The sequence below is a fragment of the Dyella sp. 01N36 genome (assembly GCF_056399745.1).
The window spans coordinates 1-57,671 of the sequence record NZ_JBFTRY010000008.1 but is presented as its reverse complement, the minus strand read 5'-3'; the positions used below and the strand labels follow the sequence as shown (position 1 = coordinate 57,671).

Genomic DNA, 57,671 nt, shown 5'->3' with positions numbered 1-57,671 from the left:
AGGGCTTGCAGTGCCGAGATATTGGCGATGAACGACTTGGCCAACGAAAGATGCACGTCGCCCGCGAAGGCGAGCGGCACCACGGTAGAAAAATTCGTATCGCTGGCCACCGACGGATCGGGTCCGATCGTCAGTGAGGTGATGCCCGACCCGGCGAGACGGTCTGCCGCGAAATGCAGTACGCCAGAGGGCGAGCCTTTCTCCACGGCCGTACCGGGCTGAAGCCCGGTGGGCACCAGCATGCCCGATTGCTGCAGCACGATGGCCGACGCAACCGGCGCCTGCTGACCGCTTGAGGCCTTGCCCAGACCGACGAGCTCCAGGCTGCCGCCTTCGGCCCCTGGCGCGCCGCCTTGCGCGTTCAACGTACCGTCAAAATAAAGACCGGCTGCGGCGGCCATCGATACGTTGCCGGCGTCGCTCCACACCGGTGCGCGGTTGTACTGCGTCGCGGCACCCAACACACCGCCGCCTTCGACGGGTAGATCGAATGCGTCCGCGGTGCCGGATACATCGACAGTGCTGCCTTGCTGCGCAACCACGTAACCACCGCGTGCCATCAGCGATACATCGCCACCATCGAGCACAACGCCCGTGCGCGGCACGCGCTGACTCAACAGGCCGGTGGTGGGATCGACGGCATCGACGGCGACAGCCCACGGATTGATCAACGAGACGCCTGAGGTATCCAGCGTGGCCGATGCACCGAGCCACACTTCCGGCGCTACCGCCGGCAAACCGGAGACACGCGTGAACTGGTTGGTCGAAAGACTGATGGCTCCGCCTGGCGCAGAGATGTCGCCCAGCACCGTGGTCGCCTGTGTGCCGGCCAGCGCGACACGGCCACCGGCATCGGTACTGATGCTGGCACCCAGCCCCAGCGTCACCGAGCCATTGACGCCTGCGAAGACCGGCGCACCGAGGTCGGAATGGCCGATGACGCGCGACCAATTAAGATAGCTGCCAGCGCTCAATGAGAAGCCCGGGCCCTCGCCCTGCGACGTCTCGCGCGTCACATAACGGTGATACGGATCCAGCGCACCCACGCTGGCGTAGATGCCATCCGGGTGTGCAGCGTCGGTGGCGTACAAGTCGGTGCCCGTCGGCGCCGTCAACAGCGCCTGGAAGTTGGGCAGCAGGTTGTCGCGGCTCACGCGGATCTGTGTGCCTGGTGCGATGGTGCCATCGGTGATGGCCGTGAGCTGGTAATTGTCAAAACCCTTTCCGCTGAAGAACGACGGATCGAGATACAGGCCAGTGCTGAGCGGGACCGACGACGGACCGCCGCCGATGGTGATGGACGACGCCTGCAGCGCCAGCGTGCCACCACCGCTGAAGCCGTCGCCGAGCAGCGTTCCATCGAGGACCAGCGCGCCGCTGTCCAGCGCGGAGGGCGCCGCGTAGCTGCCACCGAACACGCCGTTGGTCGCCGCGTACGTCGTCAGCGAGATATCGCCTCCGTGGCCTACCGGCACGCCCTGGTTAAGCTCGACCTGATTGCTCGGCGTGACATAACCACCACCGGATACGTCCAGCGTACTGCCCGATTGCAGGATGATGGCGCCCGTTGCATCGCCACTTCCCGATGCCTTGGGCGCCTGCGCCGTGCTGATCGATATGCTGCCGCCGTTGACGTAACGATCACCGATGAGTTGATCGGCGCCGCGTCCGCCGTCGTTCACCCAAAGGCCGCGCGTGCTGAGCGTGGCACCGCTGCCGATGGTGATATTGCCGTCCGCAGGCACATCGGAAATCACCAGGCCGCTGGGCATGTTGCCCGCCAGCGGCGAGGGGCCGATCGACGCAATGGCAATATTGCCCGAGGGCGCAATCAGGTTGCCGAAGACGTCGATGTGTGAGCCATTGAGCGAGATACTTCCGCCGGGCGTCACGGCGAGTTGCGTACCGGCCTGCTCCACGATCTCGCCGTTGGAAGCCGACGTCCCGCTATGACTGGCGGAAAGGCTGACGTTGGCGAAACCGGCGTTGTGCAGCATGTCGGCTGACACGGGCAGCCAATAGCGCAGGTCGGTGTCGCTTCCCGTATCCGCAGGTTGCGCGGCAAGCACGCTGTCCCACGATGTATCGGCATCGAAGTCCTGCACTTGCTTGTCGAGCAACAACGTGGACTGCTGCAGCAGAATGCCGTTGGCGTAATTGCTGCGCTGGTAGTACGCCGCGCCCACCGCGTCCAGATTGAATGTGCCACCCTCCGGCTGCTTGCCCTGGACGGCCTGGTCTCGACCGATGAACGCCTGGGCCGTGATCTGCCCATCCAGCACCAGTGCATTGCCCGCCGTCACGTTCAGGCTGCCTGCGTCGCTGCCGACGATGAAGCCCGGATCCCAGCGACCGACGCCCGATAGCAGCGGGTTGTTGTAGTTCTCGGTGATGCCCCAGCGCGCGTGGTCCACGCCGAAATTGCCGGCGAACCCCACATAGTCCATGTCGGGATCGGCGCTGCCAATGTTGTAGATGCGCCCATTGGCGCCGAGCAGGTTTGGCGTGGTGACCCAGCCCGCCTGGTAGGCGACGTAGCCGCCGTCCAGATTGATCTGCGCGCCGTTGCGCACAATCACTTCCGAACCGTTGAGCGAAATGTCGCCGCCCTTGGTCATCAACTGCGTGATGTCGCGCGGCACGTTCTGCACGTAGCCGGCGACGTTGAGGATGGGACTGCCTACCCAGTCGAGTCCGTCGGCGCGTGTTCCACTGAGCGAGCTGTCGACAAGCAGGTCTTTCTGCGTGTAGAGAAAACTGTTCCTGAGCAGCGGCGAATCAGCCAGTTCGTTCTGACCGATGCGTGGCACTGTCACCAATAGCGCGGACATCGGCAGACCGACATTGGCCAGGCCCGACACGTCGACCACCGCGCCATCATCGATGTAGATGCGCCCGGCTGTCGGCCGGGCATCGTTGTTTTCCACGATGGCCGAGACGTTGAGCGACGCACTGGGTGCCTCCAGCAAGGCACCCGACTGCAACGTCACCGTGCCGCCGGACAGCGAAACACTGCCAGGCTTGAACGCGGCATCCGCCGAGGTACTGGATGACGTCGTGCTGCCGTCCTTTTCTGGAAGAATCGTCGTGACCGATCCCGGCGCGAGCACGACCGAACCGTGGCCCGCATAGGTCTGGCTGGTGCCGCTGGTGCTGCCGGCCTGGTCGTTCGCGTTGAGTTCAATACTGCCGGGATAGCTCAGCCCCGTGGAAGCCACTACTACGCCGGCCTGGCTGAGGTTGTAGCCCAGCATCTGGATCTGTCCGCGTCGTGCCTGGATCAGTCCGGTATTGGTCACCGCTCCCGGCACGTGATTGGCGCCAGAGCCAACGCCGCCCATGTTGACGACCCGCAGCGAACTGTCCGGGCTTCCACCGTTGCCATTGGCGAACTGCGTGCCCGCGGCAAGTATGGCCTGTCCATCGTTGGCGACGATCGATCCCGCATTGGACACGTTGGGCGCGGCAATCAAGGCGAAGCCCTGGGCGCCGGTATTGATCGAGGCGCCCTTCTCGATCACCACATCGTGGTTGCGTCCGTCCTTGAACTGGCCGTCGAACAGAAATCCGTTGGTCGTCGAAGGGCTGTTGATGCCCCCACTCAGAAACGCCGCATTGCTTGCCGTCACATCGCTGCTGAACAGATTCAGCGACGACGCCAGCAGCGACCCCGTATTCACCTGACTCCCCGCACCAAACAAAATGCCGTTGCGGTTGAGCAGGTACACCGTGCCCTCGGCCTTGATCTGGCCGAAGATCTGGCTGGGCTTGTCGGTGGGATCGGTGATGCGGTTGAGGGCGATCCAGTTGTTGCTCTTGTCCGACTGCGTGCCGCCGCTCTGGTTGAAATACAGCGTGGTGTTGCGGCCGATGTTGAAGCTGTCCCAGGTCAGGATGGCTTTCTGCGCCGTCTGCTTCACCTCGACGGTGGTCTTGCCGGCGGCGACGGTTTGCGTCGGCGCATTGGCGTTCTGCCAGAGCAGCGGATTGCCGGCGACGCCTGCGGCCACTTGCAGGCCGCCTGCGGTGATGCCGTCGGGCACGGGCGAGGTCAGTGCCTGCGCGGCCTGCTGTGCGGCCTGTTGCGCGCTGATCTGCGCGGCGACGGCGGCGGCGGCGTTGTTGAGGTTGGCGATGGATTGCTGCACCACGCGCTGCTGCAGCAGCTGACCGGAGGTCTGCGCGGCAAGTCCGCTGGTGTCCGGCAGGTTGCCGTTGGCGGCGCCGGCGTTGGGCGTGGGCGTCGTATTGGCGTTGCGCTGCCCGGCGAGCCAGGCCTGGCTCAGCGGCGGTGCGCCGGCATGCGCGTGCATGGCGCTCATCGCCAGTGCGGCGGCAATCCATTGCGCCAGGGGGCGTCGGCCAGGCACGGCGCGCGACGATGGGGTGGAAACTTGTTGCGACCTGACCGGCTTGCTCACGAGAACCTTATCCTTGTCGATGCATGGCTKCTGGCGTTCGCGTGTCTGACGCGACGAGACCCTCTTCCCTCTTGGGAAGCCTCGCTCAAATACGCCGCATGTCGGAAGTAAAGACGTCCCCCATATCGCGGGACTGAACCGTTGTCACCAAAACTTCATGAGCGCGCACGTGGCCTGTGATGGGCATCCGCATCGACACCCATCCGTCACATCGGCTGTCATGCGCGCGCATTCAATGCCTCGGCGCCAGTTGCACGGCCGGTGGCGCAGGTACGGCCGGCGGCGGACGTTGCGGATACACCGACTTGCCGAGGTTGGAGCCCATGCGATGGCTCAGCGCAGAAAAGTTGTACTGGCCCACCAGCCGGTTCGACGGATCGTTCGCCACCGCATCGAGTACGGGCTGTGGCGCGACAGGCTGCTGCGAACCGGTGGCCAGCGCGCGGCTGAGACAGTCGAAGGCGAGCACCGCATGCTGGTTGATGCTCACGTCCACGCAGCTGGGCGACGCGACAGAAGAAGACGACGACGGCCCTTCGGCCGCCGTCACCTGTTCGGCGCATGCGGACGCCAGAACCCCTGCCAAAACGATGTACCGCCACGCGCGAGGCGGCTTTCGCACGCCTGCGCGCTGCGCCTTCACGGCTGCGCTGCCCCGACAGCGGGCTTGTAGCGCTGCTCATAGAGGCGGTCGCCATACCCTTGCGCTGCGTTCTCCAGCTTGACGCGTGCCGATGCAGCGAAGGGCTGGCGTGATGCGACTATCGTCGTTATGTCGACGTGTGCGTACGCATCGACCACTTCGTTGCCGATCTTGTAGAGCGCCTCGTTGCGCGCCGTGCACGTGCTCAACTCCTTGTTTGCGGCATCCAGCTGCGTCGCCAAGGTGGTGTTGCGGGTCTGCTGATCCTGCAGGCGCGCCGCGTGCTCCGCGACGGCCTTGTGATCGAGCTGCAGCGCTTCTTCCGCCCGCTGCCGCGCATCACGCTCGCTTTTCAACGCCACGCCGTCGCCGGCCGCGCCGGACTTGTAGCGGGCCAGCTCGGCCTGGGCCTGCTCCAGCGCCTTGCGGGCCTGGTCGCGCTCGCTCTCCGCCGAGGCTTTCTGGGCTTGCCAGCTGGCCTGGTCGTTCTGCAGATCCTGCAACTGGCTGCGCGCATCACGCAGCTGGCTGCGCAACTGTTCTTCCAGGGTCTGCGCGTGCAGCGAGCCCGTAAGCCCCAGCAAGATCAGCAACAGGTAGAAACGTGACTTGGCTTTCATGGGCAAGCTCCTCAAAACTTCGTGTTGATCTCAAGCTGCACCACGTCGATGGACAACGGCGGTCCGTACACCTGCTTGGCGTTGAAGTAACGCGCCGAAAGCCATGTACGCGTGGCGATGCCGTAATCCGCGGTGAAGATGAAGCCCTTGGCATTGGTGCCGCCGAGGTGGAAGTTCACGTCGGTGAGGCCGTCGAGCACGGCGTCGGGCTGCAGGTACTTGTAGCCGAAGGTGACGTTCCAGTCGTTCGCCGCCATCGGGTTGGGATTGCCCAGGATGCCGCGCAGCAGCCAGCCCACCGGGCCGCTCTTGTACGGGCCGGTTTCCGTTGCCGACGTTCCGTTGTCGTAGTTGTTCACCGGCGTGCCCAGACCGTTGGCGTAGCGCGTCAGTGCGTCCTTGGCGTGATAGGCCATGTTGCGCACGTAGTCGGCCTGGATGCGTGCCGGCGTTTCGCCGATCTTGAAATCGAAGGTCGAGGTGACGTTGGCCAGGTGGTAGTCGTACGACAGGCCGACGAACTGGGGCTGCGCATAGTTACTCGGCGAAGCCGGATCGGGCACGATGTCGCGCAGCAGGAACAAGGTGTTTCCCTTGAGCATGAAGGCCGGCGCATCGTCGTCGGTGCTGCAGTAGTTGATGCCGGTATAGATGGGACACGGCTCGGACAACTTGCCGCGCATGCCCTCGAAGTAGTAGTACGCCAGCGCGGCGCTCCACTTCATATCGTCGTCGATGTGCCACGTCGCGCCCAGCTGCAACGCAGACATCCAGCGCTCGTCCGAGTGGTTCTTGTCGTAACCGAAGGCCTGCGATGGCGTGTTGTTGCCGGTGTACTGGATCGGGAACAAGCCCGCCGTGGCGAAGCCGTCGACATCACTGTTGAACGGCACATTGAACTTGCCGGCGACACCGTCGAAGTTGAGTTCCGGCGAATAGATCAGGTCGGTGACGAAGAACGGATCGGCCATGCGGCCGGCGGTGAGCGAGCCCCAGCTATAGGGCTGCCACTTGATCCAGGCGCGGTCCAGCCAGAGGTCCTTTTTGACCAGGCCGCCGCCCAGCGCCTGCGTGGTGGACACCGGGTTGTTGTCGTTGCCGGTGCCGATGCGCACGCCAGCCGTCACCGTGTCGGCGACCTTGGCGGTCATCGCCAGATGCGCCTGCATGTCCAGGATCGACATGCGGTTCTGCTGCGAGTTGAGGATCGGCGGATTGACGCCCTGCGAGATCTGGTTGATGTCGAACGGGCCGTTCCGGTTGAGCGCCGCGTAATCGATGAAGTACGGCGAGTTGCTGCGGCTGTACAGCCACGATTCGTCGCGCACGCTGATATCGCCCGACCAGCTGATGCGATCGAGCCATTCCGGCATGGCATTGGGCGTGGCCCAGTGCTCGCTCTTCGCTTGGGCGACCACTTCCTGCTTCACCTGCTCGCGGATTTCGTTGCGCACGCTCTGAGGCACGTAGGTGACGCGCACATCGCCCGGCTGTGCACCGTCGACCGGCGGCCGTGCCACCGGTACCGCGGCGGCGACACGCTGCGCCTGGGCGGCCTCGGTATTTGCCTGCGAGATCAGGCCATCGGCGTCGGACTGGGTGATCAAGCCCTTCTTCACCATCAGCCGGATCAGGTTGATGGTGGCGTTGGGCGACGGCGCGGCATCCTTCGCCAGCGTGGACAGCGAGGTGACTGCCAGCAGCATGGCGATGCTGGCGCACAGTGCACGGCGCGTGAGGCGCGCGCCTGCGCGCAGAGCATTCCTGGAACTCATGAGTTTCTCCAATGCGTGGTGTTGCCGTGCGGCAAGCAAAACAAGAACAAAGAAGTGAGGTTCATACCGGTCGACGTCCACGGATGGCCGCGCGTATCGGCATGCGCATGGTCGGAGGCGGCGGCGTATCGATATGCAGGCCTTGCAGCACTTCGACCAGCGCGTGATCGGTGGTGGACGAACCGCTGGGCGTGATCAGTTCGATGCGTGACACGCGGCCATCGGGTTCGATCCACAGGCTGGCCTTCACGTCGAAGGCGAGCCGGCGCGTGCGATCGTCGTGTTCAATGGCCTGCTGCAGCGCGTAACCGAGGTATTGCTCGTACGACGCGCCGCCGACACCGTTGCCGCCGCCGCTGCCGACCATGCCGCCGCCATCGCCCGCGCCGATGTTGAACGAGTCGTTGCCCGCCTGCGCCGGACCGTTGATGGTCACCTGCTTAGCCAGGTCCGGCGCCTGCTTGGGCGCATCGACCGGTTTCATCGGCTCATTGGGCTTGGGCAGTTCCTGTTTGGTTTCCTCGAGCTTTTTCGGTTCGGGTGGCTTTTCTTTCGGCGGCGGTGGCGGTGGCGGCAAGGGCGTGATGGTGGCGATGCGCGGCGCCGAGCGCCGCACACCCACCTGATGCCCGGCGAACTGCCACAGCAGCAGCCCGGCGATGATCACGGCAGCCGCGACGCCGATGCGTCCACGCCAGCGCTTCCATCCGCCATTCCTTGGTGCCGGTGCGTTCATGGATGGCCCTCGCACCGTCAGCCTTGCTGCTTGCCGGTGACCAGGCCGACCTGCGAAAGATCAAGGCGGCGCAGGAGATCGAGGATGTCGACCACCTTCTGGTACTGCACGTTGGAGTCACCCTTGACGATGACCGGGAAATCCGGTGTCACGGCTTTCTGCGTGCGCAGGCGCTGCTCGAGCTCGCTCAGCGAGACCGGGAACGCGTCGAGGAAGATCTGCCCGCTGTCGGACACCGTGATCGCCTTGGTCTGCGGCTTTGCCAGGCTGACCGACGTGCTGGCCTTGGGCAGGTTCACCTTCACGCCCTGCACCGAGGCCGTGGTCATGATGATGAAGATCACCAGCAACACGTACGCCAGGTCGAGCATGGGCGTGATGTTGATGTCGTCGTACGGCTTGTCGTCGTCTTGAACCTGCATGGCCATTCTCCTCAGGCAGTGACCGCGGGCTGGTCGATGTCCCGATGAAGCTCGGCGAGGCGCGTGACGAATTCATCCACGAACACCTGCATGTTCGCGGTCACCGCCTTGTTGCGGGTCAACAGGTAGTTGTAGCCAAACAGCGCGGGAATCGCGACGAACAGGCCGGCCACGGTGGCAAGCAATGCGGCAGAGATACCGGGTGCGATGGCGTTGATGTTGACGTCGCCCGCCGCGGCAATGGCGGCGAAGGTGATCATCACGCCGACCACGGTACCCAGCAGGCCAAGGAACGGACCGCCCGAAATCGCGATGGTGAGCATCACCATGGAGCGCGAGAGCTTCTGGTTTTCGCGCACCAGGGTGGAGTCCATCACGGCGCGGATCGCTTCGATCGACTCGCTGGCGATCACCAGGCGACCGTGGCTGTCGCGACGGCGCCACACTTCCTTCTTGCCGACTTCATACAGGCGATACAGYGAGGACTGGGCAAATTCGCTGGCGTAGTTGTTCGTATCGGACATGCCAAGCAAGTCGGTGCCAAGGGTGCGGAAGCGATCGAGGAAGCGATCGTTGGCGTTGGTGACGGTGCTGACATAGCGCCCCTTGTTCCACATCACCACCCAGGAGATCGCCGCCATCACCAGCAGGATCGCGATGACCACCCATGCGTCGACCGTCACCGATTTGACGATGATGCCGAAGTAGCCGAAGCCGAAGCCCGACTTCTTTTCGTCTTCGCCGTATTGCATCAGGCGGGATTCAGCGCCTTGCGAGGCCGCGTCCATGGCAATCAGTGCGGCGGGACGCGCCACGCGCGAGAGGCGCAGCTCGTCGATCTCACCGGTAAGATTGGCCAGCGGCGCACCCGAGGCGGTGGCCGTATCGCCACCCAGCGTAGCGATCGAAGTCAGCACGGGGATCGATGCCGCCAATTCGCCGTACGAACGGCCGTTGACGTAAAGGCGCACGTGGCCGGCTTCACCCGTCACCGCAAGATGCGTCCACTGGCCCGGCTTCAGCGCTTCACCCGCCGGCGTGCGCAACGACTGCTCGCCGTCCACCTCGACGTACGGTGCACCATCGGCAAGCGCAATGATGAAAGCGCGACCTTCCTGGCGACGCACATAGATCGCCGTGGGCGCCGTCGGCACGGCATCGAGCTTGATCCAGCTGCTGAAGGTGAAATTGCCGCCGTCGGTGACATTGAGCGAGGTGCTCGCCGGCACTTCGACCGAAGCGGTGCCGTCGAAGCGCGCGGCGCGGCCGACGATGCCGCCATCGACCGTGCGCACCACACCCTTCTGCGCGTTATTGGCGTAAGCGGTGGCGTCCTTGGGCGGGCTGCCGGCGGCTTCGTCGAAGTGATAGACCAGCGTGTAGTCGGCATCGAAGGTGGCCGCGCCACTGCTCTGCACCGGCGCCTTGGCGTTGCCGTAGTACATCCAGATGGTCTGCTGGCCGTTGGACGGCAGGTCGGCGGTGTCCACCCAGACCTGGCCCACGCCCATGACGGGATCGAAGGTTTCCACTTCGTAGTTCAGCGGCGTCTTGCCGTCGGCGGCGATGAAGCGCAGGTCCGCTCCATTCTTGGCCACGCCGTCGAACTGGAAGTTGCCCGAATGCAGGCGCACCAGCAGCGGCACGCGGCCGGTGGCCGGCGTCATGCTGGCGCCCTTGGGCGTCGTGTCGATGGTGATGGGCTTGCGGTAGGTCCAGTCGTCGTTCCACCAGGAAACGTCGGCGGCGAGGGCAGGACGCGCCATCCACGAAAGGCATAGCAAGCATGCAAAGATCAGGTAACGCATCGTAGTTCCACCCCTAAGCGTCGGGAATCCAAGGTTTGAGCGGTTCGCGGCCAGGTCCTTCACAGGTTGGCCTTCAGGCTGAAGAGCACCTGCCCGTTGCGGGCACGCGTGCGGGTGCCGTCATGCAGCGGATAGGCAAATTCGAGCTCGCCGTTGAGCACGCGGAACAGGCTGAAGCGCGTGCCGACGCCGGTGCTGACCAGGTTGAAGCGGCTTTGCTGGTCGGGCAGCGGATCGATCAGCAACACGCGCCCGCCGTCGAGAAACAGATGGAAGCGCCAGTCGTCGACGAAGTGGCCAACCACGCTGGCGAGTGACGGGCTGCGCAGTTCCACCGAGGCCACTGCACCGTTGTCCCCGGTTTCCTCGGCCGACAGATAACCGCGCACGCTGCTTGCACCGCCGGCCGCAAACTGTTCGCTGGAGATCAGCGGCGAATCGGCCAGTTGCACGCTGCCACGCACGGCGATGGAGAAATCCGCGCCCAGCAGGTGCGTGTAGTTGATGTCCGAATGCACATAGATGTAGTTGTCCTTCGCCTTGTAGCGAAGGTTGTCGAACTCGGTGCGCGAGCTGCCCAGGCCGCTCCAGCCGAGATTGCCGGTGAGCGTGAAGGCCAGGTTCGACCTTTCTCCGCTGCGCTGACCGTTATAGGTGACGTTGAGCGGGTAGTAGGTGATCGGTACCTTGGAGGTCTCCTCACCCAGCGTGATGTTCTGATCGAAGTGCTTGTGGCTGATGCCGAACGACAGCGACTGGCTGTAGGCACCCAGCAGCGGCAGGTTGCGCGTCGCCTGCAGGGTTTCGGAGTTGCCCTTGCCCAGCACCGTGGTGCCGCCCAGCGTGTTCGCGTTGCTGTTGGACTTGTAGCCCGAACCCAGCAAGGCCCAGTCGCTGTTGAGCGGCGCGAGATAGGACAGCGCATAGACCTCGGCCGCATGGCGATCCTGCGGCGCGACGATATACGTGGCGGAGATCGTATGGCCCGCTTGCCACAGGTTGTCGTAGCGGACATTGGCGACGGTGCGCAGCTCCGGCGTATCGGCGCTGTGGTCGTTGTTCACTTCGACGCTGGCGTGCAACGGGTACGAGTCGGTAACCTTCAGCGTCACGTCCATCGTCTGCGGCAAGCTGCCGGGCTTGAGCATCGGCACGACTTGCTGGCCGGGCTGCGTGTTCACCTGCGCCAGTTGCGCCTGCGCCTGGGTGAAATTGGGCACGCGGCCTTCGGCCAGCGACGGCACGGCATCGCGGATCGCTTCGGGCGAGTGATACTTCGCCCCTTCCACGCGCACGCGGCCGATGCTGTTCTCGGTGACCTGCAGCATCAGCACGCCATCCTTCACCTGCTGCGGCGGCACTTCCACCACGACCGACTGATAGCCCTTGGCCTGGTAGATCTTCTGCAGCGCATCGCGGGCGGCGTGGACGTCGTCGAGGCTGCGGCCAGGGCCGAGATACGGCTCAACCGCCTGCTCGATCTCCGTTGAATCAAGCACATGGTTGCCGCGCACGAGGTATTCGTTGACGTCGAAGCGCGCGGGCGCCTGCCCGGCAGCGCCAGCATCCTGCTGCGCGTGCACCGCACCGCAGGCGCACATCAGGGCGAACGCCAGTAGCTTCAAACGCGCTGGCCGCGCCATTCCCTTGCCGTCGTTCATGCGCACGCCAACCCCCTGAGCGCCCGCAGCGTGCCCTGCGCGAGCGCGACACGGCAGGGTACGCCGGCGGTTCTAACCGAACGGCGACAGCCGGGTTTCCGAATCACTTCGGCGGCCGCACCGATACGCTCGCGAATGCCGGATCCGGCATGATCGACCGCTTCGCCATGGCGAACAAAACCGCCTTCCATGCTCGTAAATGGCCTTCCAAACGGCCAGACATCGTTCGAAACCATCGCGCAAAACCTTCCCTGGGCGAGACCTTGGGTCTCACCCTTCCCTCTCGCCAATACGGCCGCCCGGACCAGATCCGAACGGAAGAGAAAGTGGGCATCCCAGCCCCAGCATTCGTCCTTGCCCAGAAAGACGGCGCACCGACGCAGGGACTGAACCAAGTCACGAAAAATTCATGTCAGCGACTGTTTCAGCCTGTTTTCGCCGCCCTGGACTCCAAACTGTCATCCAGGCCGTCACGCAACAGGCGCGCGAGCGCGCACGTGGCACGCGCGTCGGTCGCGGCCATCAATAAACCTTGGGGGAAATAGATCAGCTGACCAGTACGATGCCGCCAGGCAAGGAACGCACCGACGCACCGAAAGCCTGGTGGATCAGCGACGCGACGTCGCCGAGCTGGTTGAGCGATACCTGGGCGTGCACCTTGCGTGACGCCAGTTCGTCGTTGGTGAGGATGATCTTGCCGGGCCGATAGCGATTGATCTCGGCAATCACATCCGACAGCGGGCGGTTGTCGAATACAAGCACGCGACGGCGCCAGGCGATGGCCTCGTCGGTATCGGCCGGCGCCACAGGCGAGAGGCCTTCACTGCTATAGCCCGCCTGTTGGGCACGACCCAACTCCTCTGACCGTCCCTGGTAAGCCACGCGGATGTTTCCGTCCAGGCCGGTCACTTGGACCCGGCCATCAAGGCAACGCACGTTGCAAAGCGTGCCCGAGGCCGCGTGGATGCCTCCCTGCAATGCATTTACTTCGAAGTTGCCGGCATGTTCGCCCGACACCTGCAACTGGATTTCCCCCGTCAACAGTTCAATCCCTACGGCACGCCCTTCGGACATGCGCACATTCATCGCCGTCTGCGTGTTCATTTCGACGACGACGCCGGGACTCAATTCGATCTGCCGCTGCTCGCCGGTGGCAGTGCGGTAGTCGGCCATGACGTCGGGCAGGCTGGGCCAAAGATTCAGCGGTGAGCGGGCCACCAGCAAGGCCGCCGAGGCCGCTACGGCGCCGCCCAGGAAGGCGCGGCGACTCATCCGTACACGTTTGGTCGCCGCCTGTTCCCGCTCGCGTTGATTGCGTGCCGCCGTGCCCAGGTTTTCCCATAGCAGGCGCGTTTCGGCGAAGGCCTGGGCATGGGCCGTGCTCTGTGCGCACCACTGCTTGAAGCCCGAGGCATCATCCGTGGTGGCACGCCCCGAGGTGAGCACGAGCAGCCAATCGCGCGCCTCGCGGTGAAGCGCCGAATCGTGGCCCATGGCGGAAGAACGTGAACTCATACCCTTAAGACTCTTTTCCGGCCCCGGGACCGAACCGCTGGACCACACGCCGATCGAGACGCCGTCCACAGTGTTCCAGCGCCCGCTTCAATTCTTTGCCCACCATGCGAACCGAGATGCGGAACCGGTCGGCGATTTCCTGCTGCGGCAGGTCGTCGACCCGCGACGCGATCAGGATGGCGCGCTGGCGCTCGGTCAACTCCGCCATGGCCTGTTCGAGGGCCGCCACCTCCATCCGCGCATGGACGATGCGCGCCGGATCGAGCGCGTCATCGGCGAAGTGCAGCAGATCCTCCACTTCCTCGCCGGTCAGGTAACGCGAGTCGGCCTGGCGCTGGTCCGCGGCGACGTTCAAGGCCATCCGGAACAAGTAGCCCTCGGGGTTGTGCGATACGACCGAGGTGTCGCCCATCCGCTCCACGCGCAGATAGGTCTCCTGCAGCACGTCGTTCACCAGTTCTTCGGAGCCCAGGCGGCGACGCAGGCGGCGGCGCAGCTCCGGCTGCCACTCCATGAACAGGCCAAGCAAGGAGAGAGACGAAGGCCCCATCGCGATGCCTCAGCCGCGCGAGGCCACGGGGGCCTCGCAGCGCAGCGGGTGCGATTTGTTCGCGGGCAGGAGCAGCAGCGTCATGGGCTGGCCCAGGCCGGCCGGCGGCGGTTCCACATGCACGCCTTCAAGCGCGCCACTGATCGTGGCATCGCGTGTCTGCAATCCGGTCGAGCCCAGCAAACGTACCCGATTCACCCTGCCCTCTTCGTCTATCCATACTTGCAAGGCCAGCCGGTACGTACCCGGTTTCGCATTCGGCACGCGGCACAGTTCCCGTTCAAGGGCAGCCTGCAGTGAAGCTCCGTAAACTTCCCAGGTATTGTCGATCGCGCCCTGTGCGTCGCTCTCAGTGAGAACTTGCGTGCTACTGCTGCCGAACGATTCCAGCGTAAACGCCTTGTCGGAGGCATAGCGCTCGCGCAGGCCGGTTCCCGCAAGCAATCGGCGCAGGGCGTCTTCCGTCGTGAACTCGCCGCGCACTCCCGGCGACACCTTGCCGACCAGCAGTCGCTCATCCACCAGCAACGATTGCCCGGTGATATCACTGAACGCTTTCACCGCGGTGCTCAACGGCTGCGGGCCAATGTCGAACACGTAGACGCCGACGGCGCTGCCCGCAGCCATGCCAGTTGTTGACGCTTGTAATCCACCTGCATGGCTCGTCCCCCAACAAAGCCAACCCGACAACACGAGCGCCCACCAGGCGTGCGACATGAAGTGCTTCCAGAAGACCGAATGACGGGTTCTTGCATCGAACGCGGTCACTCGCATATCCCGAAAAATAGTAACGGTAGCTTATGTCAGTTGGATAACGCGACGGGTTTATGAATCTATGCGAAGGCCAGGTGAATATGACAGCGGAGATGTCTGATCAGTGACAAATGCGCGCCGGAGACAGGAGGCGGGAAACTTTTCTAGGAAGTTTGTGCACGCATTAGCCTCCTGGTGCGAAGCCAGGACGACGATTTACCCGAGCTCGTTTCTCACTAGTGTTTGTCGGCGCAGCGCTGCGGATCTGCGCTCGACTTCCAGCGCACGTCGCTCAATCTATCGACGCTATGCCGGCCTGCGGGAAATCATTTCTGCCACTTCATCGCACCACGCGATATAAGCCTGTTCGGCAATCACGCCGCGGCGCGTCACCAACAGCGGCCCCAGCTGTTGCTCAGTCAATACCGCCTGTCTGGCGAGAAAGAAATCCAGTTGTGCCTGGTGCTCCGCACGTACCTCACGGATCTGCTGCAAAGCCTTTTCGCGTGGCAACAAATCGAAGCACAACACGCGAAGTATCTGTTCGTCCTTGATCGACGGGCGCGGCGAACCCTGCGCCACCCAGGTACGCAGTTTCTCGAGGCCTGCCTCGGTCAGGCTGTAGATCGATCGTTCCGGTCCACGCGTTCCGGGCACGCGTTCCGATTGGATGAGTCCGTCTTGTTCGAGCTCGCGCAACGCGGGGTAGACCGAACTGTGCTCGACCGACCAACAGTGCTGACCGACGATTTGCAGCCATTTGGTCAGCTCATAGCCCGAACGCGGCTCGTTATGGATACCGGCGAGCAGGACATTCTTCAGGGGCTTTTCCTTGCCCGCTGCCGTTTCTTTCTTATCAATCACGTGTTTACCCCACCGTAGCCAGGTCGCCCGCACAGGCAGCTATGTATTTTTTGACATAGCCGACCTACGCTGCCACTATGTATTTTCCTACATAGATCGTAGCAGAAGCCCGCTGGCAACTCTGGCCGCGAGCAAGCAACCGCAACTCGCCAGCCATGCGTGAGCGCGTCGTGCCTTCGATCTATCCCCACCAAAGTGAGAGAGACATGCCCCAGGAAACCATCCTTGTCACCGGCGCCGCCGGCAGCGTCGGCTCGACGGCACGAACGGCCATCGGCATCCTGCTGAAGCAAGGGCATCGCGTGCGCGCCATGGTTCGCAAACAGGACGCACGCGCCGACACGCTGCGCGACCTGGGCGCCGAGGTGGTGGTCGCCGACATGCTCGATATCGTCGCCGTGCGTGCGGCCATGCAAGGCTGCACGGTGGTCTACTTCACGATGTCGGTATCGCCGGATTATCTGGAGGCAGCGAGCAATGTCGCCGTCACGGCGAAAAGCCTGGGYGTGAAGGCYTTCGTCAATCTSKCSCAGATGACGYTGTCGCAGATGAGCGAGACMGAGACSACCARCAGCCCGCARCAGAAGCAGCACTGGCTCGCCGAACAGATGTTGCGCTGGTCCGGCCTCCCTGTGGTTTATCTGCGCCCGACGGCTTTTTTCGATGGCCTGTTTCTGCTGCAAGCAGCCAAGGGCATCCGCGACGACAACGCCATCCGCCTGCCCTTTGCCGATGGCAAGACCTCGCCCATCGCCGCGGCCGATGTAGGGGCCGCGGCGGCGGCCGTGCTGGCCCATCCAGCGCCGCATATCGGCAAGGTCTACGAGCTCACGGGTCCGCAATCGCTGACCATGACGGAGCTTGCGCAGGAGTTCAGTGGTGGACTGGGCCGCGCCGTCCAATACGTCAACGTGCCGCCGCCGATGTGGGAAGCCAAGCTGCACGAAGCCGGACAGCCCGCGCACCTGATCGCCCACCTCGTCGTCATGGCTCAGCTGCACCGCGAGAATCGCTACGACCGGATGACCGACACCTTCGAGCAGTTGGTGGGTCGCGCTCCCATGACCGCCGCCGAATTCGCACGCCAGCACATCGCTGCGTTTACGCCGGCCTGATCCTGGAACTCACGGCGCGGCGTATCGCAGGCAGGCTCTAGAGCGCCATACCACCGGATGCCTCGATACGCTGCCCATTGACCCAGCGATGGCTCTCGCCCAACAGCGACGCGATCAGCGGGCCGATGTCGTCAGGTACGCCGGCGCGACCTAGCGCGGTCATGTCGGCGACGCGCTGGTTGAGTTCGGGGTTGTCGCGGACCATGCCGCCGCTGAAATCCGTGGCAATCGCTCCGGGAGCCAGAGTGTTGACGGCGATGCCGCGCGCACCGAGTTCTTTCGCGAGATAACGCGTGAGTACCTCGACGGCGCCCTTCATCGACGCATACGCGGCGCTACCCGGGATGGTGATGCGGGTGAGGCCGCTGGAGATGTTCAGGATACGGCCGCCGTCATGGATCAGGGGCAGCAGCTTCTGGGTGAGGAAGAACACGCCCTTGAAGTGGACCTGGTAGAGACTGTCCAGCTCCTGCTCGGTGGTGGCATCAATCGACGCGTGATGCGAGGTGCCGGCATTGTTGACCAGATAATCGAAGCGCTCGGCGCCCAGCGTCGAGAGTGCTGCATGCACCTGACCCACGAATGCGTCGAAGTCCGCCGCGTTGCCGGTATCCAGGCGCAAGGCAATCGCCTGCCGCCCGGACTGTGCAGCTTGCTTCACCACCTCTGCAGCTTCGGCCTCGTTGGAGCGAAAGGTGAAAATGCTGTCGACGCCGCGCGCTGCAAGGTTGAGCACGGTGTTGCGTCCCAGTCCGCGGCTTCCGCCGGTGACGATGGCGATCTTCTGTTCGGGTGTGCGAGTAACGAGGGTGGTCATGCCTATCTCCAACGTGATCAGGATGGGCATCAGCTTAGGCGCGCCGGTGTCCTCGCCAAATGCCGGAACTGACCACCTTCTTGCCTAGTCCTGCTCGCCTGTGATCAGGCCGCCAAAAATGGGGATAGCATGGAGACCTGCACGTTGGGAGCGCGCCTCATGCCGGACGCCTTGACCGAAATCGTCAAACGCTACACCGACTCGCAACCCGGGGACGGGCCGTTCGAGACCCCGATCCCGGGTCTCATCTTTTTGCGCTCGGACCATCGCAAGCACCCTGCACATCTGGTCTTCAGACCAGCATTGTGCGTCGTCGTGCAGGGAGCCAAATGGACCACGTTTGGCGGCCAGCGCTTCGACTACAAGCCGGGGCAAGCGCTGGTGGTGAGTGTGGAAACTCCTGCGCTTAGCCGTGTCGTCAAGGCCAGTCCCAGCGAGCCTTATCTGGGCATCATCCTGGAGTTTGACCTTGCGGTGATGCGCGAGGTGATGGAAGGACTCGATGCGCCCCCGCCACCGGTGAGCAAGGTGCAACACGGTATTTTCGTCACGCATTTCCGGGGATACATGGCCGAATGTGTCTACCGCCTGGTGCGCCTGATCGACACACCGCAGGCCATACCGGTGATTGCGCCGATGATCATGCGCGAGCTCTGCTACTGGCTGCTGACCGGTCCACACGGTGGCGAGGTGGCTGGCCTGGTGTTGGCGAACGGCCATGCGGAACGCGTCATCAAGGCCATTCATGCCTTGCGCGATCAGTTTGCCGAGGCCGTGCGCATCGAAGAGCTCGCCGCCATCGCGCAAATGAGCCCCTCCGCTTTCCACCGTCAGTTCAAGGCGCTGACCGCCATGACGCCGCTGCAATACCAGAAGCAATTGCGCTTGCTGGAGGCCCGGCATCTGATGGTGAGTGGCGTCGCCACGGCCGAATCGGCGGCCTACCAGGTGGGCTATGAAAGCCCGTCGCAATTCAGTCGCGAGTACTCGCGCATGTTCGGCGCCCCGCCCCGGCGTGACGTGGCGACGCTGGTGCCTGCTGCGGTGTAAGCGCCGATCGGTTGCGATTGACATCAGTTCGACATGTGGATGCCGCACTATGTGCGCCCCCGCGTCTGGCAATGCATGCTCCCATGGCCGATGGTCTTATCGAATCGCTCGATGTCGATGCTGTACTGGAGATGGTTCATGGTCGGCGTGAGTTTCGCGGCACGTTCTGGGTGATGCCGCGCGGGCGGTCAATGATGTCCGGCAGCACACCGCTCACCTATCGAAGGGAAATCGATGCGGTGGGCGCAGCGCGAAAGGCAGCCATTGCCATCGCTCTGTATGCGGGAGAGTCGTGATATGCCGCGACAGGCATCTTGCGAGAAATTTACGCGGCTGCGCCTGTTTTGACGTAGCGCCTTTACGGCACAAAGCCGCACCATGGCGCGTTCGCTCTGAGTAGCCGTGTCGAGTGCGATGTCGTGAGTATCCTGATTGTCCGTGGGCCGCATAGCAGCGGCCATTCCCTCACTGCTGATCTGCTCTACAACCTTCAGCAACAAGCCCTGCAGGCCGGTCGCCTGCTCGAACTGCGCGCCTGCGGCGCCTTGAGCAACTTCATTGCACAGGTGAGCGAGGCCAAGTCCGAGGCCACCGAGTTCGTGCTGCTCGATCCGGGTGATCTGACTCCCGAAATGCGCGCGCATCCCGAAGCCGGCCTGAGCGCGGCGATTGACGACCTGCGTGCGCCCTATATCGACGTGCACGACGACTTCGGTGATGGCATCGAATGCTGCGCCGGGCTGCTTAAGCCTCCCGTCGCCACCGTCATCATCAACGGCAATATCGAGAGCGGCTACCGCATCGGCCTGCGCCTTGCGCTGCGCCGCCTGCAGCTTCGCTCGTGGTCGAGGCGTGACGGCGTCGCCGGTTAGCGATCAGAGTTCCATCGTTTTCGTCCTGGCAGGCGACGGGACCTTCGGACGACTGGCTGCGCCTCCGCTCACTTCCCTCAAGGTTGGCGGGTGGCGCAGTCCAGTTTTTTCTTGCGCGTTCTGTCCGGTCAGTCGGGATTCGCCGGTTGGACAACGCCTGGGATGAGTACTGCGCTGCTCGACTACGCCCTGATGCCGAGTGCACGCGATCCGGCCATCAGGCTTTTCGACGATGACCGCGCGGCATAGGCGAGGTGTCGCGCCAGTACCAGTTCGACCCGGGTCCCGCGTGGCATCGCGGCACCGATCGACAACAGGCCGCCCAGTCGTGCGGCACGCTCGTGCATGCCCGCGATGCCCCAATGCCCTTCCTTCTGCCTGGCCTGCAACTTTTCCTCGGTAATGCCGATGCCGTTATCGGTCACCTTGACGGTGAAATGCCTCGGAAAATAGTGGACTGACACCAGCACCCATTCGGCACTCGCATGGGTGAACGCGTTGATGATGCCTTCGCGCGCGATGGCCATCACTTCGTCGCGCACCTCGGGGCGCAGAGGGCGCGGCCTCCCTTCGCTGTGCACGGTGTAGCTTGTGGTGGGAGACGTCGCCGCATGCGAGCCGAAAGCCTCCAGATCCTTGGTCAGGTCACCGTGCTCCCAGTCGTCCCGGCGCAGGCGGTGAATGGCGTTGCGCGCCTCGATCATGGTCCGGCGCATCTCTTCTTCGATCTGCGCCAGACGCGTTCTCTGATCCTGGGCAAGGCTGGCGCTGGTAGAGATCAGCTCGAGCTGGAGGAGCATGCCTTGAATGCTTTGGAACAACGTATCGTGCAGCTCACGCGCAATTCGCTCGCGCTCCGAAAGGCGCTCATCCAGGACACGCTGGGACTGCATCTCCAGAATCCACACGCCCAGTAAATACATGAGCGTCAGTAAGAGCGCGGCGACACCAAAGGGGACGATGTAGGTCAGCCAACCTTGAAGCTTCCACATGCGAGGTACCTCGAGGTTCTCACGCTGCGCCGACGTCCAGGGTCGAGCTCCAGCGGATGGGGGCGCCGTTGAATCGAGTCCTGTGCGCTGCGGCTCGATGGAACCTTGCCATGCCCTCAGATCGGCTGAAGGTGATGTCCCATGCACAGCAGCGGTCGCCGTCTGGCGTCCTGGGGTATGCGAGTTGTAGCAGTGCGCTTGAATCGAGGGAATTGTTCGAAAGCGCAAGATGGATGTGCACATCCCCAACGCGACCCGCTCCTGTTGCGCGAGCTGCTGTGACTGCGAAGGCCTGCGGCGTTCGCTGATCGCCTGATCGGGAAAGCTCGGCCGGATTCGAAAGTTGCTGCGCCCGCTTTGCGCAGCAGGCTAGAAAAGGCTACCCCGCCGCAACTTGACGGCCACGTGCAGCTTGGCGAGCCAACCGGGATCCTCGAGGTTGCTCCCGGTCATTTCCTGGATGCGGTCGAGTCGATAGTTAAGCGTATTGGGATGGATGCCCAGCACCGCCGCGGTTTGCTTCCTGCGCTGAAACTGATCCAGGTAGCATTCCAGCGTCTTGAGCAATTCGGGATCGTAGGATAGCCGCTCAATCAGGGACTCCAGGTAGCGAAGTACATTGTCGGCGCGTCTGGCGCCCTCGCGCAGGGCGATATCGGAGTACCGGAAGACCTTGGCGTCGATATCGGTTCGAGCACCCAGTTCAAGGGCCTTCAACGCTTCATCGACCGATGACAACCAACCGGCCGGCCCATGCCCCATCATGCCTATGCCAACGAGCTTCAAGTCGCCAACGGATTCGATCAGCCGCTCGGCCAGCTCGTGCATGCGTCGATCGCTGGCAAGAATGGAATCGCCGCGGATACAGGGCATCCAGACCACGAAACGTTCCCGGTGAATGACCCGGACCAGGTCATTTGCATCGACTTTGGCCACCCGCGCGATCCGCACCAACACGTTATCCAGCTCCGCTTCCACGCGAGAGAACATCGATATGGGCAGGTTGGTTTCAAAGGCCATCGCCACACGTGGAACCGTCGGATCCAGCGCAATGGCTTCGGCGATGCGGTTGAATTCGGCCACGTTGCCGGCATCGCTGAAGACGATATTGCACAGTTCATAACGCAGCACGTCCCGACGCCGGGACTGCTGGTACTGCTCGTCCAGATACGCCTCGGCGATGGATTGCACCATCTTGCCGAAGTGGTCCAGCAGATAAGGGGTGACCTCGAACAGCAACGCGTCGCGCACTTCGTCGTTCTTGGAGGCCAGTGCCAGATAGGAATTCCATAGTTCACGCGAGCCCAGGCGAAACGCACCGAGCAGCGCGGTCAGTTCGATGCCCTGGTGGACACGCTTTCTTCCAAAGAGGGAAAACTGCTCGACATCGGCTTCGCTGGGCGCCTTGCCGCTCAAGATCGCGTCAAACCACAGGGCTGCCGACTGCCTGATGGATTCGATGACGTCGCCCCGCGTGCTTGAAGACAACTGGGCGTAGTCGCCCTCTTCCTCTTTCAGCGCCGCATAGCAGCGGTCAATGAGTTCTTGCGGTGAGGCCGCCATGGCCAGCGTGTCTTCACGCAGCTTGCCTGAGACATGGGGGATCTTCGCGTTCATGGTTGATCGCCTGTGTACATGGAAGGGTCCCACCTTCGCGCCGGTGGCGCGAAACGCCTTGCGCCCATCCTCAAACCCATCCCGACCTGCCGGGCCATCATCGCACCCTCGTACGGATGGGTCACGGCGGAGCCGAAGTTGACGGATACCTGTTGCCCGGGAGCCGTGTGCGCGCCGCCGGGCGCGACGCCGTTGTGCATAGGCACAGACGTGTTGTGATTCCAAACAGTTCTATTGGTCCCGACGCGCTGCTAAAACTCCTCGCCCCACGGTATCGATACCGATCCGGCGGCCTCCTCGGGGGAGACCGTACTTATTCCGGCCATCCTGTCGCCCGCGCGACGGCTGGTTCGGCTTGCCCAAAAAAGGTAGACGGAGGTTCTCTGCGCCACGAGCTCTACACCATCATCCTCAGCAAGCCGGAGGACGTCGCCGGTTTCAATCGAGTCGCCGAATCGCTCGGGCTCGATCCGACCGTCCCCCGGGTGGCCTTCGCGGCGGAGCTGCGGATGCCCGAGCACCTGATATCGCGCAATGAGGCTGAGCTGGAGCGCATCGTGCTGGGCATGGCGCGCCTGGCCAAGACGGCTCCCATCGACCTGGTGCAGCTGATCCACCGCGACCGGCTCATCATCTGGTTCCCCTGCATACGCGGCGATTCCCTGCTGGCCAGCGACAAGCGGATGGGCGGACTCGCCGAGCGCCTGATCGCGTCCGTGGCGGAGCTGGCGCGCATTGGCGTGGGCATGATGGGGCAAGGCTCACAGGGCTGGGCGGTGTCGATGGACGAGGCCCTGAGAGCGCTGGAGATGGGCGGCCGTAATGCGACGCCGAACAAAGTGCATCGCTACTCCGACATCGTGCTGTATGAGGGCGCACGGCGATCGGACAACGTGCTTCGCTATCTCCAATCCCTGATCGAACGCCTGTCGCACGAGCCGGATCTGCTGCGGACACTCGAATGCTATCTGGATCAATTCCAGCGCAGGAAGCGGACCGCCTCGGACCTGGGCATCCATCCGAACACGCTCAACTACCGACTGCAACGAATCCAGGAGATGACGGGAGCGGACCTGCAGGATCCTGCGTGGCTATCCAAGCTGCATATCGCGGTGCGCCTGCGGCAGGGCAGCTGTTGAGGCAGCGTGCTTAGTCCTGCACGAGCGTCCCTGAGTGCAGCTCTTCGCGGCAGATGGTGCTGAAGTCGCACAGGGGATTCATGGCCTGGTTGTCCAGAATCTCCGTGACATCCCGGAAGGACTTGTTGGGCGCCAGATAGGTCTCGATGATCACGCGCACCACACGGTCGGCGCTTTCCACCACCGCCGGCGACGACACCACGCGCATCCTGCTTACCAGCGCGTAGAGATTGATCAGGTTGGAAACAGCTGGCTTGTCGTGCTCGTAGGCGTCCGCATACCACTTGGACGCCTCTTGAATGAAATCCCGGTAGAGCTCTTCGCGCCGGCTCAAGTTGGCCGCGCGCTGCTGGGCGCTGAATTGCACGCGCTGGTTGAGCCACGACGCCGCCAGCGAGGTCAGTCCACCGATGGCTGATCCCGCGAGCGCAGCAAGTGCCGAGATGTAACCCGTTTCCATGATGATCTGCCCACGCAACTCCTTGGGTCGGCGGAAGACCGTGATGGAACGCAGGCTGCACGCTCCCGGCACGGTCCTGGCAACCGCCGTCTCTTTCTTCAGCCCCTCCGACGCGGAGGGGCTTACTTGACCGAACTGTCGATCAAGGTCTTCAAATCCGTCACCGAGTAGGACACGGACATGCGATAGCCGTTACCGCAACGCACCGGCGCAAGATCGGAAAGTTCTTCTCCCTCGCATTCCGGCAGCTCGAGATAACCCGCTCCCACCCAGGGTTCCGCGACCGTGAAGTTATCCATCACGGACTTCACCAACTCATGCACCGCCGGCTTCTCCCACTGCCCTGCCGCGAGACGAGGGAAATGCCGCAGATTGATGGTGGGACGGGAACCGAGCGCCGCCAGATCGGTGACGGGCCGGTCCAGAGTCACCAGGCCGCGGGCCACGCGCTGACCGGCAGTCGACGCCGAGGCTCCAAACTTCGTGCCTTTCGCCACGGGAGCGGACGCGATGCCGTTGACCGCAAACGTGCGCGTCTGAAAGATCGAGCCATACCGCTTGGGAAATCCCTGCGCCGACCCTCGGGCCATCGCCGAATCGTTGTCCACGAAAATATAGGGACAAAACGCCACCGGCTCGCCCTCGTACAGCGCGTCCACCAGGATGAAGAACTCGCGATATTGATAACGCGCAGGATCGAGGAACTCCTCGCGCTCACCGGTGAACTGCCAGTCGATGAAATAAGCCTGGGCGTGCCCTTCGGCCTTGATGTCCGGAGTCAATCCATCCGGCAGCAACGCTTCGACTGCTTTTGGCTGTGCCCAGAAATCGATCACCAGGAAATCGCCCGCGTAATGCCATGGCGGCGACGGGGCGATGGTGGACAGACCGCGAGGCGTGATGGGAACGAAAAATCCGTTCTTCATGGGGAGGCTCTCGTTCGTCATGGAAGGCGCAGAGAACTTTGAGATCACCCCTGCCACGAAACCGCAGTGTCTCGCCTGCATGGGGACATCAATGCTCTGCCACGACCACTATGGCGTCAGGGCGGCAGGCGATCTTGGACGAATGTGATCGTGAGACGCAAAACCTCATGCGACCTTCGGCGCCGCCCGCGTCAGCGCGACCCTAAAGAGTAGCTTCGGTGTACCGAAAGCGGGCTTGGACGATGGCGGCCTATCAACGAAAGTTGCGTCACTGATTGATCGTTGATGACCTCAGGCTCTGCCACGACACCGCCTGCCCAACTCTCACAGTTCAGCGGCTCAAACATAGGTGGGCCGGATCGTAGACGCCCATGGTGGCCTCCTCCCCGCCCTGCACCGCTCAACGTTGCCTTTAGCAAGGCTGCCCCAGCCGAGCAGGTCAAGACCGCCGCCTCCCTTCACTGTGCCGTACACCGAGGATCCACGATGAGTGCAGCAACAAGTGACCGCCTGCTGGTGCTTGAGGCGATTCCCCCACGATTGCTCTCCCTGTCACTGGACGCCAGGCAGCTCGATGTTCTGCTCGATGACCTGGGCGGCACGCCCGATGGCATTGCCATCGACTACAGGCATCGGCACATCTACTGGACCAATATGGGCAAGGACTGGTCCAAGAACGACGGCTTGATCGAGCGGGTCGATTTCGACGGTTCGCATCGCACGGTGGTCATCTCCGAGGGTTCGACATTCACGCCCAAGCAGATGCAGGTCGATGCCGACGCAGGCCTGCTCTACTGGTGCGATCGCGAAGGCATGCGCGTGATGCGCTCGCGCCTCGATGGCAGCGACATCACGGTGTTGGTGCAAACCGGGGCGACCGAAGCGGAGCGCGCCGACGAACGGCGGCATTGCGTCGGCATCGCGATCGACCGTGCGAACGGGCGACTCTACTGGACGCAAAAGGGGCCGCCGAACGGTGGCCAGGGCCGCATCCTGAGCGCCCCGCTGGACCTGCCCAAAGGCATGTCGCCCTCAAGTCGAACGGACATCCGCGTCGTATTCGACCAACTGCCCGAACCCATCGACCTCGAATGGGATGAGCAAAGCAACACGCTGTACTGGACGGATCGAGGCGATCCGCCGCAGGGAAACACGCTCAATCGTTCGCGCTTTGCGCAAGGCGAGCCGGGTAAGCCGGAGATCCTGCTGGCGGGCCTGCAGGAAGGCATCGGCCTCGCCCTGGACCGCGCAAGCAACCAGGCCTTTGTGTCCGATCTGGGCGGCAACATCCGCGTGGTGGCATTGAGCGACGCAGCCTCCCCGCGCGTCATTCGTTCCGGCCTGGGGGCGCTGACCGGCATTGCGCTCTGGCAGCCCTCGTCGGCGTGATCCGCCAACTCATCTTGCGTCGACTCGCAACACCAGCGACGCGCAACCATCGCCATCCGATCGAAAGAGGCCACCGTTCATGAGCAGAGACATCAAGAAAGTCGTCGTCATTGGCACGGGAGTAATTGGCGCCAGCTGGTGCGCGTTCTTCCTCGCCAAGGGTCTGGATGTCATCGCCACCGACATCGCGCCCACCGCCAAGATCGCCCTGGATGCCTACATCAAGGAGGCATGGCCGGCGCTTGAAGAACTGGGCCTCTCACCGGGTGCATCGCTGGATCGCCTGATCTTCACCACTTCTCTGGATACGGCGCTGGCGAGCGCGGACTGGGTGCAGGAATGCGGCCCGGAGCGGCTCGACTTCAAGCAGGATCTCTATCGCAACATGGATGCCTTCCTCGCGCCCGATGTCATCATTGCCTCCAGCTCGTCTGGCTTGACCATGACCGACATCCAGGCCAAGTGTGAGAAGCATCCCGAGCGCTGCGTTATCGGTCATCCGTTCAACCCGCCTCACATCATTCCCCTGGTCGAAGTGGTTGGCGGCGCCAAGACGTCCGAGGAGACGATTGCCCGCGCGATGTCGTTCTATGCAGCGCTGGGCAAAAAGCCGATACGCATCTTCAAGGCGCTGCCGGGACATGTCGCCAACCGCCTGCAGGCAGCGGTCTACAAAGAGATGCTCTACCTGATCGAACAAGGCGTGCTCAGCGTTGAGGATGCCGATGTTGCGGTGAGCTACGGGCCGGGTTTGCGCTGGGGCGTCATGGGCCAAAGCCTGCAATGGCATCTCGGTGGCGGCGCCGGTGGCATTGGCCACTTCATGGAACACCTGATGCTGCCGCTGCAGGGCCTGATGAAGGACTTGCGCGAGCCGACGGTCGACGATGCCCTCAAGCAGAAGATCGTTGCCGGTGTGCAGGCGCAGGTGAAGGGCCGTTCGGTGGATGAACTGGCCGACGCCGAAAACAAGGTGATCATCGGCGCCCTCGCCCTGCGCAGGAAGGTCGGACTGGCGTAACGGCGTCCGCGATGCAACCTCGCCGCGCTGCCGCGCAAGGCGCGCGACTTTCGCTTGGACGCGTCCCTTGAAAAGTCACGACTAAAACGGGAACTGACATGACGATTTCTACCGATGGGGCGATGGCCGCCACCACACCAGACCGACTGACCAACACGCTGAAAAGCAAACTCGCCCATCCGGCGACGGATGCCGTGTTCGACCTGCATCAAGGTGTCAATGAAGTGCTCGCCGATGTTGGCATGAGCGACAAGGACTGCGGCGGCACGCTGAGCTTTTTTGGCCAGGATCCGATCATCCCCAGCGCCATTCGCTTCGGCACCATGGCCGCCATTGGCCTGGCAGCCAAGTCAGTCGCTGCAGCCGCCATCTGGCAGCAGCGCACGGGCGAAGGCCAGGACATCAGCGTCGACGTGCGCAAGGCGCTGCGGCGCTTCTGTTGTTTCTTCGAAGGGAAGTGGGAGCTTCTGAATGGCCGTCCACCCGCCTATGGTGCGGATGAGGACAACCCGTTCATGAAGTTGCCGTTCTTTTACGAGACGCGCGACGGGCGCCATGTGATGCCGTTGAACGTGTATCCCAGGCTGAGAACGCGAGCCCTCAACCTGCTTCACTGCAGTGACAGCCCTGAAGCGGTGCGCAATGCGATCCTGAAATGGAATGGCACCGAGCTCGAGGAAGCCGCAGCCGAGGCCGGCCTGGTGATGGGCATGATCCGCACGAACGATGAATTCCGTCGGGAGGCGCAGTATTCCCAGTATCTCGCGCACATGCCGCTTATCCAGGTGGAGAAGATCGGCGAGTCGGAACCGGTGCCTTTCAAGCCCGGCGGTCGCAGCCCGCTGGACGGGATTCGCGCGCTGGGCATGGGGCACGTCATTGCAGGCGCCGCCATCGGCCGCGATCTGGCGCAGTACGGCGCGGACGTGCTCAATATCTGGCGCCCCAACGACACCGAGAAAGACGCCTTCTTCCTCGATGTCCAGGTCGGCATGCGTTCGACCATCCTTGGTGACGCTCCCGAGGACCGCAAGGTTTTCGACCAGCTGCTTGCATCCACCGACGTCTTCTTCGCCAACAAGCGTCCCGGCTTTCTCGCATCGCATGGCTTGGATGCGCAGGAGCTTTGCGCCAGGCATCCTGGCCTGATCCACGTCACCGTCGTACTGCACGGCGAACATGGTCCGTGGTCGAACCGGCCGGGCTTCGATGAGATCGGCGCAGCCGTGTCCGGCCTGTTCGCGGTCGAGGGCAGCCTCTCCCAGCCCAAGCAGCCGCCGATCGTGCCGATTTGCGACAACGTCGTTGCCTGGCTCGGCACCACCGGCGTGCTCGCCGCCTTGCGTCGTCGCGCCGTGGAGGGAGGCAGTTATCGCGTGGTGGTCTCGCTGACCCGAACCGTGCTGTGGCAGCTGTCGCTGGGGATCTTCGACAAGGAGTACGCCCAGGCTACGGCGGGATCGAGCGAAGAACACCGCTACGTTGAGCCCGATACGTTTACCGCCGAAACGCCGCTGGGCACCTATCAAGGCATCACCGATCAGGTGGTGCTTTCAAAAACGCCGGAGGCCTTTCGCACCGTCCTCGTACCGCGCGGATCGTCCAAGCCCGAGTGGCTGAGTTCCTGACCACGATCGTGCGGCAGCTGCCCACGATCCCTGCCTGGACAGCCGACCCGTCCGTGGGACGGTCATCCGGATCAATCGGCTGATCACACCCTCGCCTACGGAGAGGACCCGCCACAAAGCGGGTTCTCTCCCTGGCGTCACTGCACGTTTGTCCGATCGAAACTTGGCTTTCCTTACGAATAGCCTTCGACAACCACCGTATGCGATGGGCGTATGATCACGTTACCGCCCAACGACAGCCGTGCGATGCCTCGGCACGCACGGCCTCTTGAGTCGTTCACCACGGATTGCCAGCTCAACCTTGTGCGCCGCGGGACTGCGATACCGACCAGGGGCGGTCATCAACCTCATTGCACGTACGCGCATGCCTGCTATGCATCGTTTTGAGGGTTGTAAGGTATGCCATTCACCTCACGCGCATTGACACGCTTTCTCGTGTTGGTCGCACTAGGTCTGCCATCCATCGCGCGGTGCGTTGAGCCACCTCATGCGGTGATGCCCCTGGAAGCGCATTCGCCGTATCGCTTCGGCCTGACGCAGTTCCAACACCGGGCCTATCTCTCGCGGGACGGCGCGCCGGCGAATGCGCAAGCCATCGTCCAGACGCCCGACGGCTTTCTATGGATAGGCTCGCAGAACGGCCTGATTCGTTTTGATGGCGTGCACTTCGATCGCAGTCCTACCGACCTGCTGCCCAAGACCAATGTTTCCTATTTGTATGCCGAGCCCAATGGTGATCTCTGGATTGGCTACACCTTCGGCGGCGTGAGCGTTTTGCGGCAAGGCAAGATCACCAACGTGCCGGAAGCCGCGCTCCCGGGAGGTAGCGTGCTCGGCCTTGCGCGTGCCAAGGACGGCTCCCTCTGGATGGCCAGCACCCGGGGCATCGCCCGCGAACGCAAGGGTCGCTGGGAAAAAGTGACGCGCCCCAACGATGGCGATCCGGGCCATGAGCCGCTATGGCTAGGCCAAATCCAAGGCCGCCTGTATCTCTTTGAACCGCTGGCGGCCTACCTCGTGGACGAGGAGACCGCGCAACTGCGGCCCACGGATTATGCACAGGCGAAACACGACCAGATGGGGCTCCCGCCATCGGTGCCGTGGAGTGAGCGTTACGACGGGTACTGGGCCAGCCTGCGCGACCCTTCCGGCGCGCTCTGGGTGACGCGAGAGGATCGCGAAGGCATTACGCGAGTCCATTGGAGCGACCAGAAAGTTGCCGCTGCCAATGAGGAACACTACGCCAAGCCGGAAGGCCTGAGCGGCGAATTTGGGCGCGTCTACTTCATGGACCGCGAAGGCAACATCTGGGTGGCGACTGACCAGGGCCTGGATCGCTTCAGCGTGAGCAAGTTCACGCCGGTGGTCTTTTCGGCAAGGACGGCCGACCTCACTCTGGCGGCAGATCTATCCGGTGGCCTATGGGTCGGCAGCCTGCGGGAAAACGCGCTCTATCTTCGAGACGAAACGCCGCCTGTGCGCATCGATGGCATGGGTCCGGGATCGGACTGCTCCATGGTGGATCGTCACGGCGCCGTCTGGATGGCCGGATACACCGATCTGCAGGTCTACGACGGCGCGCGCGTGACGCACGTGCCGCCTCCGCCCGGCAGCATGAAGAAAGATCACGGGAAGGAGGTGCTTCAGGCCTGCCAGAATGTGGCTGAAGACGCCGCAGGCAATATCTGGCTCTCGGTAGCCAAGGTGGGTGTGTTTCGCCGCACGGATGGCAACTGGCAGCGCAATGGCGGACTCAAGGACCTGCCCGATGGACCATCCATTCGCGTCATGACCGATGCCAGCGGGCGTATCTGGCTTGGCTATCCCAATGACCGCGTCGCGATCGTCGATGGCGACAAGGTCGCGCTCTATGGTCCCGGCGACGGTCTTGCCATCGGCAATGTGCTGAGCCTGTCGGTGCGTGGCGCGCACGTCTGGGCTGCAGGCGACAAGGGGGTTGCCTATCTTGCTCCCAACAACCGCTTCGTTGCCTTTCAAACCAAGGGGCGCAGCTCACTGCGCGGTATCTCGGGGATCGTGGAAACCGCCAGCGGCGAGCTCTGGTTGAACAGCCCCGAGGGCGTTTACCGCATCGCGGCCAGCGAAGTTGAAAGCCTGCTGCGCACCTCCGGGTATCAACCCAGCTATGAGCTGTTTACGCAGGAGGACGGCATCAATGGACAACCCCAGGCGATCAGGCCGGGGCCGTCCATGGTGGAAAGCACCGATGGGCGCATCTGGGTCGCGACCAAGCAGGATCTCTCCTGGATCGACCCTGCGCATATTCGTTACAACAAAGTCGCTCCCACAGTCTCGATTACCGGCTTCAGTGCCGGCGGGAAATCCTGGCAGCTATCTTCACCACCTACCCTGCAGCCGCAGACCGCCAATGTCCGCATCGAATACACCACGCCGGCACTGTCCATGCCCGAGCGTGTGCATTTTCGATATCGACTGGAAGGTGCAGACGAGGAATGGCAGGAGGCCGGCAGCCGGCGCGAAGCCTTTTACACCCACCTCTCGCCCGGCACGTATCAGTTCCAGGTGATGGCGATCAACGAGGACGGCGTTCACAGCGTCGCGCCCGCCAGCTTCCAGTTCAGCCTGGCGCCCGCGTTCTACCAGACCGTGTGGTTCAAGTCTCTGCTGGCGGCCGGCGCCGTGCTGGTTGCCTGGAGTCTGTATGCGCTGAGAGTGTCCTTTATTGCGCGTCGGTACCGGCTGCTTCTGCAAGAACGCTCGGCAGAGCGGGAGCGTATTGCCAGGGATCTGCATGACACCTTGCTACAAGGCATGCAGGGCATCCTGCTGCAGGTCGAACTGTGGGCGCGCAGCCCTAGCTTGTCCGATGCCCAGCGAAACAGCGCGATCAAGATCGAAGACAAGATGCGCAGCATGCTGATCGACGGGCGTGACGCGATCAGTGCGCTGCGCCAATCGCACGATCACCAGGCCGATTTCATCGCGGACCTGCTCGCCGCCGGCAATGAGTCCGCCTTGCAATCGAAAACGAGATTCTCGCTCCGTCTGGTCAGCGACCCGCGCGCACTGCGCCAGGATGCGTGCGAAGAAGTGCTTGCGATCGCCCGCGAAGCCCTGCTCAACGCCTTCAGGCATGCACAGGCCGAAGCCGTCTGGGTGACCGTCGATTACGCGCAACGCGGCCTGACGGTCACCATCGGCGACAACGGCATTGGCATGATCGAACACTGCGTGGAGGAGCGGCAGAAGGAAGGCCATTGGGGCGTGGCAGGCATGCGTGAGCGCGCCGCCAAGCTGGAGGGGCAGCTGACGGTGACCAGCGAACAAGGCCAAGGCACCGTCGTCGAGTTGCAGGTTCCCTGTCGCCGCGCCTATGCGCAGGCGTTGCCTTTTTCGCTGGCGCGCCTGTTTCACCGAAAGCGTCCCTGACGACGCAGTCATGCAGGTGTCGAGCGATCAGATGTCAAAGCCGGTGCCGACCAGCAGCATGGTCTCGCCGCGATTGGGATCATGCAGGCCGCCGTTGGAAACGTGGCGTATCTGAAAGCTCAGCCTGCGGCCCTGCCAGCCGGCGGTGCTGACAAATTCACCGACGCTGCTCAAGGCCTCCGTTCGGCCAGCGTGCAGGGCGCCCTGAAAGCTGAAGAACAGCGCGTGACTCCAGCTGCCGGCATCGCCGTAGCGAAAGCGCACACCGCCGGCGGCCAGCCAACTGTCTTGGTCGGTGCCGTAGCGGCTTTCGCGGAATCTTGCGAGGTCGCGCCCGTTGATCCAACCCAGGGAGATATCCGGGGCCCAGGTAAATCGTCCGCTGCCGATGGGTTTCTCGTTGAGCACCGATTCGACAAACGCCGCGTTGGCAGCGTAGCTATCCATATAGCTACGTCCCACTTGAAGCTGAAGGTCCATGGCCGCGGCAGGCGCGCACATCGATGCCAGGCACGCCGACGCCAGGCCGGCACAGGCGCGCCTACAAGTCACTAGGTACATAGATCATCCGTACGTTTTTTCTTGGGAGTTTTGCGGGGTGGTCACGCGCGGCCGCGGAAGCTGCCGTACCTCGGCGCCTGAAGCGCGACGCTTCAGGAGGATGCGACGATAAAAGCCTTCACCAAGGCCGTATTGAACGAAACTGCCTTGGAAAGGACAGATGCGACGCGCCCAGGTCGCATGGCGGCGATCGCGCTCGCCCGCTGCTCAGCTTGCGACGACGGAACACTGCGCTGGATACACGTCCAGGCATGGATTTCGTCCAACTGCGATCAGCCACGTACAAGCCGATCGGCACGTTTAGCCATAGTGTGAACCTGGGTCACGACGCTGGCCCCATCCGCTTCAGGCCTGCCTTTGGCGGTAGCGACAAGACTTCACAGCCACGCTCCACCGTCCCCTCCCCACCGGCTGTGACCCAAGTGGCACCGATCCTCTTTGACGGAATCTCGATATGTCCATGACTTCAGCCGATTACATCGCCAAGACCCTTGAGCTGGCTGGCATCAAGCATATTTATGGCGTCGTGGGTGACTCGCTCAATGGCTTGACCGACGCCTTGCGACGCCTCAAGACCATCGACTGGATTCATGTGCGCCACGAAGAGAGCGGCGCCTTTGCCGCGGGCGCCGAAGCCCATTTGACCGGCCAGCTGGCGGTATGCGCCGGCAGCTGCGGCCCGGGCAACCTGCACTTGATCAATGGCCTGTATGACTGCCACCGCAGTGGCGCGCCGGTGCTGGCGATTGCAGCGCATATTCCCAGCAGCGAGATAGGCACCGACTACTTCCAGGCGACGCATCCGGAGAACCTGTTCAAGGAATGCAGCCACTACGTCGAGCTGGTGTCCAATCCGGTCCATCTGCCCCGCGTGCTCGGTCGCGCCATGCGTGCGGCGGTGGCGCGCCGCGGCGTGGCTGTGGTCGTCATTCCCGGCGATATCGCGCTGAAGGATGCGGTGGCATCCGTGCCGCGCTGGGTCACGCCTGCCAGGCCGATCGTCCATCCTCCGCTGAAGGACCTCAGGCAGCTCGCCAATATCCTCAAGGATGCAACACGGGTGACGATGCTTTGCGGCGCCGGCTGCGCCGGTGCGCACGACCTGGTGCTGGAACTGGCTGGCAAACTCAAAGCGCCTATCGTCCATACGTTGCGAGGCAAGGAATTCATCGAGTACGACAATCCGTACGATGTAGGCATGACGGGGCTCGTCGGCTTCTCATCGGGCTATGCGGCGATGAAGGACTGCGACGTGCTGCTGCTGATTGGCACCGATTTCCCTTATCGCCAGTTCTATCCCGAACACGCCAAGATCGTGCAGATCGATATTCGCCCGGAAGCCCTTGGCAATCGTTGCGCGATCGATTTCGGCGTGATCGGCGACGTGCGCGAGACGCTGCAGAGCCTGTTGCCATCGGTTCCGGAGAACCTGGACAGCGGTCATCTCGATGCGGCCCTTGCGCATTACAAGAAGGCACGCGAAGGATTGGATCAGCTGGCCGAGCCCAAGGCGGGAAGCACCGTGATCCACCCGCAGCAGGTGACAAGCGTAGTCAGCGAGCTTGCCGCGGAGGACGCCATTTTTACCTGCGACGTGGGCACGCCGATCCTGTGGACGGCGCGCTATCTCAAGGTCAACGGCAAGCGCCGTATCGTCGGCTCGTTCAACCATGGCTCGATGGCCAATGCGATGCTGCAGGCGATCGGCGCCCAGGTGGCTTATCCGGATCGCCAGGTAATTTCCATGTCCGGCGATGGCGGTTTCGCCATGATGATGGGCGAATTCCTGTCGCTCACCCAGCTTGGCCTGCCGGTAAAGATTGTGCTGTTGAACAACGGCACGCTGGGCTTCGTGGAAATGGAAATGAAGGCCAACGGTTTCCTCGATACCGGTTGCGAGCTGGTCAATCCCAATTTTGCAGCGATGGCCAATGCGATCGGCGTGAAGGGCATCCGCGTCGAACATCCCAACGATTTGCGCGCGGCGCTGACCGAGGCGTTCGCGCACAACGGCCCCGTCCTGGTGGATGTGGTGAGTGCAAGGCAGGAACTGGCCATGCCGCCCAAGACGACGTTCGAAGAGGCGCACAAGTTCGGCATGTTCATGCTCAAGGCCGTGCTGGATGGACGCGGCAACCAGCTGGTCGATCTGGCCAAGGTGAATCTGATCCGCTGACCGCTCATCGCGGCGAGCCACAAAATCTCCCTGTTCTTGCGCGGGCTGCTGGTTTGCCCGCGCATTTTTTTGGGGAATGCTTGCGTAGGAAACGGGCCGGCTCCGGGGCTCTGCCGGCCAAGCCAAACGCGCGCTACGGTGTCACGCGAACATCACCGATGGCGAGGGCCAGGGCCACCCGGGCAATCTGAGCATCGGCATTGGCGCTCGCCAGCGTCGATTCCGATTGCGCCATGATCGCTTCGTCGTTGGCCAAGTCCGTATACGTGCCCACGCCATGCTGGTACGCATCGAGCGCCGCTTCGTACGCGATGCGGGCCGCATGCGCGAAGGTCTGCGCCTCGGTGTACGCCTCGAGGCTGGTCCGCAGATCGTTATACGCCTTGACCACTTCCTGGGCGACCTTGTCGCGCACCTGGTCCAGCTGATCCTGGGCTTCCTGGACCTGGGAATGGGCGATGGACAAATGCGCCGATCGCGAGCCGCCGTCGAACAGCGGCAACTCGAAATGGAGAAACACCGCGCCACCAGGCTTGTTCACCGAATAGTACGGACCACCGTCATTGCTCAACGATCCGATGTTCTGGAAATAGCTGCCGGAGAAGCTGATCGTGGGGTGATAGGCGGCATGCGCGCTCTGCACTTCGCCTTCGGCGGCCTTTACCCTTTCCTCCGCCACGTGCACATCGGGCCGGCCGGCGAGCGCTTGCTGCACGTAGTGGTCGATGGACTCGCCGGGCAGTACGGGCATGGCCAGGTCAGCGCTCTCGCCGATGGTGAACTGCGTATCGGCGGATAGACCGATGGAAGCAAGCAATGACGCATAAGCCGTGCGCACCGCGCCATTGGCCTTGACCTGATTGAGTTTCGACAAGGCCGTCTGGCGTTCGGCCTGGGCGGTAGCCACCACGGTGGCCCGACCGTTCCGGTGCTGCGCGTCGGTCGCATCTTGTATCGTTTGCGCCGCGGTCACCGCCTGGTCGGCGGCCCGCAGGTCCTCTCGACTGGACTGATATTGGAAATAGGCGCGCGTCACGCTGAAAACCAGTCGTTGCTGCGCCCCGTTGTACGCGCCCTCGGCCGCCGCCTGGTTGGCCCGCGCGGTGGCCTCCTGGCCGGCACGGCGGCCGAAATCGAACAGCAACCATTTCATTCCCAGCGACGGCACGAACTCGCGTGTATCGGAAACAAAGTATCCGCGCGCGATCAAGTTGGTCGGGATCGGCAGCGGCGTGCGCTGGAAACCGCCGAGGGCTTCCAGCGATACCTGAGGTCGATAACTGCTATGCACCAGGTCGACGGCCAGCTCTGCCTGCCTGGTTTTCTCCCAGGCCTCGCGCGTTTCCGGGTTGAGGCATTGCGCGATATCGAGCAAGCGCGCCAGGTCATAGCTGCCATGGAGCTTGGACGAGTCTTCAAGGCATTGATGCTCGAGCGACACGGCTTCGTCACTCCATGCCTCGGATGCCGCAAGGCATAGCGCGATGGCGATCGCGATGCGACACGCACGCTTAGTGACCCGGCGCGACATGGGCGATCTCCAGCTCAAGGCGATTCATGGCCTCCCGTTGCAACAGGGGCTCGGCAGCGCTGCCCGATAGAATGGCCTCACGTTCAAGCCATGGCGGCGGCGAACGCCCTTCCTTCGTTTGCGTGGCCGTTTCCGCAAGCCAGTCGGTGGCCCTACCGCGTTCAGTCGCCAGCCCACCATCCTCGACCACGGCGGCATCCAGGCTCTGCACCACGAAGACGGACGCAGCGAGGCGATCGAGCTGTTCCAGCGTCAGGCGGCCCGATGCTCCGTCCGATCGAGGAGACGCAAAGAGACCGTGCTCAAAGAACGCCAGGGAGCCGAGCGAGTGCGCGCGCACCAGCTCTTGGGTGACTGCCAACCGCAAGGGCCGATTCCCTTCCGTCGCCTGAGGCAACAAGGTGGCCAGCAAGCCGAGCGCCTTGGCCATGGATGACCGGACCACCTGCACGGCGCTGACCGGCCACAGCGTGCTGAAGATCATCGACATAAGAATATTGCCAAGCACGATGCCGACCACGCGATCGCGCAGCACGGTCAGATCGGTGGCGGGACCATAGTCCTGGAGCACGCCAAGAAAGAATGCGAAAGCCATCTGCATGCCGGCATAGGCGAGACGCTCGGTGCTGGTCGCCACCCAGGCACACACGGCCGATACCACGGCAATCAGCAAGGCCAGGTCGCCGATATCCGTCATGTGAGGCAACAGGTAGACAATGCAAAACCCCGCCATCGTTCCGCCGATAATCGCGCCGGTCAGACGGAGGCTGAGCTTGTGCATGGTCTCCGCCATGCTGCCCAGTGCAACGAAGAAGCAGGTCGTGATGGCCGTGCGTATGCCCGGCCAATCGAGCATGGTGTAGGCGAAGTAAGCGAGGGTCACGGCCAGCGTCGTCTTGAGCGCAAACCGCGCGTAGCCGCGGTTGGTGAAGGCATCGGGTACGAACAAGCGCTTGGGTTTGGGAGGCGGAGCCACGGCGTCGGGACGTTCCCATGCGCTCTTCAGCAGCTCGTTCGCCGTACGTTCCAGTGCAACGACGACGGGGCGCGTCGCGCCGTCGAGTGCTGCGATCACTCGAGGGTCGATCCGGCATTCGCGCAGGCTGGGTTCCTCATGCGTCACCAAGGCCGCACGACAGACATCGATGGCCTGGGCCAGGGGCAAGCGCGCGGCCAGCGGCGTGTCCCTGGGCAACAGGCATAGCAACGTAAGCACGGTCACCAGTCCCTCGAACATCTCGAGGTCCACCGCCGTCTTCGCTTTCAATTGACGATCCCACATGGATGCATGTTCGTGCAGCGCCATCGTCTCGACAGCTTCCTGCCGCAGCTCCGTCGGATCGACATCGCTGCGTCCCTCGAGAATCGCGGCTGTCCCGCTGAGCAGGTTATCGGCACGCTGGCGCACCAGCAGCACGGGGCTTTCACCCCAGACCATATCGATCAGCACCGAAACCACCGCGGGTATGGCGACGACCAGCCAAAGCCACAACAGGAATCGCGTGAGGAATTCGGTGGATGGAAAATCGTCGATCAAGGTCTGCGAAAGCACCAGCACAAAACCGGCGAGGAAGGCGATCGGTCCCAGCGTGCTGGTGCGCGCGAAGAACATCGCCATGAAGGTACTGAGTGCCAGCAGCGGCAATCGCAACGCCGGTTCGCTGGCGTCCAGCAGGTAGAACAGGAAGGACAGCACCAGGGCCACGGTGGCCGCGGCCACGCCGGCAAAGGCGGTCATCAACGTGGCCACTTCTTCTTCGCGGCTGGCCATGAACACGATGTAGGCCATATAGGCCGGAATCGGAATCTGGAAGACCATGCCGAGCACGACAGTCAAGGTGCTGCCTGCCGTGATCCGCCAGACGGCGCGCATCCGCCCCGGGCGCGGCGCCAACTCGGCGCGAAGGAAAGCGAGCAACGGAAAACGCTCGGGCTGGCCGCTAATCGTGGTGATCATGTTGCACCTTCACCGAGGCCGTCGCGCCGATGCGCATGAGCTGCTCCGGCGGATCGTCCAGGCGCACCCACACCGGAAAGCGCTGCGCGACCACCACCCAGTTGAGCGAACGCTCCACCACCGGCAGCCCCGGCCCGGCCTTGTCTTCCGGTTGCACGCCCGCGCCCAGGCTTTCCACATGGCCATGGACCGGCACGTTTTCCCTGCCCATCAGCCAGGCCGTGGCCTTGTCGCCGATATGGATATGCTCCAGATCGGTTTCGCGAAAATCCGCAACCGCGTACCACTCGTGCAACTTGATCAGCGTGAACAACGAGCTGCCGGCCACGGCGAAGGCACCCTCCGCCAACTGCATGCCGACCACGCGACCATCGAACGGCGCGCGTATGGTCGTTTCGCGCAGATCGCGAGCAGCCAGTGCTTCGGCGGCCTCGGCGCCGGCAAGTTGTTCGACCAGGCTGGCGGTGTCACCAACGGCTTCTTGCGCCTGGGTCGCCTGCAACGTGCTGGTGGAGAGCGCCGTCGCCGCCGTTCGTTCGTTCGTGCGCGCCTCGTCGATCTGCTGCTGCGTCACATAGCCCTTGCCGACCATCGGCTCCAGGCGCTCGCGCGTCGAGCGCGCCAGCGCGTACTGTTCCTTTGCCCTTTGAATCTGCGTGGATGCCGCCTTGGCGCCCGATGTCTGCGCGTTCACCTGACGCCCGGTGAGATCGATGTCCGCCTTCAACGCGGCTACCTTGGCCCGAGCCTGCTGCAGCCTGAGCTGGAACGGCTCCGGGTCGATTTCCGCAAGCACGTCGCCTCGCCTTACCAGCTGATTGTTGACGACGTGGATCGCCACGAGGCGCCCACTCACCTCGGGCGCGATGCCTGCCGTATAGGCGAATAGATGGGCGTCATGCGTGCGGGGACGCTGGTCCACCACGACGATGACCACGGCCAGCAACACCAGCGCCACGGCCAGCGCGATCAGGGTGATGCCTCGGCCAAGCCAGGAGGGATAGGTCTTTGTCGTCGTCACGGCATCCACTCAGGCAAGCCAGATCAGCCACACCGCAAAGGTGAAGGCGGCGAACATGCCCAGATAGGCGATCAGCGGCGCGGGCAGCGTGGCGTCAATGCCCGCTTTCACAAAAAGGCTGCGCACGACCACCGTGATGATCAAGGCGATCAGGGCGCAGACCATCCACGAGGGGAAATAGGAGCCCAGGATGTTGCGCGATGGCGCACTGCTGCAGCCCTGCAGCAAAGCTCCGGTCAACACCACGAAGGCAAGCGGAAGACCGCGATGTCTGCTCACCGCTTGCGGTCGGTCCGCCATGGATAGTGTTCGTTCCATTCATCCACCTTGGACGTCATGCATGCCGTGAGGAAATCGGAGGGGTTCTTCGCCCTTCCATGGGTCGACGCAAGCCATCGGGTTCGGCTACGCCAAAAGAACGCCAGAATGGGATGCTGATCCGACACCACGACCCAAGCGTAGAAGCGATGTCACGACACGGCTTGAAAGTTTCTGTTCGCGCATGTCGATAAGTGCGGAAAACACGTGTTCCACGCAACGGAAACACCAACTTGATTTACACTTTCGAGCGTTGAAAACCGTGGTAGCGCAGCGCATAGTCATGCCAACCAGGAATCTCCCGGGCGTCCCGTTACATCCAGCCGTGCAACGCTTGCATCGAAGGATTGGCTCGTTGAACGAAGAGAAGGCTCGGTACGGCATCCTGATCACCGACGACCATCCGGTCATGCGTGATGGCTTGCGCATGGTCATCGAGGAAGAGCCCGACCTTGAAGTGGTCGGCGAGGCATCGGATGGCAAGGAAGCGATCCAGCTGTTCCGCAAGTTTCTTCCCGACCTGCTGTTGATCGACTTGCAGATGCCCGAGGTCGACGGCCTGCAGGCCATCACCACGATCCGCGGCGAGTTTCCCGATGCCACCATCATCGTGTTGACCACCTACCCCGGCGATGCGCGCGTGGTTCGCGCGTTCACCCTGGGCGCGACCTCCTACATTCTTAAAACGGCTCGCCGCGACGAGATCATCAAGGCGATACGCGGCGCGCTTGCCGGACGTCACACCGTGGCGCCCGAAGTCGCCCAGGAGATCGCCACCCATACCGGCCGGGAACGACTGACGGAACGCGAGATCGGCGTGCTGCGCCTGGTCGCCGAAGGCCACAGCAACAAGCAGATCGCCGAGGTGCTGTTTATTTCGGAGGACACCGTCAAGGCGCGCATGAAAAGCATCATGGGCAAGCTGGAGGCTGAAGACCGCACCCATGCCGTCATGATTGCCATCCGGCGCGGCTTCATGGATGCCCCCAAATAAAGGCATCCATGCTTGCGGGCAGATGCTCAGACCGTCGCCCTGCCATGACTGGCCAATGATTTGCGCCACGCGCGAGGCGTCACGCCCATCTTCTGGGTGAACACGCGGCTCAGGTGGCTTTGATCGGAGAACCCCACGTTGCAGGCGATATCCGCCAGCGATGCGTCGGGATTCGCCATCAGGTCAAGGGCCAGCTCGAGGCGACGCGACAACAGCCATTGATGCGGCGAGACGCCGGTGCCCTTCTTGAAGCCACGGATAAGAGCGCCCACGGAAATACCGCAAGCCTCGGCCAATTCGCTGACGGCCACGCCTTCAAAAACCTTGTCGCGCATCATCTGCATCACCAGCCGTTGCTGCCACGGCGCCAACGCACCGCGGGTGATCACCGGCCGTTTGGCCGTGCCACCGTATTCGGCCGCCAGATAGGCGCACAGGCCGTGCAGCAGGTGCTCCACCAGCTTCTGGTGTGCGCCGCCCGGGCTCGCGAAGATGGGCAGCAGGGTCTGGCCGATACTCGAAATGATCGAGTCATGGAAACATTGCCAGGGCTGCGTGGACAACTCCCCTGCATCGCCGGTGTCGCGGCACGCTCCGAGCTCTCGCAGCGCCTCTTGCGGCACATAGAAATACAGCGAGTGCAACGGATCGCCGATGTAGGCCACCGGATCGCACCTCAGATCGAGCACATAAACGGTGCCGGCGGAATACGGCGTCGAACATACCGATCGTCCGTCGTACCAAAGCTCGTGCGTTTTCTGTTCAAGGAAATTGAGGCAGACCAGATAGGCATGCTCCATCCCCATCGGACTGGTGATGCCATAGCCTGCGCGGTCGATCCGCAGCTCGGTGACGGCGAGCCGGGTGCCCTGCTGCGTCTGCGCGCGCAGCACGCGAGGATTGCTGATCTGGAAGGAGCGACCGAGTCGCTCGCCAAAGGCACCTTGATACATGGATATCTCCGGGCCAACGTCTTCGTAGAAGCTTGCTGGCTCAGCTAGCCCCTGAGCTCAGCAAGTTACCGATGACGGGCCAGGCCCGATGCCTCCCTCCGGGTACCTGTGGTCACCCGAAGGCCTGAACAAAATGACTCGAAAGTGTCGAAAAGAAGCCCGGCCCCCACGAGGGCCAGGCTGAAGTTATCGACTTCGCAGGATTTTGCCGCCGACCGTCGAGCAGCCTTGATCAGGCGCACGGTCTGGCAAACGGCCGCCTCAGCTTGAAGTGCTGGTGGCTGGTTTGGCGCCCGGGCCGGTTTCATGCAAGAAGAACGAGACGACAATCCCGATCGCAATCACCACCACCCAGAACTCACTGGAGTGGAAGAAGTGAACGCGGGGATCCACCACCGACGAGCCCACCGTGTTGCCCAGTTTCCGCGCGAACACGGGACCAACGAGCGCGGTCACACTGAACGTGATGAAGTTGATCGCACCCGTCGCACTGCCTTTCACGCGATCAGGATTGGCTTCCTTGATGATGGTGTAAGGGATCATGGCCGATCCGGAGGCGACGCCAAACAACAGCAAGGTCGCCCAATTGGGAATCAGATCGGGAAGCCAGGTCAGTTGTATCGCGCAGATCAACATCAGCACTGCGCCAGCGATAAGCGCCACCTTCCGTCGACCCAGCGCATCGGCAAGCCAGCCGAACAGCGGGCAACCGAAAACCCAGCCCAGCGGAACCATCGAGATGGCGAGCACGGCGTCGTGATAGCTGAACTGCCGGTCCAGCTGAAAGAAGCGCACGCCCCACACCATGTCGCCGATGGTGGTGGGAACAAACAGCAGGCCGGCAACGATGCCGCACAGATACGACTGCGGGTTGCTCAGCACCACCTTGTACGGCGCCAGGAATCCACCCGGCTCGTTCGCTTGCCCTGCCCGGCTCTCGCTGGGCGTCATGGCCAGCAGCGCGACGCCCACCAGCAAGACAATCGCCCCCATCGCATTCCAGAATTGCGGAACGCTCACCATCCCATGAATCAGCGGACCCACGGCTAGCTGCCCCATGGAACCACCGAGCATGCCCAGGCATTGGGTGAAGCCAATCACCGTGGCCAGGCGCGTCGCCGAAAAACCCCGCGACGCCAGGTAGACGGCGCCAGTAAATGCAAATGCCGAACCCGCGCCTTGCAGCAATCGGCCAGCGGTGCCGGTATTGGCATGAGGCAGGGCAAACAGAAGACATCCGAGCGCCAGGATCAGCATGCCCGCGGGCACCACATAGCGCGCGCCCAGGCGATCCAGCAGTACGCCTGCCACCAGGCTGGTCACGGAATAGGTGTAGTAGTAAGTGCCAAGGATGCTGCTGACGCCCAGCGCATCGACACCGAAGGCCCGCATCAGCTCGGGCAGCATCACGGCGGGCGACGATCGCGAGGCATACTCGAGAAAGTAGAAGATCGCCGCCAGACACCATGCGACGACGAAAGCCGTGTGTTGCCTGGAGGGAGACACGGAGACGGAAGGCTGGGTCTTCATCACATCGACGCCTCGTTGGCCAAAAGGCAGCTGCGCACACCCCGAAGCGAAAAGGCACACGCCACCGCGTTCAAGGCGGCATGTCTTCCAGCTTCATGTCGTCCCGAGCGTAAGGATCGCCCCCGGACACTGATTGGAGGATTGTGTGCGGGGTTGGCAATTCCTGATCCGCCTATGCTGGCGACGCCCTGCACCACTCAGGCGTCTGTCGTGGGTCGGCCACCGGGCGGAAAATAGTGCTCGATGAACATGCGCGGAAGAATAAGCCCGATGGTCATGAAGAGTATGACCAGAAAGGCGGTTGTTCCGTTGGCGACCACGCTGGTGATCAGCTCGATCGACGCTGCCTGCGAAGTACCGCCGACCAGACGAAGCAACGCACTGGCCGATTCGAACAGATAGTACCCAGGCATCATGGAGACGACTGCCGAGAACGCGATCGCCGCAAACGGCAAACGCAGGCGATCCACCACGGGCGTGATGATGGCGCCAACCAGCAGGCAGGCAACTAGCGCCGCCGTGGTCACGTGACAGCCCGCCAACGCAATAAGCACCCAGCGCAACGCGTGCGCAAGCATTCCGATGGCGATGGGAAATGACAGGAGACGCCAGGGCATCGAGAAGAACGTGCCAAAACTCGCCACGGCGAAACCCGCGGCGATCACATCGGCTAGGAACGGCACCGCCGCCGGCGTATCGGCCGGCAATGCCGTGATGCCGCCTGCGCCGAGTCCCGCAAGCAAGCCCACGCAGGTCAACAGGATCAACACACCCGCATAGGCGAGCCGTGATATCCCCAGCGAAATGCGGGTGCGTGCCAGGTCGATCGCGCCGTTGAGGATATGCGGACCGGGAATCAACACCATGCACGGGCAGAAGGCCACCAGCGTCGGCGACGTCGACAGATGCATGCGAATGACGATGGCTCCAAGCAGGCCCGCCATCGCTGAAGCACATAGCGGCTGCGCCAGCGGACTGGTCCGCAGGCGGGCCAACCCGCGGCGCGCCAGCGCACCCGCGCCGGCACTCAGTGCGATAAGCCACAAGCTTTGGGCACTCAGCGCGCCGAAGATTACGCCCAGCGCTGCAGCGCCCAGGGCGGAAAACAGAACAAAGCGCAGCGTGGAGACCGCGCCTGTACGTCCGGCCTCAACCAGCAAGGAATACGCGGTTTCTCTAGGCAGGGACTGCTTGCACACCCGATCCACCGCGTGGGATACGGCGAGCACTTTCCCCATGTCCACGCTCAGAGGGGCGCTCGAGGACACCTCGGAGAGCAGCGTGCCCTCGATCTCAACGGTCAATTCGCCCCATTGCGGCAGCACCCTCACGTCCAAACCGAAGGATCGCCCAAGCTGCTCCGTGGCAACCACGGTCCGTTCGGTCGTCTGCCCGTTTGCAAAGAGCAGACCGGCGGCAAGCGCGACCGTATCCAGCGATAGATCGCGCTCTTTTCGAACCGCGGCCGAGGGTGGGCACTTGCCGGCATCTGTCATGGCCCTGGTCCCTGCTTTCGACGACAAAGCCTTGCCTGATGCAGGTTGCATCTATCGGTGGAATGTCCTGCGCCAGGATAGGCAGCGCGCGCTTCTGCGGATTGGAGATCTTTGAGTCGAGCTGGAGATTATTGATGTTTTCTGCACGGCTCTGCTTCGAAAGTGTGACTCTGACGGTCGCCATGAAACACCGTGATACGCTCGGGCATGGCAACGATTTTGTACCTGCCGCGTCAAACCCATTCAATCCGGCGTGATCGATTAAGCGTAATGTTCGCCTGTTGGAATAGCCCATGCATTGACGCCGGAACCTGGGTGCAACGAGTGGCCGCCATCGGCCGCCTCTGCCATACGAGTCTCAGTCATATGAACGAAATGCCCGCATTCGCCTCGGGCGCTCCGATCGAGACCCATCTGTCCGGCTTCGACTTGATCAACACCTCGATGCTGAACAAGGGAACGGCTTTTACCAACGAAGAGCGCGATCGCTTTCGCCTCCACGGCCTGCTCCCTCCCCATATCGGCACGCTCGATGTACAGGTGGCACGCCGCTTGAAAGTCCTGCGTGCGTTCAACACCGATTTCGAGCGTTATGCGTTTCTGCGCGACTTGCAGGACATCAACGAAACCCTTTTTTATGCGTTGCTGGTGGGCAATCTCGCCGAGCTGCTGCCCTTGGTTTATACGCCCACGGTGGGCGAAGGCTGCCAGCGCTTCAGCGAGATATGGCGCAAACCCAGGGGCTTGTTCCTGAGCTATCCGAACAAGCACCGCATCCGCGAGATTCTGGCTGACCCGCGCTTGGATAAGGTTCGCGTGATCGTGGTGAGCGACGGCGAGCGCATCCTGGGGCTGGGTGATCAAGGCGCCGGAGGCATGGGCATTCCGATCGGCAAACTGTCGCTCTACACCGGTTGCGCCGGCATTCACCCGGAATTGACGCTGCCCATCCTGCTCGACGTCGGCACCAACAATCAGGAGCGTCTTGCCGATCCGCTCTATGTTGGCTGGCAGCATGAGCGTGTCACCGGCCAGGACTACGACGACTTCGTCGAAGCCTTCGTCAGCGCCGTGATCGAACGCTGGCCGAATGTTCTTCTGCAATGGGAAGACTTCGCGGGATCCAATGCCAGCCGCCTGCTGGAACGCTATCGCGACCGGCTGTGCACGTTCAACGACGACATCCAGGGCACGGCCGCGGTGGCTACGGCCAGCCTGTTGGCGGCGATCAATGTGACGGGTGTGCAGCTGACCGACCAGCGCATCGCGATCGTTGGCGCCGGTTCGGCGGGCTGCGGCATTGCTTCACTCCTACTGCAAGCGATGGTCGATGCCGGTGCCAGCGAAGCAGATGCGCGTCAGCGCTTCTTCCTGGTCGACCGCAATGGACTGCTGGTGGAGGGCATGGCGAATATCACGCCCGCGCAGGCTCCCTTCGTGCAGAATCGCTCGGCGGTGGCGTCCTGGACGCAGGAAAGCGCGAGCGAAATATCCCTGCTCGATGTCATGCGCAACGCCAGGCCAACGGTCCTGGTCGGCGTATCGGGGCAACGCGGCGCGTTCACCGAGACTGTCGTTCGCACCATGGCGGAACATGCCGAGCGTCCGGTCATCTTCCCACTGTCCAATCCCACGTCTCGTTCCGAGGCGACGCCGGAGCATTTGCTGGCCTGGACCAATGGCCGCGCCCTGATGGGTACCGGCAGTCCGTTTGATCCGGTGGCGTGGGACGGGAAGATGGTTCCAGTCAACCAGACCAATAACTCCTACATCTTTCCCGGCGTGGGACTGGGCGTGCTCGCAGCAGGCGCACGACGGGTCACGGATGCGATGTTCATGGTCGCCGGCAAAGCCGTCGCAGCGATGTCGCCCACCGTCAACGACAAGAATGGTCGGCTTCTGCCCCCGGTCGCTCAGCTGCGTGACGTGTCCATCGCCGTGGCCAAGGTGGTCGCCCGGCAGGCCCAGCTCGATGGCGTCGCCGATGACTGTGACGAGGCGACACTATCCGCACGCATCAGCGCCCTTTTCTGGGAACCGCACTATCGGCCTTATCAGACTGCAAACGAGGCGTGATCGATGGGCGCGTAGCCTCGCGACAGCTGGTATCGCTCGCCAGTTTCACGGTGCCGCTTGCTTACTCTGCTGAACATCCGTACCAGAGACCCTGGTGAGCGTGTCGACACTCCAATCGCCACCAACGGCCTTGATCAAGCGGACATCGGACTCCAGCTGGCGCCGGGACAACTCGACGTAGGCACGTCGCTGCGCAAGGCTCACACTTTGCGTGGTGACCACTTCCAGGTAGTCGGTGGCCCCCGCCTTGTAGCGCGTGAGGGCCAGCTGTTCGGCTCGGCCGGAAGCATCCACTGCGAGTTGCTGCGTGCCCGCCTCTTCGTTCAATACATGCACGGACGCCAGGTTGTCTTCTACGTCCTGGAATGCCGAGAGCACCGTCTGTCGATAGTCGGCTGCGGCACCGTCTTCCTGGGCCTCGGCCTGGTGCAGCGCCTGCTTGCGGCGGCCGCCATCGAACAAGGTGCCGACCAGCGCTGGGCCAATCGCCCAGAAGCGGCTGGGCAGCGTCGCCAGCTGGGTGAATCGCGAAGCCTCGACACCGCCCGACGCCGACAGCAGCAAGTCGGGAAAGAACGCTGAGGTTGCTTCGCCGACATCGGCATTGGCGGCAGCCACCCTACGCTCGGCTGCGGCAATGTCAGGGCGTCGCTGCAGCAAGGTCGAAGGCAGACCCGGTGGAACCACCGGCATGGCGATCGCGCTGGTGGATGCGGCAATGGACAACTCCGCCGGTGCCACGCCGACCAACGTGGCGATGGCATGTTCAAAACGCGCGCGACTCTCGCCCAGGTCCACCAGTTGCGCACTGGCGACCTGCAACTGGGTCTCTGCTTCGGCAAGATCCGAATCCGATGCAATGCCGCCAGTGAAACGTACCTGCACGAGATCGCGCGCCTGCGTAAAGTCGGCAACGGTCTGCTGCAGCAAGGCCGTCTCCGCATCCACGCTGCGCAGGTCCACATAATCGATGGCCAGTTCCGCATGCATGGCCAGTCGAACGGAGGCGAGATCCGCCTCGTCGGCCTGGTAGCGCGCCTTGGCAGCGTCGACCTGGTGACCGATGCGATCGAACAGATCCGGCTCCCATGAGACATCCAGTCCGGCCTGGTAATCCGACACGGTTTTGCCGGCCAATGAACGCCCGACGACGTTCTGCGAGGTGTGGTTGCGGTCGGCGGCGACACCGGCCGTGATGGTCGGGTAGTACGCGGCACGTGCTTCCTTTTCCTGCGCCTTCGCGGCCTGCAGATTGGCGATGCTCTTGGCGATGGACTGATTGCCTGCATCGACACGCGCTTCGAGCTGGTCGAGTGTCTGGTCATGGAACAAGGTCCACCAGTCGCCGCGGCGCACCGTGTCGTTCGGCTGCGCGGCAACCCAGCCTGGTGCGGCACGCTGTGCCTCGGTTGCAACAGGCGCCGCCTCCTTGAAGTGATCCGGCACGCTGATCGGCGGCCGCACATAGGCCGGCCCCGGCGTGCAGCCCACCGACAAGCCCAGGCCGACAGCAACAGCCAGCGTGCTGGCGACGCGCGAAATAGTTGGGTTACGCATGGCTATGCCTCCGTCGCTCAGGTTGCATCTGCGGGGTGCGTGTTGATGCTCACCGGTTGCCCGTTGCTGACGGCATCGCCCGGGTTGACGATCACACGCTCGTTGCCACTCAGGCCCGTGAGAATCTCAACGCGCGTGCCGAAATCCCGGCCCAGGGTGACCGTCATCAAGCGCACTTGCCCCTTGCCGTCGACCGTCGCCACCTGCACGCCCGATGGACGAAACAGCAACGTATTGGCCGGCAACGACAGCATGGCCTTGGGTGCTGCAAGGGCGAGACTTACCTGCGCATAGGCGCCCGGGGGAACGGCGCCATCGGCATTATCCATATCCACTTCCACGCGCAGCGTGCGGCTGGATGGATCGATCGCGCCAGCCGTGCGTGCCACGCTTCCCACAAAGGTCCGGCCCGGATACTGCGGCAAGGTCAGCGTCGCACGGGCACCGATGGCCACATCGGCGGCATCGTCCTGCGGCACGTTGACGAAGATGCGCAGCTTGTCCGTTTCGGCCACTTTGAACAGCGCTGCCGGCGTGCCGCCGTTGCCGGCATCGATCAAGGCGCCGACATCGATATTGCGCACGGTGACGACGCCATCGAAGGGAGCGTAGACCTTCTCGAACGATTGCAGCTGCTGAAGTCGGTCCACGTTCGCTTGTGCGGCTGCGAACATGGCTTGCTTCGCCTTCATCGTGCTCACGTTCTCCTGGCTGGATTGCTCGGATACCGCATTGCTCTTGAGCATGCTCTCCCAGCGCGAGGCGGTGACCTTGGCGATCTGATAGTTGGCTGAGGCGGTCGCCGCGTCTGCACGAGCCTGCGCGAGCTGCGCATCAACTTCCGGCGATTGGATTTCGGCGAGCAGCTGTCCGCTGTGAACATGCGTGCCGATATCGGTCAGCCACCGACCCAGGTAGCCGCTGGTGCGCGCATAGATGCTGGCCTCCTGGAACGCTTCCACGTCGCCGGGCAAGATGAGCGACTGCTGGAGCGGTGCATGGTCCGGTGCAACGACGGCCACCGTAGGCGTGCTGAGCGCCGCTGTCTGGCGCACCACCGCCGCGTGTGCAGACAGCCTCGGCAATCCACCGGCGGCCAGCGCCAGGAAGATGGCGGCCACCGGCAGAATGATGGGAAGACGCGAGCGTGACGATGTCGAAACTGGAATAAGCGCGTTCATGGTGACTCTCCCATCAGGGCGTCGGAAGCGGGGAAGGAAGTGCGGGCAAGACCTGTTGGCGGCGGCCGAGCCACGCGTGCACGGCGGCGAACACCACCGGGACGAAGACCAGCGTGGCCACGGTGCCGAACATCAGGCCGCCGATGACCGCGCGGCCCAGGGGCGCGTTCTGCTCGCCGCCATCGCCCAGGCCCAGCGCCATCGGCAGCATGCCGATGAGCATGGCCAGTGCCGTCATCAGCACCGGACGGAAACGGGTGCTGCCGGCATCAAAGGCGGCTTGCAGTGCCGTCGCGCCTTGCTGGAGCCGATCGCGCGCAAAGCTGACCACCAGGATGCTGTTAGCCGTGGCGATGCCAATACACATGATGGCACCGGTGAGTGCGGGCACGCTGATCGTGGTGCGGGTAACGAACAGCATCCAGGCCATGCCGGCGAGCGCGCCCGGCAGTCCGCTGATGATGATCAGCGGATCGGTCCACGACTGGAAGTTCACCACCATCAGCGCGTACACCAGCAGTACCGCGAAGGCGAGCCCGAGCATCAGGCCCTTGAACGAGGACTGCATGGTCTGCACTTCGCCGCGCACCGCGATGCTGGAGCCCGCCGGCAGATGCGCCTTTGCCGTCGCGACAAGACGATCGATATCGCCCGCCACCGCACCCAGGTCGCGTCCCTGCACGCCAGCGAAGATATCGATCACGGGCTGCACGTTGTAGTGCGACACCACGGCGTCCTGCGACGTGCGGCTGAGCGTGCTCAGGGAGCCCAGGATCGGCGGCGCCACTTGCTTGACGCTGCCTGCGGTCAACGGAATATTGCCCAGCGCCTGCAGCGAATCGATGGTGTACTGCGGCGCCTCCGTGGTCAGCGGATAGCTCACCCCGTTTTTCGGGTTCAACCAGAAGTTGGGCGTGGTCTGCGCACTGCCGGAGAGCGCAATCAGCAGGTTCTGGGCAATCGTGCGCTGCTGGAACCCTGCCTGGATCGCCTTGACGCGATCCACATCGACATTGATGGATGGCGCATCGTTAGGCTGCTGGATGCGCGGATCCACCAGGCCGTCCACGTGGCGAAGCTGGGCCAGCAGTTCCTCAGCGACCTTGCGGTTGCCTTCCTTGTCGTTGCCCACCACCTGCACGTCGATCGGCGACGGCAGGCCAAAGTCCAGCGTCTGGCTGATGATGTCCGCCGGCAGGAACGAGAACGTCACACCGGGGAAATCGTGATTGAGATGATCGCGCAGCGCGCTGACGTACTCCTCCGTGGGCCGGTGGTCGGGCTTGAGGGAGATCAGCACGTCCGCATCCGCGGAGCCCACGGGCAACGAGGAGTCATAGGTCATGTTGATGCCGCTGACCGGCAGCCCGATGTTGTCGAGCACGCTGCCCAGCTCGCGCGGCGGGATGACCACGCGGATGCGCTGCTCCACCAGATCGACAAGCCGTGCGGTCTGCTCGATGCGCGTACCGGTGTGAGCGCGCAGATGGAGGCGGATTTCGCCCGTATCCGAGGTCGGGAAGAAATCACGGCCGAGGAAGGGCACCAGCAGCAGCGAACCGCCGCACACCAGGGCGAATATCACCGCCAGCCTGCGTGGGTGGGCAAGCAGTGTCTGCAAGGCGCCCTGATACCGCCCGTGAAAGCGCTCGAAGCCACGCTCGAAGCGCTGCTGGAACCGACGCAGCGCGCCGGCGCGCCCCTGCCCTTCACCATCGGCCACGCGATCGTTGCGCAGCATGTACATGGCCAGCGTAGGGATCAAAGCGCGCGAGAAGAAATACGACGCCAGCATCGCGAACACCACCGCTTCGGCCAKCGGCACGAACAGATAGCGCGCCACACCGGACAGCAGGAACATCGGCAGGAACACGATGCAGATCGACAAGGTCGATACCAGCGTCGGCGAGGCGATCTGCGCCGAGGCATCGATGATCGCGTCATGCAGCGACTTGCCCATGTCCCGGTGGTGGCTGATGGCCTCGATGGCCACCGTGGCATCGTCGACCAGGATGCCCACCGCCAGCGCCAGGCCACCCAGGGTCATGATGTTGATGGTCTGCCCGAGCACGGAAAGCGCAATGAGCGAGGTCATCACCGACAACGGAATGGTGATGGCGATAATGAGCGTGGACCGCCAGCTGCCAAGAAACAGCAGGATCATCATGGCCGTCAGACCAGCGGCGATGAGGCCCTCGCGAACCACGCCCGCCACGGCCGAACTCACGAAGACCGACTGATCGGACACCGGCTTGATGTCGAGCGCCTTGGGAAGACCCGCGGCAATCTTCGGCAGCATGCCCTTGACGGAGGCAATGATGTCCAGCGTCGATGCGTCGCCTGATTTCTCCACCTGCAGCAAGGCAGAGCGCGTACCGTCCACGCGCACGATATTGGTCTGCGGCGCAAAGCCGTCGCGCACCGTCGCCACGTCGCGCAGATAGGTCACGCCACCGTCCGTCGCCCTCACCGGCAGCATGTTCAATGCATCGACCGAGGCCGGGCTGCCGTTGAGGTTCACGTTGTATTCGAGCTCGCCGATCTTGGCGGTGCCGCCGGGCAGGATCAGGTTTTGCGCGTTCACCGCGTTGACCACGTCCAGCGGCGACAGGCTGTGCGCCTGCAAGGCCTTGGGATCGATGTCGACCATGATCTGCCGCACCTTGCCGCCGAACGGCAGCGGAATGGCGGCGCCCTGCACCGTCGCCAGCTGGGTACGAATGAAGTTGTTGCCCAGGTCATACAGCTGCTGCTCTGGCAGCGTATGACTGGACAGCGCAAGCTGGAGGATTGGCACGGTGGAAGCGTTGTACGAGATCACCAGGGGCGGCAACGTGCCAGGCGGGAGCACGCGAAGAATCGACTGCGCATTGGCCGACGCCTCGGCGATCGCGCGATTGATGTCCGCGCCTTCGTGGAAGTACACCTTGATCACCGCGGTGCCGTTGACCGTCTGCGACTCCACGTGCTCGATGTTGTCCACATCGGAGGTCAGGGCGCGCTCATAGGGCGTGGTGATGCGGTTGGTCATGTCATCGGCGGAAAAGCCGTTGAACGACCACACGATGCTCAACACCGGAATATTGATGTTGGGAAAAATATCGGTGGGCGTGCGCAACACCATCAGCGGGCCGATGATGGCCAACAGCAGGGCCAGCACGATGAAGGTGTAGGGTCGCCGCAGCGCCAGTTGGACGATCCACATAGCAGGCTCCGTCTTGGACAGGTCAGGTCAGGCTGAAGGCTAGATTCAGGGCGCTTGCATGCCCCTGACCGCTTCCTGACAAATCTGTAATCACGCCTTCCGGACGCCCCGCGTATGATCGGCCCAGGCACCCCGCGAGAGTCCCCATGCGCCTGCTGGTTATCGAGGATGAAAAGAAAGCCGGCGAGTACCTGAAGAAGGGACTCGAGGAATCCGGCTTTACCGTGGACGTGGTGGCCAACGGCATCGATGGCCTGCACCATGCGCTCGAAGAGGACTACGACCTGGTCGTTCTCGACGTCATGCTTCCGGGCATGGACGGATGGGAGGTGTTGCGCCGCCTGCGCACCAAGAAGGACACCCCGGTCCTGCTGCTGACCGCGATCGACGAACTCGAAGAGCGCGTGCGCGGGCTCGAGCTTGGCGGCGACGATTATCTGGTCAAGCCTTTTGCCTTCGTGGAGCTGCTGGCGCGCATCCGCACCCTGCTCCGGCGGGGACCGCCGCGCGATATTGAACACGTCCATATCGGCGATCTGGAAATCGACGCCGTACGGCGCCGGGTTCGGCGGCGTGGCCAGCGCATCGATCTGACGCCCAAGGAGTTCTCGCTGCTGCAGCTATTGGCAAGACGGCGCGGCGAAGTGCTGAGCCGCACRCAGATCGCYTCCTATGTGTGGGASATGAATTTCGACAGCGACACCAACGTGGTCGAGGTCGCCATACGTCGATTGCGCGTCAAGATCGACGACGGTCACGACACCAAGCTCATCCACACCGTGCGCGGCATGGGTTATGTGCTCGATGACGAACGCGGGGACGACTGATGCGTCGCCTCTCCCTCGCCACGCGGCTTACCGTCACCTTCACGGTGATTACGGCGGTGTGTTTCATCCTGGTCGGATGGCTGCTCTACCGGGCGGCCGAGCAGCGCATCCTGGAGCAGGACGAGACCAACATTGTGCTTTCAGCCCGCCACCTTCGACGGCTAGTCGCCGAGCTGGACTCCATCGCAGATCTGAAGATCCATCAGGATCGCATGGTCGTCAGCGTGCTCGGCGACAACAGCAACGCGTTGCGCATGGTCGATGACGCGGGACGAATCATCGTTGACCACAATCCCATGGGCTTTCCGCTGGACGCCAACGGTGCCGTGCCCACCGGTCAGCGCATCGTCCCCACCATGTTGCACACTTGGTATGGCGATCAGAGCTTGCCCATCCGCGGTGTGGCCGTGGTAGGGCAAATGCGGGACGGTGCGCAGGTAACCATCATGGTGGCGCGCTCGCTCGCCGATCGCGCAGTGCTGCTGCGACGCTATCGGCGAGATATGGCGCTACGCCTGCTGGCGGGAATGATCGCAGCCACCGTGCTCAGCTATCTCCTGGTGCGTCGGGCACTCCGGCCCTTGCGATCCATGGCCGCCGAAGCCGCCACCATCCATGCGCAAAACCTCCATACACGACTGTCGGCCGGCAATGCGCCCACCGAATTGCACGCCCTCTCCCATGCCTTGAACGAGATGCTCGATCGCCTCGAAGGCGGATTCGCGCGGGTCTGGCAGTTCACCGTCGACCTCGCCCACGACCTGCGCACTCCGCTCGGCAATCTGCGCGGCACCAATGAAGTGGCGTTGGCGCGCACACGCACGCCGGCAGAATACCAGGCCTTGCTCGGCTCCAATATCGAGGAATGCGACCGCGTCAGTCGTACCATCGAGAGCGTGTTGTTTCTGGCCCGCGCGGACAATCCCCAGTTTGCGCTGCAGCGTTCGACCCTGGATGTGCGCGAGGAACTGCAGCGCATCGCCGACTACTTCGAAGGCATCGCCTCGGACGCACGCGTCGCCATCGACATTCAAGGCTCCGCCACGATCTTGGCGGATCGCGAACTGTTCCGCCGTGCGGTGGGCAATCTTTTGTCCAATGCGCTGCGCTATACGCCGCCGGAACAAACCATCACGTTACTGGCCACGCAGACAAATGATGCGGTGACCGTCGCGGTGGAAAATCCCGGCGCAGGCATCTCAGCGGAGCACCTGGACAAGCTGTTCGACCGCTTCTACCGCGTGGATCGTTCCCGCAGCGACTCGGCCAACTCCACGGGACTTGGCCTATCCATCGTGAAAAGTATCATCGAACTTCATGGCGGCCGGGTCACGGTAGACAGCCAGCCACAGGGCATCACACGTTTCGTGCTGTGGTTTCCCGTTCACTGAGCAGACAAGCCCACGGTCGAACATCCCGTTGACACAGCGACTGCGCTGGGTCGGGAGCGTGTTTCATTTAGCCGTCCAATGCCTGCAGCAGTTGCTGTCGACCATCCTTGAGTACTTCATCGGCCAGTTCGGGATCGGCCTCGACCACCGCACGCGAAAGCACGAGTGAACCGACCATCTGACTGAACAATGCGATGGCCTTGCTCCTGCGCTCCTGCGCATCCTCGCCTTTCAGCACACTCGCCAGCTGGTCGATATTCCAGGTCAGTCCCTGCGCATAGGACTGCCGCGCTTCCTTGCTGAGGCGCCGCACATCGCCGGCGAATCCGGTCAGCGGACAACCGGCCTCGACATCGGCCCGGTGTTCCTCGGACAGATACCAATCGACGTGGCGCTTCATCGGATCGGCGTCGTCGTCTTTGGACGCTTGAATGCCAGCCAGCAGCCGCTCCGCTCCCTCCTCCATGGCCTTCTCCATCACCGCCGCGACCAGGGCGTCCTTCGACTTGAAGTGGTTGTAGAAGCCCCCCTGGGTAAATCCGGCGGCCTTGGTCAGCTCCGACAGGCCCACGGCAGCCACTCCCCGCTCGCGGAACAGCTTTTCCGCTGCGGCGACGATAGATCGTCTATTTTCAATGGCTTGCTGCTTTGTAACACCCATGTCGCTACTCCTGGCCAAGGCCCAACAAGACCATTATCTCAAAAAACAATGGTGATCACCATTGACAATGATCGAGCCGGGTGCCAGTCTACTCTATGTCAATGGTGATCACCATTGTGATCTCCAGCCGTCCGGTCAACTGAGCCGCCAGACTTCCAGAGGAAACGACCATGTCCACGACCTCCGCCGAACAAAACAAAGCCCTGGTGCTTGAGGCCTTCGACACGCTGTTCAACCAGCGCGACTACGAAGCGGCCAAACACTACTGGTCCGATCAATACATCCAGCACAGCGCGCATATCGAGCCCGGCCGTGACGGCCTGTTCAATCTGATCCGCAGCATTCCCGACACGCTGCGCTACGAACACGGGTTGATCCTGGCCGAAGGCGACTACGTCATCGTGCACGGGCGCTTCTCCGGGCACGGTCGTCCGGCCGCGTGGATTGCCGCCGATGTCGTGCGCATCGAGAACGGCAAGCTGGCCGAACACTGGGACGTGCTGCAAGACGAAGCCACCCAGGCCGAATCCAAAAGCGGTTTGCCGATGTTCGGCGAACGCTTCCCTTCCTGATTTCCTTCGAGGAGTACGCTCATGAAACTCACCGGCAACACCATCTTCATCACCGGCGGCGCCTCCGGCATCGGCCGCGGACTGGCCGAAGCCCTGCATCGATCGGGCAATAAAGTGATCATCGCCAGCCGCCGCAAAGCGCTGCTTGATGCGGTGACCCAAGCCAATCCAGGCATGGAGTCGCTGGTCATGGATGTGAGCGATGTGGACAGCATTCGCAGCGCGGCCGCCGAAGCCATCCAACGATTTCCCGACATCAACGTTGTCATCAACAACGCGGGGATCATGGACATCGACGACGCATCCCGCCCGTTGGACGATAAGCAGCTGCTGGATACGGTGAGCACCAATCTGCTTGGCCCCATGCGCCTGACCTCGGCTTTCGTCGAGCACCTCAAGACCCGCAAGAACGCCGTGATTGCGTATGTCACCTCGGTCCTCGGCTTCGTACCGCTGGCGCCCGCCGCTGTGTACTCGGCAACCAAGGCCGCCATGCACTCCTACGCGATGTCGCAGCGATTCATGCTGAGCAACGATGATGTGCGCGTGCTCGAAATCGCCCCGCCCTGGGTGCAGACCGACCTGCTCAACAGCAGCGAAGAGCCGCGTGCGATGCCGCTCAAGCCCTTCATCGAAGAAACCATGGCTGCGCTGGCCACCGATGCCGACGAAATCCTGGTGGAACGTGCTCAAGCGCTGCGCGCCAATCCTGGCCCGGGCGAAATGGCCTTCGTGACCGAGTTCAATGGCGCGTTTCTTTCGGGCGCGGCAGCCGCGGCCTAGATCAGACTGCACGTGAACGAAACGCCAGAGACATGCGAACGGCGCTGATACGCACCTGACAAACACCTCTCCACCCGAAGGCACGTCACGACCAGCCGCTTTTCGCTATGCTGCGCGGACCCTGGCCGACCTGCCATCGGGAGGAGCGTGTATGACCTCCGTTCGCTTGACTGATCTGGCCCACGGCGGTGGCTGTGGCTGCAAGCTCGCACCATCGGTGCTGCAGGAGTTGCTTGCCAACAAGCCCGCGACGATGCCGTATGCGCATCTGCTGGTAGGCACGGAAAACAGCGACGATGCGGCCGTGTGGCAGGTGGATGAAAGTACCTGCGTCATCGCCACCACCGATTTCTTTATGCCGGTGGTCGATGATCCTTATGACTTCGGGCGCATCGCCGCCACCAATGCGCTATCGGATGTGTATGCCATGGGCGGCAAGCCGATCATGGCGCTGGCCATCCTGGGCATGCCGCTGAACAAGCTCGATGTGGAAACGGTGCGGGCGATTCTTGCCGGCGGCGAAGCGGTCTGCACGCAGGCGGGCATTCCGGTCGCAGGCGGCCACTCGATTGATTCGGCCGAGCCGATCTACGGACTTGCGGTGGTCGGTTTGTCGGCAGCGCGCAACATCCGGCGCAATTCCACCGCGCGCGCCGGCGACGCGCTGATCCTGACC

47 protein-coding genes (1 of these 47 running past the window's edge) are annotated in these 57,671 nt (G+C 63.0%); 18 read left to right on the top strand and 29 right to left on the bottom strand.

Features of this window, described 5'->3' with window-relative positions; all coding sequences use genetic code 11:
• The 8 genes from AC1DMG_RS03735 to AC1DMG_RS03700 form a co-directional block, all read right to left on the bottom strand.
• On the bottom strand, positions 1-4,421 hold the beginning of the coding sequence (locus AC1DMG_RS03735; protein WP_477180184.1) for a filamentous haemagglutinin family protein. It extends 8,776 nt beyond the left edge of the window; the window shows 4,421 of its 13,197 coding nt (coding positions 1-4,421); the start codon lies at positions 4,419-4,421; its stop codon lies beyond the left edge, outside the window.
• A gap of 232 nt (positions 4,422-4,653) precedes the next feature.
• Entirely contained in the window at positions 4,654-4,911 is a 258-nt protein-coding gene (locus AC1DMG_RS03730) for a hypothetical protein (protein ID WP_477176477.1), read from the bottom strand.
• A gap of 149 nt (positions 4,912-5,060) precedes the next feature.
• Positions 5,061-5,684, bottom strand: coding sequence for a hypothetical protein (locus AC1DMG_RS03725; RefSeq protein WP_477180183.1), 624 nt, complete (start codon positions 5,682-5,684; stop codon positions 5,061-5,063).
• Between the two features lie 11 nt (positions 5,685-5,695).
• Complete coding sequence (locus tag AC1DMG_RS03720; protein WP_477176475.1) at positions 5,696-7,459, bottom strand: putative porin; 1,764 nt, start codon at positions 7,457-7,459, stop codon at positions 5,696-5,698.
• A gap of 61 nt (positions 7,460-7,520) precedes the next feature.
• Positions 7,521-8,195: a TonB C-terminal domain-containing protein gene (locus AC1DMG_RS03715; RefSeq protein ID WP_477176474.1), complete on the bottom strand. Its 675-nt coding sequence runs from the start codon at positions 8,193-8,195 to the stop codon at positions 7,521-7,523.
• Between the two features lie 17 nt (positions 8,196-8,212).
• Positions 8,213-8,617 (bottom strand): ExbD/TolR family protein, encoded by a 405-nt coding sequence (locus AC1DMG_RS03710; protein ID WP_046973016.1) that lies wholly within the window; start codon positions 8,615-8,617, stop codon positions 8,213-8,215.
• An 11-nt stretch (positions 8,618-8,628) separates the two neighbouring features.
• Positions 8,629-10,425 carry a DUF2341 domain-containing protein gene (locus tag AC1DMG_RS03705; RefSeq protein WP_477176473.1) on the bottom strand — a complete coding sequence of 599 codons (1,797 nt, stop codon included), beginning with the start codon at positions 10,423-10,425 and terminating at the stop codon, positions 8,629-8,631.
• 59 nt (positions 10,426-10,484) lie between these two features.
• Positions 10,485-12,086: a ShlB/FhaC/HecB family hemolysin secretion/activation protein gene (locus tag AC1DMG_RS03700; protein WP_477176484.1), complete on the bottom strand. Its 1,602-nt coding sequence runs from the start codon at positions 12,084-12,086 to the stop codon at positions 10,485-10,487.
• 149 nt (positions 12,087-12,235) lie between these two features.
• Between AC1DMG_RS03700 and AC1DMG_RS03695 the strand changes: the two genes are divergently transcribed.
• On the top strand, positions 12,236-12,631 hold the full coding sequence (locus AC1DMG_RS03695; RefSeq protein WP_477176472.1) for a hypothetical protein: 396 nt from the start codon (positions 12,236-12,238) through the stop codon (positions 12,629-12,631).
• 1 nt (position 12,632) lies between these two features.
• On the opposite strand, the gene AC1DMG_RS03690 is transcribed toward AC1DMG_RS03695, so the two are convergent.
• From AC1DMG_RS03690 to AC1DMG_RS03675, 4 genes are all read right to left on the bottom strand, one after another.
• Complete coding sequence (locus AC1DMG_RS03690) at positions 12,633-13,601, bottom strand: FecR family protein (protein WP_477176471.1); 969 nt, start codon at positions 13,599-13,601, stop codon at positions 12,633-12,635.
• A gap of 4 nt (positions 13,602-13,605) precedes the next feature.
• Positions 13,606-14,115: an RNA polymerase sigma factor gene (locus tag AC1DMG_RS03685; protein ID WP_477176470.1), complete on the bottom strand. Its 510-nt coding sequence runs from the start codon at positions 14,113-14,115 to the stop codon at positions 13,606-13,608.
• 45 nt (positions 14,116-14,160) lie between these two features.
• On the bottom strand, positions 14,161-14,919 hold the full coding sequence (locus AC1DMG_RS03680) for an STN domain-containing protein (RefSeq protein WP_477176469.1): 759 nt from the start codon (positions 14,917-14,919) through the stop codon (positions 14,161-14,163).
• 291 nt (positions 14,920-15,210) lie between these two features.
• Complete coding sequence (locus AC1DMG_RS03675; RefSeq protein ID WP_477176468.1) at positions 15,211-15,768, bottom strand: PadR family transcriptional regulator; 558 nt, start codon at positions 15,766-15,768, stop codon at positions 15,211-15,213.
• A 206-nt stretch (positions 15,769-15,974) separates the two neighbouring features.
• On the opposite strand from AC1DMG_RS03675, the gene AC1DMG_RS03670 reads away from it, so the two are divergent.
• Positions 15,975-16,883: an NmrA family NAD(P)-binding protein gene (locus tag AC1DMG_RS03670; protein WP_477180182.1), complete on the top strand. Its 909-nt coding sequence runs from the start codon at positions 15,975-15,977 to the stop codon at positions 16,881-16,883.
• A gap of 37 nt (positions 16,884-16,920) precedes the next feature.
• Here AC1DMG_RS03670 and AC1DMG_RS03665 read toward each other — a convergent pair whose 3' ends face one another.
• A complete protein-coding gene (locus AC1DMG_RS03665) occupies positions 16,921-17,700 on the bottom strand; it encodes an SDR family NAD(P)-dependent oxidoreductase (protein ID WP_477176466.1) in 780 nt (259 codons plus the stop codon).
• 159 nt (positions 17,701-17,859) lie between these two features.
• Here AC1DMG_RS03665 and AC1DMG_RS03660 point away from each other — a divergent pair, with 159 nt between their 5' ends.
• From AC1DMG_RS03660 to AC1DMG_RS03650, 3 genes are all read left to right on the top strand, one after another.
• Positions 17,860-18,750: an AraC family transcriptional regulator gene (locus AC1DMG_RS03660; RefSeq protein WP_477176465.1), complete on the top strand. Its 891-nt coding sequence runs from the start codon at positions 17,860-17,862 to the stop codon at positions 18,748-18,750.
• 83 nt (positions 18,751-18,833) lie between these two features.
• Positions 18,834-19,046 (top strand): hypothetical protein, encoded by a 213-nt coding sequence (locus AC1DMG_RS03655; protein ID WP_477176464.1) that lies wholly within the window; start codon positions 18,834-18,836, stop codon positions 19,044-19,046.
• A gap of 123 nt (positions 19,047-19,169) precedes the next feature.
• Positions 19,170-19,622 carry a hypothetical protein gene (locus AC1DMG_RS03650; RefSeq protein ID WP_477176463.1) on the top strand — a complete coding sequence of 151 codons (453 nt, stop codon included), beginning with the start codon at positions 19,170-19,172 and terminating at the stop codon, positions 19,620-19,622.
• 182 nt (positions 19,623-19,804) lie between these two features.
• Here the strand turns inward: AC1DMG_RS03650 and AC1DMG_RS03645 are convergent, their stop codons facing one another.
• Positions 19,805-20,614 (bottom strand): sensor histidine kinase, encoded by an 810-nt coding sequence (locus AC1DMG_RS03645; protein WP_477176462.1) that lies wholly within the window; start codon positions 20,612-20,614, stop codon positions 19,805-19,807.
• A gap of 369 nt (positions 20,615-20,983) precedes the next feature.
• Complete coding sequence (locus tag AC1DMG_RS03640; RefSeq protein WP_477180181.1) at positions 20,984-22,231, bottom strand: PucR family transcriptional regulator; 1,248 nt, start codon at positions 22,229-22,231, stop codon at positions 20,984-20,986.
• A 215-nt stretch (positions 22,232-22,446) separates the two neighbouring features.
• On the opposite strand from AC1DMG_RS03640, the gene AC1DMG_RS03635 reads away from it, so the two are divergent.
• The gene (locus tag AC1DMG_RS03635) at positions 22,447-23,370 is read left to right on the top strand and encodes a PucR family transcriptional regulator (protein ID WP_477176460.1); all 924 of its coding nucleotides are present in this window, start codon (positions 22,447-22,449) and stop codon (positions 23,368-23,370) included.
• 10 nt (positions 23,371-23,380) lie between these two features.
• Here the strand turns inward: AC1DMG_RS03635 and AC1DMG_RS03630 are convergent, their stop codons facing one another.
• Entirely contained in the window at positions 23,381-23,830 is a 450-nt protein-coding gene (locus AC1DMG_RS03630) for a hypothetical protein (protein ID WP_477176459.1), read from the bottom strand.
• 122 nt (positions 23,831-23,952) lie between these two features.
• Complete coding sequence (locus AC1DMG_RS03625) at positions 23,953-24,756, bottom strand: acetoacetate decarboxylase family protein (RefSeq protein WP_477176458.1); 804 nt, start codon at positions 24,754-24,756, stop codon at positions 23,953-23,955.
• Positions 24,757-25,242: 486 nt separating this feature from the next.
• Here AC1DMG_RS03625 and AC1DMG_RS03620 point away from each other — a divergent pair, with 486 nt between their 5' ends.
• The 4 genes from AC1DMG_RS03620 (at position 25,243) to AC1DMG_RS03605 (ending at position 32,205) form a co-directional block, all read left to right on the top strand.
• Positions 25,243-26,145, top strand: coding sequence for a hypothetical protein (locus tag AC1DMG_RS03620; protein WP_477176457.1), 903 nt, complete (start codon positions 25,243-25,245; stop codon positions 26,143-26,145).
• A 79-nt stretch (positions 26,146-26,224) separates the two neighbouring features.
• Complete coding sequence (locus AC1DMG_RS03615; RefSeq protein ID WP_477176456.1) at positions 26,225-27,166, top strand: 3-hydroxyacyl-CoA dehydrogenase NAD-binding domain-containing protein; 942 nt, start codon at positions 26,225-26,227, stop codon at positions 27,164-27,166.
• A 98-nt stretch (positions 27,167-27,264) separates the two neighbouring features.
• Positions 27,265-28,794, top strand: a complete 1,530-nt coding sequence (locus tag AC1DMG_RS03610) for a CoA transferase (RefSeq protein ID WP_477176455.1) — start codon at positions 27,265-27,267, stop codon at positions 28,792-28,794.
• A gap of 495 nt (positions 28,795-29,289) precedes the next feature.
• Positions 29,290-32,205, top strand: a complete 2,916-nt coding sequence (locus AC1DMG_RS03605; protein WP_477176454.1) for a sensor histidine kinase — start codon at positions 29,290-29,292, stop codon at positions 32,203-32,205.
• 27 nt (positions 32,206-32,232) lie between these two features.
• On the opposite strand, the gene AC1DMG_RS03600 is transcribed toward AC1DMG_RS03605, so the two are convergent.
• Positions 32,233-32,652, bottom strand: coding sequence for an acyloxyacyl hydrolase (locus tag AC1DMG_RS03600; protein ID WP_477176453.1), 420 nt, complete (start codon positions 32,650-32,652; stop codon positions 32,233-32,235).
• A 568-nt stretch (positions 32,653-33,220) separates the two neighbouring features.
• Here AC1DMG_RS03600 and poxB point away from each other — a divergent pair.
• Positions 33,221-34,942, top strand: coding sequence for a ubiquinone-dependent pyruvate dehydrogenase (poxB, locus tag AC1DMG_RS03595; RefSeq protein ID WP_477176452.1), 1,722 nt, complete (start codon positions 33,221-33,223; stop codon positions 34,940-34,942).
• 133 nt (positions 34,943-35,075) lie between these two features.
• On the opposite strand, the gene AC1DMG_RS03590 is transcribed toward poxB, so the two are convergent.
• From AC1DMG_RS03590 to AC1DMG_RS03575, 4 genes are read right to left on the bottom strand one after another with little or no spacing between them, the layout of a single operon-like run.
• Positions 35,076-36,473 carry a TolC family protein gene (locus AC1DMG_RS03590; RefSeq protein WP_477176451.1) on the bottom strand — a complete coding sequence of 466 codons (1,398 nt, stop codon included), beginning with the start codon at positions 36,471-36,473 and terminating at the stop codon, positions 35,076-35,078.
• Positions 36,454-38,430 (bottom strand): FUSC family protein, encoded by a 1,977-nt coding sequence (locus AC1DMG_RS03585; RefSeq protein ID WP_477176450.1) that lies wholly within the window; start codon positions 38,428-38,430, stop codon positions 36,454-36,456. The genes AC1DMG_RS03590 and AC1DMG_RS03585 overlap by 20 nt, the downstream gene beginning before the upstream one ends.
• The gene (gene mdtN, locus AC1DMG_RS03580) at positions 38,414-39,451 is read right to left on the bottom strand and encodes a multidrug transporter subunit MdtN (RefSeq protein ID WP_477176449.1); all 1,038 of its coding nucleotides are present in this window, start codon (positions 39,449-39,451) and stop codon (positions 38,414-38,416) included. Before mdtN ends, AC1DMG_RS03585 begins: the two co-directional genes overlap by 17 nt.
• A 9-nt stretch (positions 39,452-39,460) precedes the next feature.
• Positions 39,461-39,751 (bottom strand): YtcA family lipoprotein, encoded by a 291-nt coding sequence (locus tag AC1DMG_RS03575; RefSeq protein ID WP_477176448.1) that lies wholly within the window; start codon positions 39,749-39,751, stop codon positions 39,461-39,463.
• Between the two features lie 373 nt (positions 39,752-40,124).
• On the opposite strand from AC1DMG_RS03575, the gene AC1DMG_RS03570 reads away from it, so the two are divergent.
• A complete protein-coding gene (locus AC1DMG_RS03570; protein ID WP_477176447.1) occupies positions 40,125-40,763 on the top strand; it encodes a response regulator in 639 nt (212 codons plus the stop codon).
• A gap of 26 nt (positions 40,764-40,789) precedes the next feature.
• Here the strand turns inward: AC1DMG_RS03570 and AC1DMG_RS03565 are convergent, their stop codons facing one another.
• The 3 genes from AC1DMG_RS03565 to AC1DMG_RS03555 form a co-directional block, all read right to left on the bottom strand.
• Positions 40,790-41,716, bottom strand: coding sequence for a helix-turn-helix domain-containing protein (locus AC1DMG_RS03565; protein WP_477176446.1), 927 nt, complete (start codon positions 41,714-41,716; stop codon positions 40,790-40,792).
• Positions 41,717-41,977: 261 nt separating this feature from the next.
• Positions 41,978-43,246 carry an MFS transporter gene (locus tag AC1DMG_RS03560; protein WP_477176445.1) on the bottom strand — a complete coding sequence of 423 codons (1,269 nt, stop codon included), beginning with the start codon at positions 43,244-43,246 and terminating at the stop codon, positions 41,978-41,980.
• 197 nt (positions 43,247-43,443) lie between these two features.
• Positions 43,444-44,742, bottom strand: coding sequence for a threonine/serine exporter family protein (locus tag AC1DMG_RS03555; RefSeq protein WP_477176444.1), 1,299 nt, complete (start codon positions 44,740-44,742; stop codon positions 43,444-43,446).
• Positions 44,743-45,108: 366 nt separating this feature from the next.
• Between AC1DMG_RS03555 and AC1DMG_RS03550 the strand changes: the two genes are divergently transcribed.
• Entirely contained in the window at positions 45,109-46,818 is a 1,710-nt protein-coding gene (locus AC1DMG_RS03550; RefSeq protein WP_477180180.1) for an NAD-dependent malic enzyme, read from the top strand.
• Positions 46,819-46,863: 45 nt separating this feature from the next.
• Here the strand turns inward: AC1DMG_RS03550 and AC1DMG_RS03545 are convergent, their stop codons facing one another.
• The 3 genes from AC1DMG_RS03545 to AC1DMG_RS03535 are packed head-to-tail and all read right to left on the bottom strand — an operon-like array spanning position 46,864 to position 52,761.
• Positions 46,864-48,375, bottom strand: coding sequence for an efflux transporter outer membrane subunit (locus AC1DMG_RS03545; RefSeq protein ID WP_477176442.1), 1,512 nt, complete (start codon positions 48,373-48,375; stop codon positions 46,864-46,866).
• Positions 48,376-48,392: 17 nt separating this feature from the next.
• Entirely contained in the window at positions 48,393-49,556 is a 1,164-nt protein-coding gene (locus AC1DMG_RS03540; RefSeq protein ID WP_477176441.1) for an efflux RND transporter periplasmic adaptor subunit, read from the bottom strand.
• A 13-nt stretch (positions 49,557-49,569) separates the two neighbouring features.
• Positions 49,570-52,761: an efflux RND transporter permease subunit gene (locus tag AC1DMG_RS03535; protein WP_477180179.1), complete on the bottom strand. Its 3,192-nt coding sequence runs from the start codon at positions 52,759-52,761 to the stop codon at positions 49,570-49,572.
• A 146-nt stretch (positions 52,762-52,907) separates the two neighbouring features.
• Here AC1DMG_RS03535 and AC1DMG_RS03530 point away from each other — a divergent pair, with 146 nt between their 5' ends.
• Both AC1DMG_RS03530 and AC1DMG_RS03525 read left to right on the top strand, forming a co-directional pair.
• Entirely contained in the window at positions 52,908-53,588 is a 681-nt protein-coding gene (locus AC1DMG_RS03530; protein ID WP_477180178.1) for a heavy metal response regulator transcription factor, read from the top strand.
• Positions 53,588-54,979 (top strand): heavy metal sensor histidine kinase, encoded by a 1,392-nt coding sequence (locus tag AC1DMG_RS03525; RefSeq protein ID WP_477176438.1) that lies wholly within the window; start codon positions 53,588-53,590, stop codon positions 54,977-54,979. The genes AC1DMG_RS03530 and AC1DMG_RS03525 overlap by 1 nt, the downstream gene beginning before the upstream one ends.
• A 67-nt stretch (positions 54,980-55,046) precedes the next feature.
• Here AC1DMG_RS03525 and AC1DMG_RS03520 read toward each other — a convergent pair whose 3' ends face one another.
• Positions 55,047-55,640, bottom strand: coding sequence for a TetR/AcrR family transcriptional regulator (locus AC1DMG_RS03520; RefSeq protein ID WP_477176437.1), 594 nt, complete (start codon positions 55,638-55,640; stop codon positions 55,047-55,049).
• Positions 55,641-55,810: 170 nt separating this feature from the next.
• On the opposite strand from AC1DMG_RS03520, the gene AC1DMG_RS03515 reads away from it, so the two are divergent.
• The 3 genes from AC1DMG_RS03515 to selD form a co-directional block, all read left to right on the top strand.
• Positions 55,811-56,212 carry a nuclear transport factor 2 family protein gene (locus AC1DMG_RS03515; protein ID WP_441603639.1) on the top strand — a complete coding sequence of 134 codons (402 nt, stop codon included), beginning with the start codon at positions 55,811-55,813 and terminating at the stop codon, positions 56,210-56,212.
• Positions 56,213-56,233: 21 nt separating this feature from the next.
• Positions 56,234-56,995, top strand: a complete 762-nt coding sequence (locus tag AC1DMG_RS03510; RefSeq protein ID WP_477176436.1) for an SDR family oxidoreductase — start codon at positions 56,234-56,236, stop codon at positions 56,993-56,995.
• Between the two features lie 151 nt (positions 56,996-57,146).
• Positions 57,147-57,671, top strand: a 525-nt coding sequence (selD, locus tag AC1DMG_RS03505; RefSeq protein ID WP_477180177.1) for a selenide, water dikinase SelD, incomplete at its 3' end; no start/stop codon positions are given.

What these genes read in the sequence shown, in the direction of transcription:
- AC1DMG_RS03605 (WP_477176454.1), top strand. Translation starts at nt 29,290, where the DNA reads ATGCCCCTGGAAGCGCATTCGCCGTATCGCTTCGGCCTGACGCAGTTC.
- AC1DMG_RS03510 (WP_477176436.1), top strand. Translation starts at nt 56,234, where the DNA reads ATGAAACTCACCGGCAACACCATCTTCATCACCGGCGGCGCCTCCGGC.
- AC1DMG_RS03640 (WP_477180181.1), bottom strand. Translation starts at nt 22,231, where the DNA reads ATGAACGCGAAGATCCCCCATGTCTCAGGCAAGCTGCGTGAAGACACG.
- AC1DMG_RS03590 (WP_477176451.1), bottom strand. Translation starts at nt 36,473, where the DNA reads ATGTCGCGCCGGGTCACTAAGCGTGCGTGTCGCATCGCGATCGCCATC.
- AC1DMG_RS03525 (WP_477176438.1), top strand. Translation starts at nt 53,588, where the DNA reads ATGCGTCGCCTCTCCCTCGCCACGCGGCTTACCGTCACCTTCACGGTG.
- AC1DMG_RS03560 (WP_477176445.1), bottom strand. Translation starts at nt 43,246, where the DNA reads ATGAAGACCCAGCCTTCCGTCTCCGTGTCTCCCTCCAGGCAACACACG.
- AC1DMG_RS03575 (WP_477176448.1), bottom strand. Translation starts at nt 39,751, where the DNA reads ATGGCGGACCGACCGCAAGCGGTGAGCAGACATCGCGGTCTTCCGCTT.
- AC1DMG_RS03515 (WP_441603639.1), top strand. Translation starts at nt 55,811, where the DNA reads ATGTCCACGACCTCCGCCGAACAAAACAAAGCCCTGGTGCTTGAGGCC.
- AC1DMG_RS03665 (WP_477176466.1), bottom strand. Translation starts at nt 17,700, where the DNA reads ATGACCACCCTCGTTACTCGCACACCCGAACAGAAGATCGCCATCGTC.
- AC1DMG_RS03660 (WP_477176465.1), top strand. Translation starts at nt 17,860, where the DNA reads ATGCCGGACGCCTTGACCGAAATCGTCAAACGCTACACCGACTCGCAA.
- AC1DMG_RS03720 (WP_477176475.1), bottom strand. Translation starts at nt 7,459, where the DNA reads ATGAGTTCCAGGAATGCTCTGCGCGCAGGCGCGCGCCTCACGCGCCGT.
- AC1DMG_RS03685 (WP_477176470.1), bottom strand. Translation starts at nt 14,115, where the DNA reads ATGGAGTGGCAGCCGGAGCTGCGCCGCCGCCTGCGTCGCCGCCTGGGC.
- AC1DMG_RS03710 (WP_046973016.1), bottom strand. Translation starts at nt 8,617, where the DNA reads ATGCAGGTTCAAGACGACGACAAGCCGTACGACGACATCAACATCACG.
- AC1DMG_RS03540 (WP_477176441.1), bottom strand. Translation starts at nt 49,556, where the DNA reads ATGAACGCGCTTATTCCAGTTTCGACATCGTCACGCTCGCGTCTTCCC.
- AC1DMG_RS03630 (WP_477176459.1), bottom strand. Translation starts at nt 23,830, where the DNA reads ATGGAAACGGGTTACATCTCGGCACTTGCTGCGCTCGCGGGATCAGCC.
- AC1DMG_RS03725 (WP_477180183.1), bottom strand. Translation starts at nt 5,684, where the DNA reads ATGAAAGCCAAGTCACGTTTCTACCTGTTGCTGATCTTGCTGGGGCTT.
- AC1DMG_RS03625 (WP_477176458.1), bottom strand. Translation starts at nt 24,756, where the DNA reads ATGAAGAACGGATTTTTCGTTCCCATCACGCCTCGCGGTCTGTCCACC.
- AC1DMG_RS03645 (WP_477176462.1), bottom strand. Translation starts at nt 20,614, where the DNA reads ATGTGGAAGCTTCAAGGTTGGCTGACCTACATCGTCCCCTTTGGTGTC.
- AC1DMG_RS03545 (WP_477176442.1), bottom strand. Translation starts at nt 48,375, where the DNA reads ATGCGTAACCCAACTATTTCGCGCGTCGCCAGCACGCTGGCTGTTGCT.
- AC1DMG_RS03600 (WP_477176453.1), bottom strand. Translation starts at nt 32,652, where the DNA reads ATGGATAGCTACGCTGCCAACGCGGCGTTTGTCGAATCGGTGCTCAAC.
- AC1DMG_RS03610 (WP_477176455.1), top strand. Translation starts at nt 27,265, where the DNA reads ATGACGATTTCTACCGATGGGGCGATGGCCGCCACCACACCAGACCGA.
- poxB (WP_477176452.1), top strand. Translation starts at nt 33,221, where the DNA reads ATGTCCATGACTTCAGCCGATTACATCGCCAAGACCCTTGAGCTGGCT.
- AC1DMG_RS03615 (WP_477176456.1), top strand. Translation starts at nt 26,225, where the DNA reads ATGAGCAGAGACATCAAGAAAGTCGTCGTCATTGGCACGGGAGTAATT.
- AC1DMG_RS03655 (WP_477176464.1), top strand. Translation starts at nt 18,834, where the DNA reads ATGGCCGATGGTCTTATCGAATCGCTCGATGTCGATGCTGTACTGGAG.
- AC1DMG_RS03585 (WP_477176450.1), bottom strand. Translation starts at nt 38,430, where the DNA reads ATGATCACCACGATTAGCGGCCAGCCCGAGCGTTTTCCGTTGCTCGCT.
- AC1DMG_RS03555 (WP_477176444.1), bottom strand. Translation starts at nt 44,742, where the DNA reads ATGACAGATGCCGGCAAGTGCCCACCCTCGGCCGCGGTTCGAAAAGAG.
- AC1DMG_RS03715 (WP_477176474.1), bottom strand. Translation starts at nt 8,195, where the DNA reads ATGAACGCACCGGCACCAAGGAATGGCGGATGGAAGCGCTGGCGTGGA.
- AC1DMG_RS03565 (WP_477176446.1), bottom strand. Translation starts at nt 41,716, where the DNA reads ATGTATCAAGGTGCCTTTGGCGAGCGACTCGGTCGCTCCTTCCAGATC.
- AC1DMG_RS03690 (WP_477176471.1), bottom strand. Translation starts at nt 13,601, where the DNA reads ATGAGTTCACGTTCTTCCGCCATGGGCCACGATTCGGCGCTTCACCGC.
- AC1DMG_RS03695 (WP_477176472.1), top strand. Translation starts at nt 12,236, where the DNA reads ATGATCGACCGCTTCGCCATGGCGAACAAAACCGCCTTCCATGCTCGT.
- AC1DMG_RS03520 (WP_477176437.1), bottom strand. Translation starts at nt 55,640, where the DNA reads ATGGGTGTTACAAAGCAGCAAGCCATTGAAAATAGACGATCTATCGTC.
- AC1DMG_RS03550 (WP_477180180.1), top strand. Translation starts at nt 45,109, where the DNA reads ATGAACGAAATGCCCGCATTCGCCTCGGGCGCTCCGATCGAGACCCAT.
- AC1DMG_RS03620 (WP_477176457.1), top strand. Translation starts at nt 25,243, where the DNA reads ATGAGTGCAGCAACAAGTGACCGCCTGCTGGTGCTTGAGGCGATTCCC.
- AC1DMG_RS03700 (WP_477176484.1), bottom strand. Translation starts at nt 12,086, where the DNA reads ATGAACGACGGCAAGGGAATGGCGCGGCCAGCGCGTTTGAAGCTACTG.